Origin of the sequence: Thiomonas intermedia, from assembly GCF_002028405.1 — a bacterium.
GTDB classification, from domain to species: domain Bacteria; phylum Pseudomonadota; class Gammaproteobacteria; order Burkholderiales; family Burkholderiaceae_C; genus Thiomonas; species Thiomonas intermedia.
The window spans coordinates 228,737-282,748 of the sequence record NZ_CP020046.1 but is presented as its reverse complement, the minus strand read 5'-3'; the positions used below and the strand labels follow the sequence as shown (position 1 = coordinate 282,748).

At 64.9% G+C, this 54,012-nt stretch carries 58 protein-coding genes and 1 tRNA gene (1 of these 59 running past the window's edge); 22 read left to right on the top strand and 37 right to left on the bottom strand.

Features of this window, described 5'->3' with window-relative positions:
- Positions 1–270: 270 nt before the first annotated feature.
- Together BVH73_RS01355 and BVH73_RS01350 are read right to left on the bottom strand one after the other, a co-directional pair.
- Positions 271–1,602 carry a sensor histidine kinase gene (locus tag BVH73_RS01355; protein ID WP_079415434.1) on the bottom strand — a complete coding sequence of 444 codons (1,332 nt, stop codon included), beginning with the start codon at positions 1,600–1,602 and terminating at the stop codon, positions 271–273.
- Positions 1,599–2,288 carry a response regulator transcription factor gene (locus BVH73_RS01350; protein ID WP_079415432.1) on the bottom strand — a complete coding sequence of 230 codons (690 nt, stop codon included), beginning with the start codon at positions 2,286–2,288 and terminating at the stop codon, positions 1,599–1,601. Before BVH73_RS01350 ends, BVH73_RS01355 begins: the two co-directional genes overlap by 4 nt.
- Before the next feature lie 93 nt (positions 2,289–2,381).
- On the opposite strand from BVH73_RS01350, the gene BVH73_RS01345 reads away from it, so the two are divergent.
- Positions 2,382–3,365: a patatin-like phospholipase family protein gene (locus BVH73_RS01345; protein WP_079415430.1), complete on the top strand. Its 984-nt coding sequence runs from the start codon at positions 2,382–2,384 to the stop codon at positions 3,363–3,365.
- Between the two features lie 27 nt (positions 3,366–3,392).
- Here BVH73_RS01345 and ppc read toward each other — a convergent pair whose 3' ends face one another.
- Entirely contained in the window at positions 3,393–6,212 is a 2,820-nt protein-coding gene (gene ppc / locus BVH73_RS01340; protein WP_079415428.1) for a phosphoenolpyruvate carboxylase, read from the bottom strand.
- A 366-nt stretch (positions 6,213–6,578) separates the two neighbouring features.
- On the opposite strand from ppc, the gene hemC reads away from it, so the two are divergent.
- From hemC to cysM, 5 genes are read left to right on the top strand one after another with little or no spacing between them, the layout of a single operon-like run.
- Positions 6,579–7,535, top strand: coding sequence for a hydroxymethylbilane synthase (hemC, locus tag BVH73_RS01335; protein WP_079415426.1), 957 nt, complete (start codon positions 6,579–6,581; stop codon positions 7,533–7,535).
- A 23-nt stretch (positions 7,536–7,558) separates the two neighbouring features.
- The gene (locus tag BVH73_RS01330; RefSeq protein WP_079415424.1) at positions 7,559–8,401 is read left to right on the top strand and encodes a uroporphyrinogen-III synthase; all 843 of its coding nucleotides are present in this window, start codon (positions 7,559–7,561) and stop codon (positions 8,399–8,401) included.
- A gap of 9 nt (positions 8,402–8,410) precedes the next feature.
- The gene (locus BVH73_RS01325) at positions 8,411–9,559 is read left to right on the top strand and encodes a uroporphyrinogen-III C-methyltransferase (RefSeq protein WP_079415422.1); all 1,149 of its coding nucleotides are present in this window, start codon (positions 8,411–8,413) and stop codon (positions 9,557–9,559) included.
- Complete coding sequence (locus tag BVH73_RS01320; protein WP_079415420.1) at positions 9,559–10,782, top strand: heme biosynthesis protein HemY; 1,224 nt, start codon at positions 9,559–9,561, stop codon at positions 10,780–10,782. The genes BVH73_RS01325 and BVH73_RS01320 overlap by 1 nt, the downstream gene beginning before the upstream one ends.
- Positions 10,783–10,824: 42 nt before the next feature.
- The gene (gene cysM / locus BVH73_RS01315; RefSeq protein ID WP_079415418.1) at positions 10,825–11,727 is read left to right on the top strand and encodes a cysteine synthase CysM; all 903 of its coding nucleotides are present in this window, start codon (positions 10,825–10,827) and stop codon (positions 11,725–11,727) included.
- A 7-nt stretch (positions 11,728–11,734) separates the two neighbouring features.
- Here cysM and BVH73_RS15635 read toward each other — a convergent pair whose 3' ends face one another.
- The gene (locus BVH73_RS15635) at positions 11,735–11,908 is read right to left on the bottom strand and encodes a hypothetical protein (protein ID WP_154048386.1); all 174 of its coding nucleotides are present in this window, start codon (positions 11,906–11,908) and stop codon (positions 11,735–11,737) included.
- A gap of 251 nt (positions 11,909–12,159) precedes the next feature.
- Here BVH73_RS15635 and BVH73_RS01310 point away from each other — a divergent pair, with 251 nt between their 5' ends.
- Together BVH73_RS01310 and BVH73_RS01305 are read left to right on the top strand one after the other, a co-directional pair.
- Positions 12,160–13,485, top strand: a complete 1,326-nt coding sequence (locus BVH73_RS01310) for a GGDEF domain-containing protein (RefSeq protein ID WP_079415416.1) — start codon at positions 12,160–12,162, stop codon at positions 13,483–13,485.
- Positions 13,486–13,628: 143 nt separating this feature from the next.
- On the top strand, positions 13,629–14,318 hold the full coding sequence (locus tag BVH73_RS01305; RefSeq protein ID WP_079420216.1) for a P-loop NTPase family protein: 690 nt from the start codon (positions 13,629–13,631) through the stop codon (positions 14,316–14,318).
- Positions 14,319–14,337: 19 nt separating this feature from the next.
- Here the strand turns inward: BVH73_RS01305 and BVH73_RS01300 are convergent, their stop codons facing one another.
- Together BVH73_RS01300 and BVH73_RS01295 are read right to left on the bottom strand one after the other, a co-directional pair.
- The gene (locus BVH73_RS01300) at positions 14,338–15,282 is read right to left on the bottom strand and encodes an MBL fold metallo-hydrolase (protein WP_079415414.1); all 945 of its coding nucleotides are present in this window, start codon (positions 15,280–15,282) and stop codon (positions 14,338–14,340) included.
- 20 nt (positions 15,283–15,302) lie between these two features.
- The gene (locus tag BVH73_RS01295; protein ID WP_154048385.1) at positions 15,303–15,845 is read right to left on the bottom strand and encodes a hypothetical protein; all 543 of its coding nucleotides are present in this window, start codon (positions 15,843–15,845) and stop codon (positions 15,303–15,305) included.
- A 90-nt stretch (positions 15,846–15,935) separates the two neighbouring features.
- Between BVH73_RS01295 and BVH73_RS01290 the strand changes: the two genes are divergently transcribed.
- A complete protein-coding gene (locus tag BVH73_RS01290) occupies positions 15,936–16,556 on the top strand; it encodes a Crp/Fnr family transcriptional regulator (protein WP_169836730.1) in 621 nt (206 codons plus the stop codon).
- Between the two features lie 9 nt (positions 16,557–16,565).
- Here the strand turns inward: BVH73_RS01290 and arsC are convergent, their stop codons facing one another.
- The 11 genes from arsC to BVH73_RS01235 form a co-directional block, all read right to left on the bottom strand.
- Positions 16,566–16,991, bottom strand: coding sequence for an arsenate reductase (glutaredoxin) (gene arsC, locus BVH73_RS01285; protein ID WP_079415410.1), 426 nt, complete (start codon positions 16,989–16,991; stop codon positions 16,566–16,568).
- 8 nt (positions 16,992–16,999) lie between these two features.
- Entirely contained in the window at positions 17,000–17,455 is a 456-nt protein-coding gene (locus BVH73_RS01280; protein ID WP_079415408.1) for a VOC family protein, read from the bottom strand.
- 54 nt (positions 17,456–17,509) lie between these two features.
- Positions 17,510–18,013 (bottom strand): GlcG/HbpS family heme-binding protein, encoded by a 504-nt coding sequence (locus tag BVH73_RS01275; RefSeq protein WP_079415406.1) that lies wholly within the window; start codon positions 18,011–18,013, stop codon positions 17,510–17,512.
- A 33-nt stretch (positions 18,014–18,046) separates the two neighbouring features.
- Positions 18,047–18,283, bottom strand: a complete 237-nt coding sequence (locus BVH73_RS01270; RefSeq protein ID WP_079415404.1) for a thioredoxin family protein — start codon at positions 18,281–18,283, stop codon at positions 18,047–18,049.
- A gap of 38 nt (positions 18,284–18,321) precedes the next feature.
- The gene (locus BVH73_RS01265) at positions 18,322–18,573 is read right to left on the bottom strand and encodes a YgaP family membrane protein (protein ID WP_079415402.1); all 252 of its coding nucleotides are present in this window, start codon (positions 18,571–18,573) and stop codon (positions 18,322–18,324) included.
- Positions 18,574–18,618: 45 nt separating this feature from the next.
- On the bottom strand, positions 18,619–19,689 hold the full coding sequence (locus BVH73_RS01260; protein ID WP_079415400.1) for a permease: 1,071 nt from the start codon (positions 19,687–19,689) through the stop codon (positions 18,619–18,621).
- A gap of 125 nt (positions 19,690–19,814) precedes the next feature.
- Positions 19,815–20,159, bottom strand: coding sequence for an ArsR/SmtB family transcription factor (locus tag BVH73_RS01255; RefSeq protein ID WP_245800377.1), 345 nt, complete (start codon positions 20,157–20,159; stop codon positions 19,815–19,817).
- Positions 20,156–20,857, bottom strand: a complete 702-nt coding sequence (locus BVH73_RS01250) for a nitroreductase family protein (RefSeq protein ID WP_079420212.1) — start codon at positions 20,855–20,857, stop codon at positions 20,156–20,158. The genes BVH73_RS01255 and BVH73_RS01250 overlap by 4 nt, the downstream gene beginning before the upstream one ends.
- Positions 20,836–21,147: a c-type cytochrome gene (locus BVH73_RS01245; protein ID WP_079415398.1), complete on the bottom strand. Its 312-nt coding sequence runs from the start codon at positions 21,145–21,147 to the stop codon at positions 20,836–20,838. Before BVH73_RS01245 ends, BVH73_RS01250 begins: the two co-directional genes overlap by 22 nt.
- 192 nt (positions 21,148–21,339) lie before the next feature.
- Entirely contained in the window at positions 21,340–23,862 is a 2,523-nt protein-coding gene (locus tag BVH73_RS01240; protein WP_079415396.1) for an arsenate reductase (azurin) large subunit, read from the bottom strand.
- Positions 23,863–23,883: 21 nt separating this feature from the next.
- Positions 23,884–24,423, bottom strand: coding sequence for an arsenate reductase (azurin) small subunit (locus BVH73_RS01235; protein ID WP_079415394.1), 540 nt, complete (start codon positions 24,421–24,423; stop codon positions 23,884–23,886).
- Between the two features lie 212 nt (positions 24,424–24,635).
- Here BVH73_RS01235 and BVH73_RS01230 point away from each other — a divergent pair, with 212 nt between their 5' ends.
- From BVH73_RS01230 to BVH73_RS01220, 3 genes are read left to right on the top strand one after another with little or no spacing between them, the layout of a single operon-like run.
- Positions 24,636–25,526: a substrate-binding domain-containing protein gene (locus BVH73_RS01230; RefSeq protein ID WP_079415392.1), complete on the top strand. Its 891-nt coding sequence runs from the start codon at positions 24,636–24,638 to the stop codon at positions 25,524–25,526.
- On the top strand, positions 25,523–27,019 hold the full coding sequence (locus BVH73_RS01225) for a sensor histidine kinase (protein WP_079415390.1): 1,497 nt from the start codon (positions 25,523–25,525) through the stop codon (positions 27,017–27,019). Before BVH73_RS01230 ends, BVH73_RS01225 begins: the two co-directional genes overlap by 4 nt.
- Positions 27,012–28,358: a sigma-54-dependent transcriptional regulator gene (locus BVH73_RS01220; protein ID WP_079415388.1), complete on the top strand. Its 1,347-nt coding sequence runs from the start codon at positions 27,012–27,014 to the stop codon at positions 28,356–28,358. The genes BVH73_RS01225 and BVH73_RS01220 overlap by 8 nt, the downstream gene beginning before the upstream one ends.
- Positions 28,359–28,485: 127 nt before the next feature.
- Here the strand turns inward: BVH73_RS01220 and BVH73_RS01215 are convergent, their stop codons facing one another.
- The 7 genes from BVH73_RS01215 to BVH73_RS01185 form a co-directional block, all read right to left on the bottom strand.
- Entirely contained in the window at positions 28,486–29,100 is a 615-nt protein-coding gene (locus tag BVH73_RS01215; RefSeq protein WP_218919040.1) for a sigma-70 family RNA polymerase sigma factor, read from the bottom strand.
- A gap of 29 nt (positions 29,101–29,129) precedes the next feature.
- Entirely contained in the window at positions 29,130–30,437 is a 1,308-nt protein-coding gene (locus BVH73_RS01210) for an arsenic transporter (RefSeq protein ID WP_079415383.1), read from the bottom strand.
- Between the two features lie 71 nt (positions 30,438–30,508).
- Positions 30,509–31,060 (bottom strand): arsenate reductase ArsC, encoded by a 552-nt coding sequence (locus tag BVH73_RS01205; protein WP_079415381.1) that lies wholly within the window; start codon positions 31,058–31,060, stop codon positions 30,509–30,511.
- Positions 31,061–31,081: 21 nt separating this feature from the next.
- Positions 31,082–31,573, bottom strand: coding sequence for an ArsI/CadI family heavy metal resistance metalloenzyme (locus BVH73_RS01200; protein ID WP_079415379.1), 492 nt, complete (start codon positions 31,571–31,573; stop codon positions 31,082–31,084).
- Positions 31,570–31,923, bottom strand: coding sequence for an ArsR/SmtB family transcription factor (locus BVH73_RS01195; protein ID WP_079415377.1), 354 nt, complete (start codon positions 31,921–31,923; stop codon positions 31,570–31,572). The genes BVH73_RS01200 and BVH73_RS01195 overlap by 4 nt, the downstream gene beginning before the upstream one ends.
- A 123-nt stretch (positions 31,924–32,046) precedes the next feature.
- On the bottom strand, positions 32,047–32,682 hold the full coding sequence (locus BVH73_RS01190) for a LysE family translocator (protein WP_169836729.1): 636 nt from the start codon (positions 32,680–32,682) through the stop codon (positions 32,047–32,049).
- Positions 32,683–32,967: 285 nt separating this feature from the next.
- Positions 32,968–33,624, bottom strand: a complete 657-nt coding sequence (locus BVH73_RS01185; RefSeq protein ID WP_079415373.1) for a LysE/ArgO family amino acid transporter — start codon at positions 33,622–33,624, stop codon at positions 32,968–32,970.
- Positions 33,625–33,689: 65 nt separating this feature from the next.
- Between BVH73_RS01185 and BVH73_RS01180 the strand changes: the two genes are divergently transcribed.
- Positions 33,690–34,586, top strand: a complete 897-nt coding sequence (locus BVH73_RS01180) for a LysR family transcriptional regulator ArgP (protein WP_079415371.1) — start codon at positions 33,690–33,692, stop codon at positions 34,584–34,586.
- A gap of 22 nt (positions 34,587–34,608) precedes the next feature.
- Here BVH73_RS01180 and mbfA read toward each other — a convergent pair whose 3' ends face one another.
- Positions 34,609–35,616, bottom strand: coding sequence for an iron exporter MbfA (gene mbfA / locus BVH73_RS01175; protein WP_079415369.1), 1,008 nt, complete (start codon positions 35,614–35,616; stop codon positions 34,609–34,611).
- Positions 35,617–35,775: 159 nt separating this feature from the next.
- On the opposite strand from mbfA, the gene BVH73_RS01170 reads away from it, so the two are divergent.
- Positions 35,776–36,012: a sulfurtransferase TusA family protein gene (locus BVH73_RS01170; protein WP_425444127.1), complete on the top strand. Its 237-nt coding sequence runs from the start codon at positions 35,776–35,778 to the stop codon at positions 36,010–36,012.
- Between the two features lie 77 nt (positions 36,013–36,089).
- Here BVH73_RS01170 and galU read toward each other — a convergent pair whose 3' ends face one another.
- The 3 genes from galU to BVH73_RS01155 form a co-directional block, all read right to left on the bottom strand.
- Positions 36,090–36,968 (bottom strand): UTP--glucose-1-phosphate uridylyltransferase GalU, encoded by an 879-nt coding sequence (gene galU, locus BVH73_RS01165; protein WP_079415367.1) that lies wholly within the window; start codon positions 36,966–36,968, stop codon positions 36,090–36,092.
- A gap of 116 nt (positions 36,969–37,084) precedes the next feature.
- The gene (locus BVH73_RS01160) at positions 37,085–37,288 is read right to left on the bottom strand and encodes a DUF1289 domain-containing protein (RefSeq protein ID WP_079415365.1); all 204 of its coding nucleotides are present in this window, start codon (positions 37,286–37,288) and stop codon (positions 37,085–37,087) included.
- The gene (locus BVH73_RS01155) at positions 37,285–38,184 is read right to left on the bottom strand and encodes a polysaccharide deacetylase family protein (RefSeq protein WP_079415363.1); all 900 of its coding nucleotides are present in this window, start codon (positions 38,182–38,184) and stop codon (positions 37,285–37,287) included. Before BVH73_RS01155 ends, BVH73_RS01160 begins: the two co-directional genes overlap by 4 nt.
- A 128-nt stretch (positions 38,185–38,312) precedes the next feature.
- On the opposite strand from BVH73_RS01155, the gene rraA reads away from it, so the two are divergent.
- Positions 38,313–38,822 (top strand): ribonuclease E activity regulator RraA, encoded by a 510-nt coding sequence (rraA, locus tag BVH73_RS01150; RefSeq protein WP_079415361.1) that lies wholly within the window; start codon positions 38,313–38,315, stop codon positions 38,820–38,822.
- A gap of 18 nt (positions 38,823–38,840) precedes the next feature.
- Here the strand turns inward: rraA and BVH73_RS01145 are convergent, their stop codons facing one another.
- Together BVH73_RS01145 and tsaE are read right to left on the bottom strand one after the other, a co-directional pair.
- Positions 38,841–40,265, bottom strand: a complete 1,425-nt coding sequence (locus tag BVH73_RS01145) for an N-acetylmuramoyl-L-alanine amidase (protein WP_079415359.1) — start codon at positions 40,263–40,265, stop codon at positions 38,841–38,843.
- A gap of 48 nt (positions 40,266–40,313) precedes the next feature.
- Positions 40,314–40,838 carry a tRNA (adenosine(37)-N6)-threonylcarbamoyltransferase complex ATPase subunit type 1 TsaE gene (gene tsaE / locus BVH73_RS01140; RefSeq protein WP_079415357.1) on the bottom strand — a complete coding sequence of 175 codons (525 nt, stop codon included), beginning with the start codon at positions 40,836–40,838 and terminating at the stop codon, positions 40,314–40,316.
- Positions 40,839–40,861: 23 nt separating this feature from the next.
- Between tsaE and queG the strand changes: the two genes are divergently transcribed.
- The 7 genes from queG to BVH73_RS01105 all read left to right on the top strand — a co-directional run bounded on the left by queG (position 40,862) and on the right by BVH73_RS01105 (position 46,613).
- Entirely contained in the window at positions 40,862–41,989 is a 1,128-nt protein-coding gene (queG, locus tag BVH73_RS01135; RefSeq protein WP_079415355.1) for a tRNA epoxyqueuosine(34) reductase QueG, read from the top strand.
- Between the two features lie 15 nt (positions 41,990–42,004).
- A tRNA-Pro gene (locus tag BVH73_RS01130) sits at positions 42,005–42,081 on the top strand.
- 359 nt (positions 42,082–42,440) lie between these two features.
- Positions 42,441–43,181, top strand: coding sequence for a TIGR04255 family protein (locus BVH73_RS01125; protein ID WP_079415353.1), 741 nt, complete (start codon positions 42,441–42,443; stop codon positions 43,179–43,181).
- Complete coding sequence (locus BVH73_RS01120) at positions 43,178–43,636, top strand: hypothetical protein (RefSeq protein ID WP_079415351.1); 459 nt, start codon at positions 43,178–43,180, stop codon at positions 43,634–43,636. The genes BVH73_RS01125 and BVH73_RS01120 overlap by 4 nt, the downstream gene beginning before the upstream one ends.
- Before the next feature lie 6 nt (positions 43,637–43,642).
- On the top strand, positions 43,643–44,110 hold the full coding sequence (locus tag BVH73_RS15630; protein WP_154048383.1) for a hypothetical protein: 468 nt from the start codon (positions 43,643–43,645) through the stop codon (positions 44,108–44,110).
- A gap of 603 nt (positions 44,111–44,713) precedes the next feature.
- Positions 44,714–45,994 (top strand): MFS transporter, encoded by a 1,281-nt coding sequence (locus BVH73_RS01110; protein ID WP_079415347.1) that lies wholly within the window; start codon positions 44,714–44,716, stop codon positions 45,992–45,994.
- Positions 45,995–46,031: 37 nt separating this feature from the next.
- On the top strand, positions 46,032–46,613 hold the full coding sequence (locus tag BVH73_RS01105; protein ID WP_079415345.1) for a nucleotidyltransferase family protein: 582 nt from the start codon (positions 46,032–46,034) through the stop codon (positions 46,611–46,613).
- Between the two features lie 6 nt (positions 46,614–46,619).
- On the opposite strand, the gene BVH73_RS01100 is transcribed toward BVH73_RS01105, so the two are convergent.
- The 7 genes from BVH73_RS01100 to BVH73_RS01070 all read right to left on the bottom strand — a co-directional run.
- Complete coding sequence (locus BVH73_RS01100; protein WP_079415343.1) at positions 46,620–47,681, bottom strand: XdhC family protein; 1,062 nt, start codon at positions 47,679–47,681, stop codon at positions 46,620–46,622.
- A 25-nt stretch (positions 47,682–47,706) separates the two neighbouring features.
- Positions 47,707–48,291, bottom strand: coding sequence for an SRPBCC family protein (locus tag BVH73_RS01095; protein ID WP_079415341.1), 585 nt, complete (start codon positions 48,289–48,291; stop codon positions 47,707–47,709).
- A 24-nt stretch (positions 48,292–48,315) separates the two neighbouring features.
- The gene (locus tag BVH73_RS01090; RefSeq protein ID WP_079415339.1) at positions 48,316–49,497 is read right to left on the bottom strand and encodes a vWA domain-containing protein; all 1,182 of its coding nucleotides are present in this window, start codon (positions 49,495–49,497) and stop codon (positions 48,316–48,318) included.
- 11 nt (positions 49,498–49,508) lie between these two features.
- On the bottom strand, positions 49,509–50,426 hold the full coding sequence (locus BVH73_RS01085; RefSeq protein ID WP_079415337.1) for an AAA family ATPase: 918 nt from the start codon (positions 50,424–50,426) through the stop codon (positions 49,509–49,511).
- Positions 50,427–50,482: 56 nt separating this feature from the next.
- Positions 50,483–51,277 (bottom strand): FAD binding domain-containing protein, encoded by a 795-nt coding sequence (locus BVH73_RS01080; protein ID WP_079415335.1) that lies wholly within the window; start codon positions 51,275–51,277, stop codon positions 50,483–50,485.
- Between the two features lie 11 nt (positions 51,278–51,288).
- The gene (locus BVH73_RS01075) at positions 51,289–53,664 is read right to left on the bottom strand and encodes a xanthine dehydrogenase family protein molybdopterin-binding subunit (RefSeq protein ID WP_079415333.1); all 2,376 of its coding nucleotides are present in this window, start codon (positions 53,662–53,664) and stop codon (positions 51,289–51,291) included.
- 85 nt (positions 53,665–53,749) lie between these two features.
- Positions 53,750–54,012, bottom strand: the 3' portion of a protein-coding gene (locus BVH73_RS01070; RefSeq protein ID WP_079420209.1) for a (2Fe-2S)-binding protein. It continues 211 nt past the right edge of the window; 263 of the gene's 474 nt are visible here — the last part of the coding sequence; its start codon lies off the right edge, out of view; it ends in the stop codon at positions 53,750–53,752.

Here is a 54,012-nt window from a genome sequence, read left to right as displayed (position 1 = left end):
GGGTGGGCATCTCCTCCTACCAACCTGCCTCACGGTGTGGGGCAGGCGTGTTTACTCCCTCTCCACTTGTGGGGAGGGTCGGGGTGGGCATCTCCTCCTACCAACCTGCCTCACGGTGTGGGGCAGGCGTGTTTACTCCCTCTCCACTTGTGGGGAGGGTCGGGGTGGGGCGTGGGTTCGAGCGCAAAGGGCCTCGATTCCCAAGTGCCCGCACGGCCTACGCCTCTTTTCTGCGCTTCGATCCCGGCAAGGTCCGCATGGCCTTTGACTTCAGACTGATCCGGCCGAAGTGAGGCTTTGTCTGTAGCGCAGAATTAGGCCACCTTCGGGCGCATTTTCGAGCGACACGCTGCCGCCGATCCGCTGTGCGATCTGGCGGATGATGGACAGGCCCAGGCCGCTGCCCTCGCCCTCGGTGCCGGGCAGGCGCACGAACGGGTCGAATACTCGCTGCAGCTGATCGGCCGGAATGCCCGGGCCGCTGTCCTGCACCTCGATCACGACCTGGTCGCCGCGGTGCAGAATCCGCAAGTCCACGCGCCCACCCGCCGGGGTGTAGCGCAGGGCGTTGTCCACGGCATTGCGCAGCAGGGTGTAGAGCTGATCGGGGTCGCCGTGCAGCGGGGCCGGATCGGCCCGGTCGAGGCCCAGATCGGTCTGGCGGCTTTCGGCCAGGGGCAGCAGGTCTGCGATCACCTCGCGCACGACGCGTTCGGGGTCGAAGGACTGCACCTGCATGGCCTGCCCACCCTGGGAGCGCGCCAGACTGAGCAACTGCTCCACCACGTTGCGGGCCCGCCGCAGACCTTGCTGCAGGGCGCCGATGCGTTCGCGTGACTGGGCTTCGAGTTGCAGCGGCTTGAGGTTGTCCACCTGCATGCTGAGCACGGCAATGGGCGTGCGCAACTCGTGGGCGGCGTCGGCGACAAAGCGGCGCTGCTGTTCCATCGAGGTGTCCAGCCGCTGCAACAGGCGGTTGATGGAGCGCACGAAGGGGCGGATTTCGTGCGGCACGTCGGTTTCGGGCAGCGGCTGCAGATCGGTTTCGCTGCGGGCATCGACGCCCTGCGAAAGTCGGCGCAGCGGCCGCAGCGCGCGTCTGACCACCACGGCCGAGAGCAGGGCCAGCAGCGGAATGAGCGCCAGCAGCGGATACAGGGTGCGCTGCGCGCTGTCGATGGCCGCGTCGGTGCGCACATCGAATCGCTGCGCCACGGCGATGCGGCCCTGGGGGCCGTCGCGCACGAAGACGCGCCAGTGGTGGCCGGAGCTGTGGACATCGTGCATGCCGTCGGACAACGTGGCCGGAAGGTTCAGCCCGCCCACGGCGCCCAGTCGCTGCACCACGATGCGTTCATCTTTATGCGTGGCGGCACGGGCCGGGCTGAGCGCGCTGTCGGGCAAAGCGCCCCAGTGGTGAACCAGGCTGGCGATCTGGCGCAACTGGGCGTCCTGCAGTTCATTGGCCTCCTGGTAACCGAACAGGTAGGAGAGCGCGGTCGTGGCCAGGCCGACGACGATCACGCTGACGGTCATCCAGAGCCACAGCCTGCGCAGCAGCGATCGTGCGGCCCAGCGGCGCAACGCCATCAGAGGTTTCACGGCGCCGGTTCCCCGTCGGGGGCGTCGTTTGCGCGGGGCGCCAGCCAGCCCACGCCGCGCACGTTCTTGATGACCTCGGGGGCGAGTTTTTTGCGCAGGCTGTGGATGAGAAATTCCACGGCGTTGCTCTCCACCTCCTCGTTCCAGCCGTAGATGCGGTCTTCCAGCTCGCTGCGCGACAGAATGGCGCCGGGCCGCAGCAGCAGCGCGTGGAGCAGGGCGTATTCGCGCGCGGTCAGGCGCTGCGTCTGGCCCTGGAAGCGCACCTCGCGTGTCACGGGATCGAGGTCGACCACGCCATTGCTCAGCACGGGCTGCGCCTGGCCCCCTTGCCGCCGTGCCACGGCGCGCATGCGGGCGAGCAGTTCGGCGCTCTCGAAGGGTTTGACCAGGTAGTCGTCGGCCCCCAGATCGAGCCCGCGCACCCGGTCTTCGAGGCCGTCGCGCGCGGTGAGGATGAGCACCGGCAGGGTGTGACCGCCCTGGCGCAGGGTCTGCAGGACCGACAGACCGTCGCGCTTGGGCAGACCGAGATCGAGCAGCATCAGCTCGTAGGTGCCGTCCTGTGCCGCGGACAGGGCCGAGGCGCCGTCGCGTACCCAGTCGACCGCATGCGTGGCATCGCGCAGGGCCTCGCGCGTGGCCGCGCCCAGCATGGGATCGTCTTCGACAAGGAGAATGCGCATGGGTCCGTTCGCCAGGAAATTTCGGTCGGGTGGTGCGGATTGTCGTCTGCCCGACTGAGCGGAAACTGAGAGACTTGCTCGTATTCTTGCGCGATGGACAAGAAGACGATTTCCGCGCCGGCCGCTGCCAGCCCCAGGCGCCCGCGACTGGGTCTGGCGCTGGGCGGCGGTGCCGCGCGCGGCATGGCGCACCTGGGGGTGCTGCGGGCTTTGGCCGAGGCCGGCATCGAGGTGGACATCATCGCGGGCTGCAGCATCGGGGCCCTGGTGGGCGCGGTTGCCGCTTCGGGCAGCACTGACGGGCTGGAGGCCACGTTCAAGACTTTCGATTGGCGAAAGACGCTCTCGTTCTTCGATGTGGTGTTCCCCCGCGCGGGTCTGATCGATGGCGCCAAGGTGACGGCGCTGGTGCGCGAGCATCTGCCCGACACGCGCATCGAGGCTCTGCCGGTCCGGTTCGCCGCCATCGCCACCGATCTGCGCAGTGGCGCCGAGGTTGTGTTGCGTTCGGGCGATGTGATCGACGCGGTGCGTGCGAGCATCGCCGTTCCCGGAATTTTTACGCCCGTGCGCGCGGGAGGGCGGGTTCTGGTGGACGGGGGCCTGAGCAATCCGGTTCCGGTGAGCGTGGTTCGCGCGATGGGCGCAGACCGGGTGATCGCGGTCGATCTCAATCACGGCGTGGTGGATGGCCGGCTCAAGCGGCGGGCCAGATCGAGGAAGGCCGTCGCCGAATCTCCGCCCCAGGAGGCCGGCGGTCGCTGGGTTGCCGAGTACCGTCATGTGATGGGCGATCTCAGAAGCCGCCTGGCCGCGCAGAGCGCGCCCATCAAGGATCAGTTCTCGCGCTGGGCGGCAAGGGGCGAGGCGCTGCCCAATGTGTTCGAGGTGTTGCTGGCCTCGGTGAATGTGATGGAGATGCACATCACCGAGAGCCGTCTGCGGATCGAGCCGCCGGATCTGCTGATCCGTCCTCCGTTGGCGGATATCCGCTTTCTGGAGTTCGGCCGCGCCGAAGAGTCGATTCAGATCGGCTTCGACGCGACCGTCGAGGCTTTGCGCGGCTGGACGGCGTAAGGCCCGGGCGCAAGGCTCAGGCCGGTCTCAGCCCGTGTTGCGCAGCCCCGCGGCGATGCCGTTGATGCTCAGGTGGATGCCCCGCTTGGTGCGCTCGTCGGTCTGGCCTTCGCGGAAGCGGTAGATCAGTTCGATCTGCAGGTGGTTGAGCGGATCGATGTAGGGAAAGCGGGCGTGGATCGAGCGCCTGAGCGTGGGGTTGTCGCTCAGGCGTTCGGCATTGCCGGTGATGGCGGTGAGCATCTCGGTGGTGAGCTGCCATTCACGCTGCAGCGCCTTGAGCACCTTCTGCCGGGTTTTGGCGTCGGGCACCAGTTCGGCATAGCGCTGCGCCACGCGCATGTCGGCCTTGGCCAGCACCATGTCGATATTGGAGAGCAGCGTGGCGAAGAAGGGCCATTGCTTGGCCATGCGCTGCAGCAGCTTGTGGCCGTCGGGCTGGGCGTCGAGAAAGGCCTGCACGCCGCTGCCGAAGCCATACCAGCCGGGCAGGGCGACGCGGCACTGGCCCCAGGAAAATCCCCAGGGAATGGCGCGCAGATCGGCGATGGCACGGGTGGCCTTGCGTGAAGAGGGACGGCTGCCGATGTTGAGCTCGGCGATCTCGGAGATGGGCGTGGCCGCGTAGAAATAGTCGGTGAACTCCTCGGTGTCGTACACCAGCTTGCGATAGGCCGCCATCGACGCCTGCGACAGCGCCCGCGCGGCGTCGAGAAACTTCTGCGGGGGCGCGCTCACGGCCTTGGTCTGCGGCAGCAGCGTGGCCTGCAGCGTGGCGGCCACCAGGGTTTCGAGGTTGCGCAGACCGATGTCCGGGTTGCCGTACTTGCTGGTGATGACCTCGCCCTGCTCGGTCAGCCGGATCTGGCCGTTGACCGTGCCCGGGGGTTGCGCCAGGATGGCATCGAAACTCGGGCCGCCGCCGCGTCCCACCGTGCCGCCGCGTCCGTGGAACAGCCGCAGGGTGATGCAATGCTCGGTCTTGAGCTGCTCGAACTGTTCGGCCAGCGCGACCTCGGCGCAGTAAAGCTCCCAGTTGGAGGTGAAGAAGCCGCCGTCCTTGTTGCTGTCGGAGTAGCCCAGCATGATCTCCTGCTCGCCGCCCGAGCGCCGCACCAGGGCGGCAATACCCGGCAGGGCGTAGAAGTCGCGCATGATGGCCGGGGCGTTGCGCAGGTCTTCGATGGTTTCAAACAGCGGCACCACCAGCAGTTCGGCATGGCTTTCGGCGCTGTTCAAGGTGCCGTGGAACAGCCCGGCTTCTTTTTGCAGCACCAGCAGTTCGAGCAGGTCGCTGACGGTTTCCGAGTGCGAGATGATGTATTGGCGGATGGCGCGGGGGCCGAAGTCGCGCCGCGCGCTGTAGGCGCGATCGAACACGGCCAGTTCGCTGCGCGTCCATTCCGAATAGACCTGATGCGGCAGGCGCAGCGGCCGCGGGTCGTTGAGGCAGCGGATGAGCAGGGCCTGCTTGGCGGCTTCGTCCAGATGACTGTAGTCGGGGCACAGATCGGCGGCGGCGAGCAGCTCGCGCAGCACGGCTTCGTGTTGATCGGAGCTTTGCCGCAGATCGATGGTGGCCAGGCGGAAGCCGAACACCCCGGCGGCGCGGATGAGGGGGTCGAGCCGTGCGCGCGCCAGCGGCTCGGCGTGGTGCTGGCGCAGCGAATCGCGGATGGTGCGCAGGTCGCCGATGAACTCGTCGGCATTCGCATAGGGCTCGGCGCTGCCCACTTCGGGCAGCGTGGCCTGCACGCCGGCGAGCTTGCGCAGATTGCCCGCGAGACGGGCGTACATGCCGATCAGCGCGCGGCGATAGGGCTCGTCGCTGCGATGCTCGGACAGGTCGGGCGAATGCTCGGCCAGCGCGATCAGCTCCGGGCTGGCGCTGGCCAGCAGCGCCGAGATCGACAGCTCGCCGCCGATGGCGTGGACTTCGGCCATATAGAACTCGATGGCGGTGCGCGACTGCATGCGCAGGGCGTAGCTGAGGGTGTCGGCGGTGACGAAGGGGTTGCCGTCGCGGTCGCCGCCGATCCAGTGGCCCATGCGGAAGAAGGCCGGCAGATCGGTTCTGGCGGCGTCCACGGTGTCCTTCTTGCCCGAGGGGAAAAGCGCATCGATGTCGCGCTGCAGGTCGCGGTACAGGCGGGGGAACTGGCGGAAGAAGGTCGTGCTGTAGAACGACAGCGCGTTCTTGATCTCGTCGGACACGCGCAGCTTGACGTAGCGCAGCAGCCGCGTCTGCCAGAGCTGCACGACCCGCGCGCGCATGGCGTCTTCGATGTCGGCGCGCTTTTGCGGCAGCCGGGTGGCGTCGTGCGCGACCAGCAGCTCGGCCAGCGCGCGCTCGGCATCGAGCACGCTCTTGCGCTGCACTTCCGTGGGGTGGGCGGTGAGCACAGGCGAAATCAGCGCCTGATCGAAGAACTGCATGAGCTGCTGACGCTCGACGCCGGAGTCCTTGAGGGTTTCGAGCGCGGCGCGCACGCTGTCACGCTGGGGCGGCGCGTGGCGCTCGGCCTCCTGTTCGGCGCGCCGCAGCACATGGTGGTCTTCGGCGATATTGGCCAGGATGGAAAAGTAGCTGAACGCGCGAATGACGCTCACGGCCTGATCGCGCGTGAGGCTGCTGAGCAGCTTGTCGAGGGCGCGGCGATCCTTGGCATCGCCGTCGCGATGAAATTTCACCGACAGCTGCCGCACGGTCTCGACGATGTCGAACATCGCCTGTCCCTCCTGCTCGCGGATCAGGTCGCCGAGCAGGCGGCCGAGCAGGCGGATGTCGTCGAACAGGGCGGCGTCGGGATCGGAAGCGTTGCGTGCGGCGGAGGTGCGTGTCGGCATGGCGTGGAGCGTGAATGAGCACGAAAACAGGGCGGGCTGATGCTATCAGTGCAACGCCAGAGCGAAGCAAGATGCGCGCCCGCATCGCCCCGGGATTTGCGCTGTCGCAGGGTCGATGAAATGATTTTTCGCGATGCGCAACGGGCCGCATCCTGGGCATCGCACGGCCTGAGGGCGATGGCATGCGCTCAGAGGGCAACGCTGAACAAGTCCTTCGCGCGTCGCGCATCCTGTGCGCGGGCGGTCTGCGGCGTTGCAAATCCTCGCCCTAGCTTGGGCTAGGGCTGTGGTTTGCGCCTTGCATCCCCTCCCGCGCACAGGCGCGCCATCACGAGAACTTGATCAGCGTCGCCCTAGAATCGGCGCATGACTTCCACGACCTTCACCCCTCCCCAATCGCTTGTCATTGCCTCGCGCGAAAGCCGCCTGGCGCTCTGGCAGGCCGAGCATGTGCGCGACCGGCTGCGCGGCCTGTATCCCCAATGTGATGTGCGGATTTTGGGCATGACCACGCAAGGCGACCAGATTCTCGACAAGTCCCTGGCCAAGATCGGCGGTAAGGGGTTGTTCGTCAAGGAGCTCGAAGTCGCCATGGAGCAGGGACACGCCGACCTCGCGGTGCATTCGCTCAAGGACGTGCCCATGGTGCTGCCGCCGGGCTTCGCGCTCGCGGCGGTGATGGAGCGCGAAGATCCGCGCGACGCCTGGGTGAGCCCGCGCCATGCGAGCCTGGCTGAGCTGCCGGCAGGCGCCGTGGTCGGCACCTCCAGTCTGCGGCGCGAATCGCAGCTGCGGGCGCGCTATCCCCACCTTCAGGTCCAGGCGCTGCGCGGCAATCTCGATACACGGCTGCGCAAGCTCGATGAAGGGCAGTATGCCGGCATCCTTCTGGCCGCGGCCGGACTGAAGCGGCTGGGCCTGGGCGAGCGGGTGCGTGCCGTCATCGAGACGCAGGACATGCTCCCCGCCGTCGGTCAGGCCGCGCTGGGCATCGAAATTCGCGCCGACCGGCCCGACCTGGTGCAGGCGCTGGCCCCGCTCAACCACCCGCCCACCGCGCTATGCGTGCATGCCGAGCGCGCGGTGTCGCGCGGCCTGGGCGGCAGTTGCACCACGCCCATCGGGGCCTATGCCACGCTGGAAGGTGATGACATGGTGCTGCGCGCCGTGCTCGGGCTGCCCGACGGCAGCAGGGCTTTGCGAGCGACGTCGCGTGCCCGTGTCTGCGAGGCGTCGCAGGCCGAAGCGCTCGGCCAGCAGGTGGCCCAGCAATTGCACGACCAGGGTGCGGACGCCTTGCTGGCGCAGCTCGGCGCCCATTGACGGCAAAAGCTGGCGTGGCGCCCATGCTCAACACCACGCTGATCTTCACGCGCGTGCCGTCGCACGCGGGCACGGCGACGCTGGGTTTCGCCGCCGCAGGGGTGGAGCTGCTGGATTTTCCTCTGCAGCACATCGGTCCGCCCGCGGATCTGGCGCGATTTCATGCCGCGCTGGCGGCGCTTCCGCAGACCGATCTGGCCATCCCGGTCAGCCCCACCGCGGTGGCGGCGGTCTTTGCGGCGCTGCAGGGCGTCTGGCCTGCGCGCTGCGCGATCGGCGTCGTGGGGGAGGGCAGTCTGGCCGCCGTGCGCCGGGCCCTGACGGCGCAACCGGAAGATGCGCCCTGGCCCCGGCTGATCGCTCCGCAGGCGGGTGAGGCATCTGGCGCAGAGGGCGATTCGGAGGCTTTGTGGGACGCGCTTCAACTGGCTTTCCCTCCCGGACCCCTAAGCACCTTTCCTTGGGCAGGACGCCATGTCCTCATCTTCCGCGGCGGTGCGGGGCGCGATCTGCTGCAGCACCAACTCGAATCGGCGGGCGCCAAGGTCAGGGTCGTCGAGGCCTATAGCCGCCTGGCACCGGAGTATGACGCCCACACCGCCGGTCAGCTGCGCAAGGCGCTCGGCTGTGGCGGCTGGTGGCTGTTCTCATCGTCCGAGGCCGTACGCAATCTGCAGCGTTTGCTGGAGCAGGCGGGGCTGGGTTCCGCCGTGCTGCAGCAGCAGCGGGCGCTGGCGATTCACGGCCGCATCGCCCAGGCGCTGCAGAGCGCAGGCTTCGGTCGCGTGGAATTGACCCGCGCGCCGCCCGAAGCTGTCCTTTCCGCACTGCAGCGTCTGGAGGCCTCCAGCCCGCCACACTCCTAGAATGCCTGCATGACTGAGTCCAGCACCCCTTCCGCGGCAGAGCCTTCCTCGGCGGTCGGCACGGCGCCCGCCGAGCGCGTGACGCCTGCGCCGGCCAGCCTCGCCGATACGCCCTCAACCTCGGGCGCTCACCCGGCGATCGCAGGCCTGCCCGGCGCGCGCTGGGTGTGGCCGGTGCTCGTCGCCCTTATCATCGGGCTGGTGGTCATGGCGGCGTGGTTGAACAGCCGCTTGTATGCCACCCAGTCTGAAATCGCCCAGCGGCTGCAGGCAGCTACGACCAATGCCATCGAGGCCAAGACGCTCACCAGGCAGGCCAGCGATTCCGTGCGCGATCTGACCGCACGGATCGCCGTGCTGGAATCGCGCCAGCAGGATTTCGCCGCGCAGCGCCAGGCTCTGGAGGCGCTGTACGAAGACTTCGCCAAGAGCCGCGATCAGGCGCGACTGTCCGAGACCGGCCAGCTCATCGCGCTGGCGCAGCAGCAGGCGCAGTTGGTCGGCAATGTGCAGCCCTTGATCGCCACGCTGCAAAGCGCCGACGCACGGCTGGCGCGATCGCCCAATCCCAAAGCCCAGATTCTTCGGCGCGCGGTGCAGACCGATCTCGCCCGACTGCGCAGCGCCGTCACCCCGGACATCGCGGCGGCGGCCCACAAGCTCAACGATCTGGCCGCTCTGGTCGATGATCTGCGATTGATTTCCTCGGCCGCTCCCCTGCACGAGGCGCACGCGCCCGACGCGGCGCCTGTCGGTGCGGCCTCGGCGTCGGCGGCGGGTCCGCGCTGGGCGCCCTGGATGGGGGCATGGTTCGAGCGGTTCCGCACGTCGCTGGTGCAGTTGTTCGGCGTCACCCGCGTCGATTCGCGCGACGCCCTTCTGGCGTCGCCGGAGCAGGGTGAATTTCTGCGCGAAAACCTCAAGCTGCGCATTCTCAACGCCAGGCTCGATCTGCTTTCGCGCAACGCCGTGGCCTATCGCAGCGATATGCGAGGGATCGACGAGGCGCTGAAAACCTACTTCGACAGGCGTCAGCCGCGCATGGTGCAGGCCCTGTCCCTGGCCCGGCAGGCCTCGCAGCTTGATCTTTCGGCCAATCCTGCGGCCAATCTCGAATCCTTGGCGGTGCTTTCCACCCTGGACAGCGGGGCGCCCTGATGCGTTGGCTCTTCTGGGTCTTGATCCTGGCGGCGGCCGCGGTCCTGGTGGCGCTGGGCACCACGCTCAACACCGGCAACATTGCCGTGCTGCTGCCGCCCTGGCGGCTGGACATCTCGCTGAACTTTGCGGTCGTGCTGGTGCTGCTTGGTTTCGTCGTGTTCCATCTGATGCTGCGCGGGCTGGCTCTTTTGTTCGGTATGCCCCGGGCAGCGGCCGAGTTCCGTGCGCGGCGGCGCCTGCGGCTGGCCGCCCAGGCGCTGCACAACGGCATGTACGACTACTTCGGCGGTCGATTCCGCCGTGCCGAGCGTGCCGCGCAGCGCGCAGCCGAGTTTGAAGATTTCGCGGCGGCGGCCTTGATGACCGCCGCCCAGTCCGCCCAGCAGCTCCAGGCCTATGACCGGCGCGACGCCTATCTGGCCCAGCTGCCGCCGCAGGCGCAGGATGCGGCGGCTTTGCTGCAGGCGCAGTGGCAACTCGACGCGAAACAGCCGCGCGAGGCGCTGGCGCAGTTGCGCGCGCTGCCCGCCGGTGTGCAGCGGCGCACGCACGCCCTGCGCATCGAGCTTCAGGCCGCGCGCAAGCTGTCCGATCACAAGGCCGTGCTGCGGTTGGCGCGGACCCTGCTCAAGCATGGCGCGCTGCATTCGGCGGCGGCCCAGGCCATGTTGCACACCGCGGCAACCGGCCTTCTGCGGCAGGCGGGCGACGATCCGCAGATCTTGCGCGGCACCTGGAGTCAGCTCACCGCACAGGAGCGCGGCGATCCGGCCCTGGTGGTTGCCGCCGCTCGCGGCTTCGCGGCAGCCCAGGCACTCGACGAGGCGCGAGCCTTGCTCATCGCGGCCCTGAACCGCGCGCAGGCAGAGCCGGGCTTGTTCATGCCCTCCCTGCGCGGCATGCTGTCGGGCATCGATGCCGGATTCGTGGCCCAGACCGAACAATGGCTCGGACGCTGGCCGCAGGAGGCCCAGGCCCATTTCCTCGCGGGGGCCGCATGCGCCGAACTGCAGCTCTGGGGCAAGGCGCAGCAGCATCTGCAAAAGGCCATTCAGGCCTGCAGCGACGACGAAGGCCGCCTTCGGGGCCAGATTCACGCCGCGCTGGCGCATCTGCTCGAAGGCATCGAGCGCGAGGACCAGGCGCAGCGCCATTGGCGTGCGGCCGCACTCGATCTCTCGGCCCTCGACATGCCCGGCCGGGGGGCCGGGCAGGGCTGAGGCCCGTCGCGCAGCACCAGCCATTCCAATCAGGAGATCTTGATGCACTACCTCACCATCGACGAGGTGATCGGCAACACACCCTTGGTGCAGTTGCAGCGTGTTCCCGGTGCCGACAACGCGCGGCGCGGCAATGTGATCCTTGGCAAGCTCGAAGGCAACAATCCCGCGGGCTCGGTGAAGGATCGCGCGGCGATCTCCATGATTCGCCGCGCCCAGGAGCGCGGGACCATCAAGCCCGGCGATACCCTGATCGAGGCGACCTCGGGCAACACCGGCATTGCGCTGGCCATGGCCGCCGCGATTCTCGGCTACCGCATGGTGCTCATCATGCCCGAGAATCTCAGCATCGAGCGCGCCCAGACCATGAAGGCCTTCGGTGCCGAGCTGCTGCTCACGCCCAAGAGCGGCGGCATGGAGTATGCCCGCGACCTGGCCGAGCAGATGCAGCGCGAGGGCAAGGGACTGATGCTCGATCAGTTCGCCAATGCCGACAACCCGCGCGCGCACTTCGAGACCACCGGGCCCGAGATCTGGCGCGATACCTTCGGCCGGATCACCCACTTCGTCAGCGCCATGGGCACCACCGGGACGATCACCGGCGTATCCCACTATCTCAAGTCGCAGAACCCCGCGGTGCAGATCATCGGCGCCCAGCCGGAGGAGGGGTCTAGCATTCCGGGCATCCGCAAATGGCCGCAGGAATACCTGCCCAAAATCTACGAGCCGCAGCGGGTCGACCGGCTGGAATATGTCAGCCAGGCCGCAGCCGAGAATATGGCGCGCAAGCTGGCGCGCGAGGAGGGCCTGTTCTGCGGCATCAGCGCGGCGGGCGCCTGCGAAGTGGCGCTGCGCATAGCCCGCGAGGTGGAGAACGCCACCATCGTCTTCGTGGTCTGCGACCGCGGTGACCGCTATCTCAGCACGGGCGTCTTTCCGGCTTGACCCTGCTTCAGCCCGAGTGCGCCGGCGTGCTCGCCGCGCTTGGCGGAACCTGCGCCACGCTCTGATCCGGCACGTGATGGGCGCCGGCCGCGAAGACATGGCTGTAGCCCATGTCGAAACCGATGGCCAGACAGACGACGAGCAGCACCGCAAGGCCCGCGATATAGAGTTTTGTGCCCATGATGAATCCCGTTGGTGAATCCGTGCATTCGCACGGACTGATGCATTCAACTTAGGCTTTCGCGCCGACGGCGCAAGGTCTGCTCACCAACCGTCACAAGCGATACCTCTGGAGAGGAAGTCCAGCGGCAGGCGGCGCCGATTACACTGGGTTACTTGTGCTCCGCCAAGGCGAGGCTGCAAGCTGATCGTCAGGCTATCCCGGGCCGACGTGCCGCGTTCATGCCGGGATGTCCTGTTCAAGCGATCATCATGAGGTGTGCGTTGCAAGAGGGTCTGCCTTCACTGGGGGTGCTGTTCGGGAACATGGCCGATGCGGTCTACCTGCTCGACCCGATCACCTCGAACATTCTGTGGTGCAACCCCAGTGCCCATGCCAGCCTCGGTCTGGAGTCGGGCGAAGTGTTGAATCACTCGGTGCTCAGCCTGCAGATGGACGTGACGGGTCTGCCGCAGTGGGCCGATATTGCCGGGGTCATCCGAGGGGCATCGTGCTACACCTTCCTGGGGCGGCACCGCCACAAAGACGGCGGCGAAGTGCCGGTGGAAGTCAACACCACCGCATTCACCCTGGGCGGGCGCGAGTATTTTCTTTCGGTGGCGCGCGACATCAGCCGACGCATGAGCCTGGAGGGGCCGGCCGGTACGCAGGACGAGCGTCTGCGCTTCGCGCTCAACCTGGCGATGGATGGTCTGTGGGACTGGAATATGCGCACCGACGAGGTCTATTTCAGCCCGCAGCTCAAGCGCATGCTTGGCTACGGTCCCGATGAGATGGCCCCGCATGTCGATACCTGGAAGCGCAACATCCATCCGGATGATCGGGATCAGGTGATGTCGCTGATCGAACAGCATCTGCGCGGGCGCCTGATGCGATTCGAGGCCGAGTACCGGCTGCGCAACCGCAACGGACACGACATCTGGGTGCACGATCGCGGGCAGGTCTGCGAGCGCGATGCCCAGGGCAGACCCACGCGGGTGGTCGGCATGGTGCAGAACGTCACCGATCGCAAGCTGCTGGAGTTGCGCCTGGAGAAACTGGCCAGCATCGACGATCTGACCCAGCTCCCCAATCGCCGCGCCGGCATGGCCTTCCTCAGCCACCAGATGGCACTTTCCGAGCGCACGGGTGAACAGCTCAGTCTGGGCGTGCTCGACATCGACGCCTTCAAATCGGTCAATGACCGATTCGGTCATGCGCAGGGCGACGAGGTGCTGCACCAGGTGGCCATGCTGCTGCGCGAAACCGTGCGCACCTGCGACTACCTCTACCGTTCGGGCGGCGAGGAGTTCATTCTGGTTTTCCCCGGCGCCGACCGCGAGAAGGCCGACGCCATCGCGGCCGACATTCATGCCGCGCTCGAAGCCAAAGACTGGGAGGGCGAGCTCGGCATGCCCGCGGTGACCGTGAGCATCGGGCTGGCGAGCTATCCCCAGGATCTCTCGCTGATGCACAAACTGCTCGATCAGGCCGATCTGGCCCTCTACCGTGCCAAGGAGTTGGGCCGCAATCGCACCTGCCATGCCCGGGATCTGCTCGTGGCGGCATCGGCGCCGCCGCATGTCGCCAGGCGATGAGGCAGGTCAGGCGGGGCACGCATTTTGCGTGTGCGCAGCAGGCGATGTCGCAGCGCGATCAACAGTGGGTGGCTTGACGCCGTGCCGCTGCGCCATCGGTGTTAATCAACGGCCGCTGTGCGGCAGATATTCGGGAGATGAAGATGCGCTGGATCCACCTGATTGGCGGTGAAAAGGGCGGCGTCGGCAAGTCGCTGATGGCGCGTTTGCTGGCTCAGTACTGCATTGATCATGGCCTGCCTTTTGTCGGCTTCGACTCGGACAGATCTCACGGAGCGCTGCTGCGCTTTTATGCCGACTACACCTCGCCTGTGGTGGTCGATCGTTACGAGAGTCTGGATGGCCTCGTCGAAGCCGCCCTAGCCGAGCCGGAACGGCGCGTGCTCGTCGATCTGGCCGCGCAAACGCAGGCGGCGCTGGAGCGATGGATGGAGGATTCCGGCCTGCTCGACCTCGCCCCCGAACTTGGCCTGCAAATCCGCTACTGGCACGTGATGGATTCGGGCCGCGATTCCGTCGATTTGTTGCGCACACTGCTCGACCGCTTCGGCGCACGCCTGGACATCGTGCTGGTGCTCAACCAGTTGCGCGGTGACGACTTCGGCATCCTGGAGCAGTCGGGCCAGAAGCAGCGAGCCCTGGATCTGGGCGCCCGCATCATGCCGCTCAGGCGGCTGCACGAAGCCGCCATGATCAAGATCGACGCCGCCAGCAGCAGCTTCTGGGCCGCTACGCACAGCGCCGTTGTGCACGACATGGGTCTTCTGGAGCGCCAGCGGGTGAAAACCTGGCTGCGCAACGCCTACCAGGAGCTGGACGCTCTGGGCATCTGATGCCACCCGTGCCGTTGGCTTACTGCATCTGGAATTCCAGGTAGGTGCGGTTGATGTTCTTCTTGTTGATGCCCTCGGCGTTATTGAGCTTGAGAAACGCCTCGGGCGTTGCTGCCGCGACGCGGTTCACGGTCTTTTCCAGATCGTCCATGCTCTCTGCGGCGGGTTTGACCTCGCGCACCAGCCAGTCGAGATAGTCGCCGGTTTCAGCCTGCGCCTTGGCCAGGCTGCAAGGCTTGCCGTGGCCGGGAACGATGATCTCGGGCTTGAGGGTGGAGGCGAACGTCTTGAAAGTCTGTGCCCATTGATCAACGCGACTGCCGTTGTCCAGCACACCGAGCATGCGGTCTACGAAGACGAGATCGCCACTGAAGGCAATGCGCTGGCTGGGCATCCACACCACGGCATCGCCGGGGAAGTGTCCGGTGCCAAAGTGGCGCAGCTCCAGTGAGACGCCGCCGAGGGTGAGCTTGGCTTCATTGCCGGGTAGCGGATCTGGGCTGGTCAGGGGTTTGAAGTCTTCAGCGTTGACGCCGAATTGCATTTTGAGCGACTGCATTTCCTTCTCAGCGTTGGCCTGCTCGACATCGACGGTTGTCGCCAGCGCGATGATTTTTGCGCCCTGTGCGGCAAACCAGGCGTTGCCTAGCCAGCGATGGTCCTGGCTTCCCGTGTTGATCACCCACCGCACCGGCTTGTCGGTGACGGTATGCAGCGCTTTGGCAATGAGTTGGGCGCCAGCGTTGCCAGCGCCGCTGTCGATGAGAATCACGCCGTCGGGGGTGACGATGGCGCCGAACGTGGCGTTGTCGCCGGCATTGGCCGCGTCGCGCTGGCCGAGAGGGCCGACGAGGGCGTAGATGTTGTCGGCGACTTTCACGGGCTGCAGCACGCTGGCCTGCGCGGTGATGGCCGCGGCCGCCAGGGCGAGGGTTGCGAATGTTTTGGCTAGGGTCTGGAACATGGTGGGCTTCCTGGACGGGTCTACTTCAGCTTGTAGGCTGCGTGGCAGGCCACGCAGTTCTGGTTGACTTTGGCCAAGGCGGCAATCGCGGGACGCAGATCGCCGCTGACGCTGGCGTCCTGTGCGATCACCGCGAACTGACTGGCGCTCTGGTGCATGGCATAACCCAATTCGCGCATGCCGGCGGGCATGTAGCGGGCTGAGTCGTACATGTCGCCATGCATGGAACTCAGCCCGAGCTTGTTTTCGGCCAGCCGTGCGGCGAGTTCGTATTCATTCCTGGACAGGGCCATTTGAATGTCGCCCAGTGCCTGCAGGTGCGCGCGCATCTCGGCAAGCGTCGCGCGTTTTGCGGCGGCGGGAAAGTGCACGGCCTTGCGATCGTCGGCCTTGGGTGCGGCTTGTTGGGTCACCGCGGCAGGTGGCATGGCATGTTGAGGCATGCCGTGCTGCGCCATGTCGTGCGGCATGGGCGCTGCGGTTTGTGCCTGGGCGAGGGGCATGCCGAGGCCGGCGGCGAGGCAGGCGAGGGTCAGGCGTTGGAAAAGGACACTTGGGGTCATGACAAACGGGGAGAGAGATAAAGATGGATAGGGTTGACGGCAACACCGCATGGTGAGGCCCGGGGCTAGCATCTGTCCATGATTTCAATCATGTCAGCCGTATGGAGCGGGGAAGCCGCCGATGCCCCCGCAGACTGGCCACCTGCCTTGCGCGCCCTGGCCCGTCCCCATCGTCTGCAGGCCGGGCAAACCGTGTTCGCGCGAGGTGAGGCTCCCGAGCGCGTGTTCTGGATCGAGCGGGGCGAGGTGCGCCTGCAGCGTGCTTCGGCCGATGGTCGGCTGATCGTGCTGCAGCGCGTGCGCCAGGGCTTTCTGGCCGAGGCCAGTCTGCAGGCTCCGGCGTATCACTGCGACGCCTGGGTGGCGCAGGATGGACTGGCCTGGAGCTTCGCCCGGGCGCCCCTGCTGGCGACCATGGCCGAATCGAACGCCCTGGCGCTGTGGTGGGCGGGGCGGATGGCGCAGCAGTTGCGCGACGCTCGCCTGCGCTGCGAGCGCCTGTCCTTGCACACGGCACGCGAGCGGGTGCTGCATGCGCTGGAGACCGAAGGCCGGGACGGCGTGCTCGCGCTGCCCGCCCTGCGCAAGGACTGGGCCGACGAACTCGGCCTCACGCCCGAGGCGCTTTACCGCACCTTGGCCGTGTTGCAACGCGAAGGGGTGGTGGTGCTGCGCGACGGGCAGTTGCATCGCGGCCAGGCGTCGGGGTGAACGCGCGGATCAGCCGACGCGTCGGCCGTCTTCGCCGATCACCACCTCGCCGTCCTCCTTGCTGAAGGGCGGCAGCGGCCCGGCGGGCAACAGCTCGAGCACGGTTTCTGACGGACGACACAGCCGGACGCCCTTGGGCGAGACGACGATGGGGCGCTCCATCAGGATGGGATGGGCCATCATGGCTTCGACCAGAGCATCGTCCGTCAGTGTGGTGTCGTCGAGGCCGAGCGCCTCGAAGGGCGTGCCTTTGCGCCGCAGCAGTTGCCGGGGCGACATCTGCAGGGCCGACATCAGGGCAAGCAGGGTGGCGCGGTCGGGCGGCGTCTTGAGATAGTCCACGATGTCGGGCTCGATGCCGGCGTGGCGTATCAGCGCCAGCACATTGCGCGACGTGCCGCATTGCGGGTTGTGATAGATGCGGATAGCGGTCATGGTGGGTCTCAGTTGTTGGGCAGCAGGAAAACGGGCTCCTGGTCGGCGGGCATCTGGGCGAGTTCGTCCGGGCTCAGTCGGGCATAGATTTCGATCAGATAGCCGCTGGGGTCTCGCAGCCACAGTTCGTGCAACGGCGTGCCGCGCCAGGTGGTGCGCGGCGGCTTGACGATTTCGGCACCTGCAGCCACGGCGGTGTGGTGTGCCGCGATGACCTCCGCCTTGCCCGCCACGCCCAGTCCGAGGTGGTAGAGGCTGTAGGTGTCCAGCGCCTGGCCACGGTCGTTGACCAGCAGCACCAGATTAAGGTGCAGATGTGGCACGACAAAAGTGCTGTAGCGGGCCGTGCCGTCTTTGGGCGGCAGGCCGAAGAAGGCGGTGTAGAACGTCGTGCTGCGCGCAAGATCGGCCACACGCAGACTCATGTGGAATTCGTGGGCGACAGGGAAGGGCGTGAAGGGCATGGGGGTGTTCTCAAAAGTCTCAAGGAGCCCACGTGCGAGGCGTGGGCTGCACCGTCAGAATGCCAGATCTTCGGCCACGGCATCCAGCCCAGCCTTGGCACAAATGTCGTGGTTCGCTCCGCCCGGCGCTCCCGATACGCCGATGGTGCCCACCATCTGCCCCGCGGCATCGATCGGCAGGCCGCCTCCCACCATCACCACACCGGGCAGCGACTTGATCGCCTGCTCGGGCGAGTCGGGCCTGTTCAGGCCGACCGCCACCGCGCTGGTCGCCTGCCGCCAGCTGGCGGCGGTGCGTGCCTTGCCATCGGCCGCCTCGACCGTGTGCCAGCCGGCATAGCGGTCGCGCAGCATGACCAGCGGCAAACCAGAGGGATCGGTCACCGTCACGGCGACTTGCCAGCCCCGCTTGGCGCATTCGGCCTTGGCGGCCTGGGCCGCCTTGAGGGCGACTTCGGGGGTGATGATTTTTTGTGTCCACGTGGACGAGTCGGCATGGGCGGCTGCAGCCACCACGCTGCCCGCGACCAGGGCCAGGGCGAAGAGGGTCTTGTTCATGAGGTTTCTGGGTTGGTTAAGAGAGAAGCGCCATCAGCCGACGAGCCAGCCTTCCACTTGCGAACGGCTGGGAATGCCGCCGCTGTGCACCACTTTGCCGTCGATGACCACGCCGGGCGTGCGCATGATGCCGTATTGCATGATGGAGGGAATGTCCTCGACCTTGTCGACCTGTGCCTGCAGACCTTTGGCCGCGAGCACGTCCTCGACCAGCTTCTGGGTGTTTTTACAGTTGGCACAGCCCGTGCCGAGGATTTTGATGTTCAGCATGAGATCTCCTTTGGATCGAGGGGTGAGCAAGGCGCGGCTCAGCAGCAGCCCTTGCCCGGCGAGGTGGTGCCGCAGGCACTGGTCGCCTCCTTCAGGCCCAGCGCCTTGAAAATCCGGGCTGCGGGGCAAAAACCGGTGAAACCCATCTGGAACAGATTCAGGCCGACGAAGACCGTCAGCCAAAGCCAGGTGGGGCGGAACAGGTCGATCTGTTGCGTGATTTGCGCCAGGACCAGGCTGAGCAGCACCATGAACCCTGCCATGATGCTCACCATGCGATTGACGGTCATACGAGTCTCCTAGAGTTGAGAGAGGAAATGCCGATGTGAGAAGCGTCACATCACCGCGTTGAACACATAGCCGACGATGACAATGCCCACCGACACCACGCCGGCGAACAGCGCGATGAGTCTGGGCTTCATCACCTTCTTCAGAATCATGAACTCGGGCAGCGACAGCGCAGTCACTGCCATCATGAAAGCCAGGGTGGTGCCCAGTGCCGCCCCCTTGCCCAGCAGGGCCTGCACCACCGGGATGATGCCCGCCGCGTTCGAATACATCGGCACGCCCATGAGCACGGCCAGAGGCACCGACCACCAGGCGCTCTTGCCCATGAGATGAGCCATGAAGTCCTGCGGCACATAGCCGTGGATCCACGCGCCCACGCCCACGCCTGCCAGGATGTAGGGAGCGACCTTGAGCACGATGTCGCGCACATGGGCCCAGCCCTGGGCGAAGCGGGCCTGCCAGACGAGCCGCCCCTCCTCACCCTGCACCGCGGGCATGTCGAACACCCACGGCTCAACCAGGTTCACCGGGTTCATGCGCCCGATCACCAGTCCGGCCGCAATCGCCACCGCCAGACCCAGGCTCAGATAGATGGCCGCGATCTTCCAGCCGAACATGCCCAGCAGCAGCGCCAGCGCCACCTCGTTGACCATGGGCGCGGACACCAGGAACGAGAACGTCACGCCCAGCGGTACACCGGCGGTGAGAAAGCCAATGAACAGCGGCACGGCCGAGCAGGAACAGAACGGAGTGACGATGCCTAGCGCCGCAGCCATGACGTTGCCCACGCCCTGACGGCGTCCGGCCAGGATGGAGCGGGTCTTCTCGGGGGTGAAAAAAGTCTGGATCACGCCAACGACAAACACGATGAGCGCCAGCAGCATCAGCACCTTGGGCACCTCAAAGACAAAGAAGGCCACGGCGCTGTAAAGGTGTCCTGCCGGTGACAAGCCGGTCACGGCCGAGAGCCCGTGCATGAAGGCGTCGGTACCCGGTTCGAGTTGGCTGTACGCCGCCGCCCAGCCAAGTACGAACAGCACAGGCACGATCCAGGCGCGCCAGGCGGCGGGTTGAACCGCGGGGGCAGGACTCGGGGCGGCCTGGACGGGGCTTTGCATGGAAACCTCACAAGAATGATGTCTACTTGTGATGACGCAAGGCCTGCGAAAAAGATGCAGCCTCCCAGCCGAAGTTATCGCTCGTTTAGTTCGGCATGTGCAACCCTGCGCGTTCTACGATGACTTCACGTCGTCATGCAGACGGTGTTGCACAACTCTGCAACGAGGCGCCGTTGCATGGCGTAGACAACTTGATGCCCGGCCCGATGACTTCTCACGATGCCTGCTAGGCGCAGGTGGCGCAGGTGGGCAGATACATTGGGCTGTGAACTGTGCACCAGTGTGACCAGATTTTGCACGGTTTGCGCCTGCCGGTTGAGTTGACAGACGATTTTTAGCCGGATCGGGCTCGATAAGGATGCGAACAGCTCAGCAGCTTCCTGGAAGATGGCCTCGACGACTTCCGTGGTGGCTGCATCGGCACTGGAAGAGGGTGGTGTGATGTCGACAAAGGGGTGCGCCTGCCTCATGGCGCAGGCACCTGCACCAGCGTTGCGCTTGTCGGGCTCACGTGGAGTTTACTGACGAAGGATTCCGGGGTTGGCCGCTTGCGCTGCGTCTTGCTGGATAGTGGTGTTCCAACCAATACGAAGCAGACGGCTTGTTCCGCATCATCCAGCATGAACAGGCGACGCAGCGGCTCGGAGTTCAGCGCCAGACCGCTGACCAAGCCCGCGCCGAACCCCTGGGCCTGCGCCTGCAGCAGCACATTCTGCAATGCACAGCCCAACGAGACCAGACGTTCGGCAGGAGGAATCTCGGGATGCTCATCATGCAGGCGGGCAATGGCCAGGGCGAGAAAGGGGCCGCGAAAGGCCTTGTCCCTGGCGTCCTGCAGTTGCATTTCCGTGGCATTCGGATCGCGGTCGAACAAGGCCTGAGCAAATGCGTCACCCAGAAGACCGCGAGCAGAAGTCGGGACGACCACGAAACGCCACGGCAAGATCAGGCCGTGGTCTGGTGCTTGCGCCGCAGCATCGAACAAGGCCCTGGTCTGCTCTGCGTCTGGCCCTGGCTCACGCAGACGCTTGGGTGAAACCTGCTGACGTCTGCGCAGCAGCGCAGCCACGATTCCCGCTTCGCTGACCTGTGTTGCAGTTGCCACCGCCGCCACAGTTGCCTGCGCCTGTGTTGGCGAGTGCGCACTCACTTCAGGCTCAGGATCCATGCGACCAGTTCCTTGGCTTGAGCGGGGGTGACATTGGTATTGGCTGGCATCGGCATTTGCCCCCAAGTGCCAACATGGCCATGCAATACGGCGTTGACCAGCATCTGCTCGGCCCCGGGTTTGCCGGCGTATTTTTGCGCCACGGCTTTATAGGCCGGCCCGACGATCTTGGTATCGACTGCATGGCAAGCCAGGCAGTTCTTTGACTTGGCCAGGGCCATCATGTCTGGTGCTGCCCAGGCTTGGACGGTGCAGGCGCTCAGCAGCGCAGTGATCAGGATTTTTTTCATGGCAGTTCCTTTTATGTAATTTCAGGCAGTGGTGGATCGGCAGTGTCGCCGAAGGAGAATTTCTGATCAGGGGCGGAAAAAACGGGCTGCAGCCGCAGCCCGTCCGATACGCCGCTGAGGAGGAGAGCGGCCCCCAAGTGCATCAGGCGCAGCAAGGGAGATCGAAAACGATTGGCTTGACGGCCCGGTGAGTCAGGCTTCGTACAGGCGGCTCTTGGTTGTGACGGTGCGCTGCCATTCGGGCATCGACCCAACGCGCCGGATATTGGCCCAGGATCCCTTGTAATAAGGGAGGAAATGGACATCCGTTGCGGTGCTGGTCACCGAGCCTTGAACGCCTTTGGGCGCGCCGAACACCATGAACGTGCTGCCCAGTTTGAGGGAAGCCTCAGGGTAGGCCATCGCCGTCGTTGCGCCGTTGTCGTTGAAGACCTCGACGATGTCCGTCGAATGGATGCCCAATCCTTGCATGTCGGCAGGGTTCATCTGGATGATGGCAATCGGGTAGCGCTCCGTGATGAACTTGTCGTACTGATCGTTGTACCAGGACTGCCAGACCTCATTGAGCCGACCGTTGTTGACCCAAAATTTGAATTTGGCCTTTTGATCGGCTGCGGGTTTGAGCATGCCTTGCCAGGCAGCCGGGAAAATTCTTGCCTTGCCGCTTTTTGTGTCGAATTTTCCCTCGGTGTAGAGCATCTCCGTGCCGATCAGCTTGTCGCCCTCGACTTGTTTCACAGGGAGTTGCACGCCGTTGTTGCCTGCCTTGCGCAGCAGGGCGTAGGTGGCCAGATGTCCGGTCGGTCCGCCCTGGCTATCGATTTCACCTACACCGGGCTGACCGGCGCGACGGAAGCCGTCGTTGAAGGCATCTTCCTCTGTGGCCCAATCGAAGCCTTCGAAATGCTTGGACATCTTGGCATTGCCCTCTTTTTCGTACATCACCTTGATGGTGTTGGCGATGCGCGCGGCAATCAGACAGTCGGGCAGAGCCTCGCCCGGTGGGTCGATGAATTTTTCCGTCAGTCTCATGCGGCGCTCGCCGTTCATCGAAGTGAGGTTCATCTCGCCGGATTGCGCGGCGGGGAACATAATCTGGGCCGCCTCCGCGAGCATGGTGGGATAGATATTCATCATGCCAACGAACAGGCCGCCTTTCTGTGTGGCGGCGTAGATCACATCCACCATCTCGGAGGGCGTGGCACCGCGTGCCTTGGCCATCGCGCTTCGCACGATCTGGCTGCGCCGGATGACGGCTTCGCGCAACGCCTGGGCATTGTTGGTGGTCTGGAAGCTGTTGCACGCCCAGTAGGTCATCATCTTGCCCTTGCCGTTGATGAGGTAGTCATCGACCTCGATCAATTTGTCGTGCATGGGAATAGGGAAATTGGCCGCCGGGTAACGATGCGCCGGCTCCGGGTAGCCGGGGCGGCAATAGCCTTCCTGGTGACCGCCCATGCGGACCCACCCGGTGCCGCGGCGCCCGACGTTGTGCGTGGCGACGACCACCGCACCCATGGCCTGCTCGGTGACGTAGTTGTTATTGCCCCAGATGATGCCTTTCTCGAAGGCGTGCATGGTGCGTGGCAGCTTGCCTGGTGCCTTGGGTTTGTAGCTCCACTCGGCAGCCTGCTTGATCTGCGCCACCGGCAGGCCGGTGATGCGGCTGCATTCATCGAGCGACATCCGGTTGGTCTTCACTGCTTGGTCAAAACCCTCGGTGTGCTGGGCGATGAAATCCTTGTCGATCCAGCCCTGATCGACGATGTAGGTGAGCATGCCGTTCCACAGCGCGCCATCCGCGCCTGGATTGATGGCCAAGTGCAAGACTTGGTCTTTGGCGACGCTCTCGCTGATCGAGATCGACGGTGTGCGCCGTGGATCGACAAAGATGAACTTGCCCGCGGCCACCGGCTCATCGGGGAACATCTTTTTCTTCTTGTCGAGCGTGGCGCCTTGAAGATTGGGCAGCCAGTGCACCAGGAAGTAGTTGGTCTGGTTTTCGTAAGGATTATTGCCGTTGGACCAGATCACGTCAGCGATTTCAGCGTCTTCGTAGCTGTTGTTGAGCTCGAAAATGCCCATATCGCGATTACCGAAGCATTCGGAGTTGTAGGCGGGGCGGTTGTGGATGCGGCAGGTTGGCGTCTGGATGGCTGAGAACACGAGTTTGCCCGTGCCCCAGGTGTTTTCGAAGCCGCCGCCCGAGCCGCCATGGTCGAACATCGCCACCGCAATCGCGTCGGGGCCTTCCTTGTCGAGAATTTTCTTGACCATGCCGCCGTAAATCTGCAGGGCGTAATCCCAAGATGTGTCGAGCCACTCGCCGCCTTGGTAAATCCGCGGATGCAAAAGGCGTTCGCGGGTGATGCCGCTGTCGCCATGGAAATAAGACGCCATGCGGCCGCCGCGCGTCGAACTCTGCCCCTGATTGACCACGCATTCCTTGTCGGGGACGATCATGATGTTGTAGCGTTTGCCGTTCCGGTCGGTGACCACATTGGTCATGGCCGGGGTCATGATGGTGGAAAACGGCGGGAGCTGCTTGCGGAAATCCAGGCCCAGTGCATTCTGGCTGGGCGCCCGCCCGCCCTCCTTCTCGGCGTCCCACTTAAACGCGTGGTAGCCGCATCCAACGATGCAGAACTGGCAGGTGAGGTTGGTTTTCTGGGCATTGGCTGGGGGCAACGCAACGCGGTCTTTGAATTGCGACATGGTGTTCGTCTCCTTGATGGGTTACAGCACGTTGGCCTGGCGGCCGTAGATCAGGCCGGTCACGGCGATGGCATGCACCGAGTCGCTTGCGGCGTCGTAGCTGAGTTGAATCTGCGGCAGGTCTTCGGTGGCCTGGCCGCAGATCATCCGCCCGGATTTTTCGGGGTCGAACATGCTGTAGTGGCAGGGACACTTGAAGCTGCGGGTCTTGGGGTCATACATCAGCGGGCAGCCCATGTGGGTACACAGGCTGCTGTAAGCCACGATGTCGCCATCCGGGCCGACGCCGCCGGCCACGCGCTGGCCCATCTTGATCGCCACGCAGGGCGAATCGGCGTCTGGATAGCTGAACGACACGGGGGTGTTGGCCTGCATAGCCCTGGCCTTGCCGACTGTGGATTTGGGGTAGGGCAGCACGGCCATGCCAGCGGCTGCCTGAATGGCCGCTTGATCCGCTCCCGCCGCCATTGCGGGCCCTACCGGACTGACGGCAGCGCCTACGCCTGCTACGCTGGTTCCAGCGACTTTCAGAAAAATTCGGCGCGATACTTTCTCGGTCATGATGTCTCCTCGTGGGTGGTTGATGTCATCGCAGGTACAGCATTGCAATGGCCATGCCATCTCGTCATTACGTAAATCATCCAAGTAATATCAATGTCTTACGTGGGTTGCCGTGCGCTTGGTCAAGTCATTCGAAGCCTTGGCGTTTCAATTTTGTAACGCCCTGACGCGCCGCTGGTTACCAAAACGAAACGCACCCTCTGGAGAGCGCCATGCACCGCCGCACCGCACTTGCTGCACTGGCTTGTCTGGCCAATACAGCCGTTCAGGCTCAAGCTCGTGCGCATGGCGTGGGCAAGCCCTTTCGTTTTGGCGTCACGGATGTTTTTCTGCACGATGGCGCCATCCATCTTTGGCAGGCATTCCTGCAGGCGCAGCTCGGCCTGCCGGTGCAGATCATTCAAAAGTCGAGTTACCAGGAGGCGCTCGAAGCGCTGCGCTCGGATGAAATGGAAGCGGCCTGGATCTGTGGCTATCCCTATGTGGTGGCGCGCAGCTTCGTGCGGCTGTGTGCACAGCCCGGCTGGCATGGACAGCCGTGGTATCAGAGTTATCTGATCACCTCCGCATCGCGCACCCAGGCGCATTCGCTGGTTGATTTGAAGGGGGACGTGTTCGCTTTCGACGACCCCTTGTCGAACTCCGGCTATGTAGTGCCCGTGGTGGCGCTGCGCAGTTTGAACGAGACGCCGCAGCGATTCTTTCGCGGCACCTTCTACACCTATTCCCTGCACAAAGTAGTAGAGGCCGTCGGGAGCGGTCTGGCCGACTCAGGTACGGTCGACGGCTACATCTGGGAGGTGTTGCAGCTGCGGCGGTCGGCTGCGGCGCTCAAGACGCGCATCGTGGCCAAGTCACGGCGTTACGGCTTTCCGCCCGTCGTCACACGCAAGAACCTCGACTTCGGTTTGCATTTCCAGTTGCAGAAGGCCCTGCTCGACGCGCGCAAAAGTGCCGAAGGCCGCATGCTGCTCTCCAGCCTCGACCTTGAAAACTTCCTGCTGCCGCAGGAAAGCTGGTTTGAGGGCATCGGGGAACTGGCGGAGATTCTTGACGGCACGCATCCGCCCATCCCACTGCGCGAGATCTACGAAACTGCATGAATCTGCGCAATTCCCTGCTGTTGCGTCTGCCATTCGTTGCAGTCACGCTGGTCTTGCTGACAGCCCTGTTGATGGCCACGGGACTGGGTTTACTGACGCAACGCTATCTGATCGAAGATGTCGACGCAGGTGCGTTTCAGGCCATGGCGTCGTGGAACAAAAGCTTGCCCAGCCTGATTCAGCAAGACAACGTCTGGAGCGTGTATGAGGCCCTGACCTCGGTGACCGGGGCCGACGTTTTGCACACCACGTCGCTTGTGGTGGCGCTTGGGGCCAATGGCCGGGTCTTCGCGAGTTCAGACCCGCGTGTGTTTCCAACAGCCCGTCCGCCTGACTGGTCTTCGCTCTGGGCACCAGGAACGCTTGAACTTTCGTCGTATCAGCATCTAGAAGACCGAAGCGCGCATCCAGGCCAGTCTCCGCCGATCAAGAGCGGTCATTGGCGTATCTACGTCAGCGCCCTGCGCAGCGGGGCGGACTCAAACGTGGGCACATTGGTCTATGCGGTGAGCGATGAGCTCTATCGCGAGCGGCTGATTTCGATGCTGTGGTGGATTGCCATCATCACCGTGATCGCGGTGGCGCTTTTCGTTCCGGTTGTTTGGTTGCTGAGCCGGCGCATGCTCGCGCCACTGGCTGAGCTTCGGCGCTCCATGCTGCTCGATAGCGGACAGGCGCGGCAGGTGGGCTCTGTTCTAGCGGTACGGCCAGACGAAGTGGGCACACTGGCTGCAGCATTCACGCGCTTGCTCGATCAGGTGGAACAGGCGAGGCAGGCCGAAAAACTCGTAGCCGTGGGGGCGCTGGCCGGGGCCACGGCCCATGAAATCAACAATCCACTGGGCGGCATGCTCAATGCCCTGCATACCGCGCAGAGTTTCGGCAGCTTCGATCAGACGACGCGCCAGACCCTCGACCTGCTCGATCGCGGACTGGAACAGTTGCGCACCACGGCCCAGGCACTGTTGGCCCAGACGCGGCCGACCGAGCGCGACCTCATGCGGCAAGATTTTCTGGACCTTGCTGAACTCATTCGACCTTGCCAGGGGGAGCGCCAAGTACGCCTGCAGACAGAACTGGCTTTACCCGAACGTGTGGCGGTTGCAGTCGGGCCTGTACGGCAGGCCACGCTCAACATTCTGCTCAACGCCTGCCATGCCGCCCGGCCAGGCAGTGTGCTGGAATTGCAGGCGAAAACCCTTGAGCCGGGCCTTCTGCGCGTGACTGTGAGCAATCAGGGCTCGCGCCCCCCTGTGACCACACTCAGTAGCATCGCGGCTGCCGACATTCCGCCAACAGGCTCGGGGTTCGGGCTATGGGAGAGCCGACGCCTGCTCTCCGACATTGGTGGCAGTCTGCACCTCGATCATGTATCGGGCGTCACCATGGCCATCATCGAAATTCCGATGCGCGGCACCAGCGTTGCGGCTACAGTTGCCTCAGGTGCGCAGCATAGCCACCCCAGCGAAAATCGAGGAGACAGCCATGTTTGATCAAGCGATCCTGTTGGTGGAAGACGACCCCATCATGGGAGAGTCTTTGCAACAGCGTCTTACCCTCGAACATTTTTCTGTGAACTGGGTGCGTAACCTGGGTCGGGCCAAGGCGGAGCTGCAATTGCGGCTTTATCCCCTGGTGCTCAGCGACATCCGATTGCCGGACGGCAATGGCGAGGCGCTGCTTGGCGCCATGTTGCAGCGTTACGGCGGCTGTTGCCCCCCACTGGTGTTCATGACCGGCTTCGGCTCGGTAAATCAGGCTGTGCGACTGGTGCGCAATGGTGCGTGGGACTACATCCAGAAGCCATTCGATCTCGATTTGCTGATGCGCCGCATCCACGATTGGCTACCGGAGGGGGGAGATGCGCATGATGCATGGCTCGGTGTTTCTCCCGCCTCGCGAGCGCTTGAACAACTCGTTGAGCGGATCGCCCGGCTCGACCTACCGGTGCTCATCCAGGGCGAGTCAGGCACAGGCAAGGAGGTCGTGGCCGAGAAAATCCACGCCACGATGGCGGCGCAGCGCCCGGGCAAGGCACCCCCCTTTGTGGCCATCAACTGTGCGGCCATCAGCGACGGATTGCTTGAATCCGAACTTTTCGGCCACGAGCCCGGGGCCTTTACCGGGGCCGCCCGGCGCCATGTCGGTGTTTTCGAACAGGCGCATGGCGGCACCTTGTTTCTCGATGAAATCGGTGACATGCCGAGCCATGCGCAGGTCAAATTGTTGCGGGTTTTGCAGGACGGCAAGATTCGCCGGGTAGGCAGCGAAAAATCGATCCAGGTCGATGTGCGCTTGATTTGCGCCACGCACAAGCCTCTGGAAAAGCTCGTGGAGAGCGGCGAATTCCGGCAGGATCTTCTATTTCGCATCAGTGGAGTTCCGCTGCATTTGCCGCCGCTGCGGGATCGTCCCGATGATGCCGCCTGGCTGTCGCACAGACATGTGCATGCGCTCAATGCCAAGAGCGGACAACACAAGCGTATCGACCCCCAGTTCATCGCCTGGGCCCGGTCGCAGCCTTGGGAGGGCAATGTGCGGGAATTGTTCTCGGTCATCGAGCGTGCCTACCACTTTTCACCCGATTGCTGGGTACGTTGGACGCGCTCGGCAATCCCGTGCATGCAGCAGGACTTACCTGGCGGCGCGGCTACCGGCTCGACTGTGCCGGAACGCCTGGACAGCTATATCTCTCGTGTTGAACTCGACTACCTCCAGCAGCGACTGACCGAAAACAAGGGGCAGATCGCGAAGACCGCGGACAGTCTGGGCATCAGCCGTAAGACGCTCTGGGAGAAACTCAGGCGCTACCACCAAGAGGCAGGTGTCTGAGGAGACGGTCTTTGGCCGGGCACCAAAGTGTGTTCCACACTCCATGCAGACAACGGATAGTCCCCATGCCTTCGGCATTCATGGAATTCTGGGTCTTCCGAACAGGTGCGGCCAGCGCTAGCTGGTCTTAAGCTGAAGACCCGCAGCAAGTCCGCTCGCCGCGGGTGGTTTTCTCCGGCGTGAAGCAGCACACCGCGCCGGTCTGCGCGTCGAAGCGAATGCCGCAGCGATCGACCAATTCGGCGCGAAGGCGGGTGCGGGCGCGCTGCACGCGTGATTTGGCGGTGGGGAGTTTCAGGTTGCGCAGCACGGCGTAGTCGGCCTGGTTCAGCCCGCGTAGGTCGCATTGTTCGATGGCATCGCGGTCTTCGGGGCGGAGGGCAGCGAGCGCCAGGGGGAGACAGTCGGCCAGGGTGTCCACCGGCGCGGCATCCGGCTCGGGCACAGGCAGATCCTCGGGCACGGGATCATGCGGGCGGGTGCTGCGCAGTTGATCGATGAGGGCATTGCGTGCCACGCGGAACAGCCAGGCGCGGGCGTTGTCCACGGCGCAGAAGTTGCCCCTCTGCAGCATGGCTTTGATGAACACATCGTGCAGCAAATCAGCCGCGAGATCGCCGTCATGCACGTGATGGCGCAGGAAGCCGCGCAACTCGGCTTCGGCGCTGGCCCAGGCGCGAAGCATGCAGGGGGCGGGTGTATCGGGTGTATCGAATGTATCGGAAGGCACGGCAGTGGGCATGGCTTGTGCAAATCTGATGCAGCAGACTTTTATCCCAGACTTAGTCGCGCTGCCAGCGCCAGCAGCGTCACCAGCAGCACGGGCGTGGTGAGGATGAGGCCGACGCGCAGGTAATAGCCCCAGCCGATGTGCACACCCTTGCGGTCGAGCACATGCAGCCAGAGCAGCGTGGCGAGGCTGCCGATGGGGGTGAACTTGGGGCCGAGGTCGCAGCCGATGACGTGGGCGTAGATCATGGCTTCACGCACCGCAGGATCGAGCCCTTGCGCATGGTGGATGCCGAGGGCGCCGACCAGGGTCATCGGCAGGTTGTTCATCGCGGACGACAGCAGGGCGCTGAGAAAGCCGGTTCCCACCGTGGCGACAACGAAGCCATGGCGCGCGAGCGCTTCCAGCGCCAGGGCCAGATACGCCGTGAGGCCGGCGTTGCGCAGGCCGTAGACGACCAGATACATGCCCAGCGAGAACAGCACGATCTGCCAGGGCGCGCCTTTGAGGACATGGCGCAGGTCGATGATGGCGCCTCGCCCGCCACGCCACCATCGCCCGGCCAGCGTCAGCAGCAGCAGCGCCGCGGCGCCGGTGACCAGCGAGACCGGCACGCTCCACGCGGCGGTGACGAAGTAGGCGATCAGCAGTACCGTCATGACCGGCCAGGTCCAGCGAAACACCAGCGCGTCCTTGATGACGCTGGCGGGTTCGTCGATGAGCGCAAGGTCGTAGCGCGCGGGAATGTCTCGGCGGAAAAAGACCAGCAGCACGACCAGCGTGGCGGCAAGCGCGGCCAGGTCCACCGGCACCATGACGGCGGCGTAGCGGTCGAAGGGAATGCCGAAGTAACCGGCCGTGACGATGTTCACCAGATTGGAGATGACCAGCGGCAGCGAGGTCGTGTCGGCGACGAAACCGCAGGCCATGACGAACGCCAGCGCCGCTGCCGGGCCAAAGCCCAGCGCCAGCAACATGGCCAGCACGATGGGGGTGAGGATAAGGGCGGCGCCGTCGTTGGCGAACAGGGCGGAGATCACCGCGCCGAGCACCACCATCAGCGGAAACAGCCGCCTTCCGTGGCCGCCGCCCCAGCGCGCAACGTGCAGGGCGGCCCAGTGAAACACGCCGGCGTCGTCGAGGATGAGCGAGATGATGATCAGGCCGACGAAGGTGAAGGTGGCGTCCCAGACGATGTGCCACACCACCGGAATATCGCCCCATTGAATGACGCCGAGCATCAGCGCGAGTGCCGCACCGCCCAGGGCGCTGTAGCCGATGCCCAGGCCCCGAGGCTGCCAGATGACAAAAACAAGGGTGACGACAAAGATGGCGAAGGCGAGCAGCATGCGGAGGGCGCGTGGGTCAGCAACAAAAATACGGCAGACCACGGCCTACCGTATTCGGGAGGAGGTGAACTTTAGCGGCCAGGCGAGGCCATGGGCTCGTGCTGGGGCGCTTCGAGGTCGGCCACCCCTGGCAGGGCTTGGCCGATTTTCACGATTTCCTGCTTGGTCGCGGCCGCGTCGAGCTTGTCCAGCGGCAGGCTGACGAAGGCGCGTACGCGTCCCATGATCTGGCGGAAGATGGTCTGGAAGGCCTGCCGCTTTTCGTCGTCACTGCCTTGCACCGCGGCGGGGTCTTCAAAACCCCAGTGTGCGGTGAGTGGGTGGCCGGGCCAGAAGGGGCAGGTTTCGCCGGCAGCCTTGTCGCACACGGTGAAGACGAAATCCATCGCCGGCGCTCCCGGGGCGGAGAACTCGTCCCAGCTTTTGCTGCGCAGGGTTTCCGTGGGGTAGCCAATGGTCTTGAGCTGCTCGATGGCAAAGGGGTTGACCACCCCGCCCGGATGGCTGCCCGCGCTGTACGCCTTGAAGCGGCCCTTGCCCAACACGTTGATCAGCCCTTCGCCCATGATGGAGCGGGCGGAATTGCCGGTGCACAGCACCAAGACGTTGTAGACCTTGTCCATAGAGATTCCTTGAAGAAAATATCAGCAGCAGGGAGATTTGGCGGCGCTGCTCGCCCCGCAGCACGACGCCGCGGCTTGCGGAGCGGTTGCCACGGCCGTCGCGACCCCGGGGACGCAGCAGGCGCCAGCGTCGCTCGATCCATTGAACATGGGGATCGTGTCGAGCGTGTGATACGTCTCCCAGGCGATGCCCACTGGGTCGTTGGCCCAGTACTTGTCGGAGCGCGCATAGCAGCACAGGGCCCCTGTCTCCTCGGTGTAAGCGCTGTCACTGGCGTCGAGCCTTTGCTGCATCTCCAGCAGTTCCGCATCGGTTTCCACCTGGATGCCCAGATGGTTCAGGCCAGGCTCGGCGCCGCGCTGGGAGATGGCGAAGTTCACTCGCGGATCATCGAGCATCCACTTGGCGTAGTCGCCCTTGCGCACCGTGGGCTCGGCGGCGAACAGCGCGGAGTAGAAGCGGATGGCGTCGTCGAGCGCGGGTACGCTGACGTGGACATGAAAGCGTTTCATGGGGTGATGTCCTCAGGTCGGGAAAGAGATTCGGGTGTGCAATGAACCGCCGCAGGGCCGCAGGGGTTGCCGCCACAGCAGTTGTCGGTGAGATAGCCGATCACGGCGTTCATGGTGGCAAAGCGGGCGCTGTAGATCACGAAGCGCCCCTCCGATCGGGACTCGATCAGTTCGGCGTGAACGAGCTCCTTCAGATGGAACGACAGCGACGAAGGGACGAGCGCGGCCAGCTCGGCAATCTTTCCCGCAGCCAGCCCTTCCGGGCCCGCCTGCACCAAGGTGCGAAAAACCCGAAGTCGGGCTTCTTGCGCCAGGGCGGCCAGAGCGAGGAGTGCAGCTTTTGTTTCCATATTTCGAAGTTTATGGAAATATAAAAATAATGCAAGCCCTGAAGTCAATCGTCTCCGGAGTTCGGCGGCAGGCGGAGGCCGTGGCGCCCGGCGTGGGACGGACGCGAGCAACGCGGCCGCGGCTTACCGACCCGCCGTGGCGCTCCAGATCAGGCGCAGACCGAATCCCCCGAGGATGAGCGCGGTCAGGCGCGACAGCGTGGGATGAAGGCGGCCATAGACTCCGCGCACGGTGGGGCGGGTGAAGGCCATTGCCACACCGCAATACCACGAGCTGGACAGCACGCCGATGCAGGCCACGGCCAGCATCCGGTTCGACGGGGAAGCCTGAGCGCCAAGCAGGCCCGCGAAGATGGTGGAGAAAAAGACCAGCGCCTTCGGATTGGTCAGATTGGTGAACAGGCCCTGTCGATAACTGACGAGCATCGACCTGACCTGGCGAGGCTGTGCGGCGGCGCCCTCCAGCGGAACTCGGGCCTGCAGCCAGATCGCCCGGGCCATGTAAAGCAGATAGCTGCCGCCAAGCAGGGCGACGGTGCGCTGGATCGGCTCGGCATGGCTCATCAGAAAGCCCACACCCAGGGCGGCAACGATGGCCTGCAGGGTACTGCCGCTGGACACGCCCAGCGCCGTCACGATGCCGTGCCGCCGCGATTGCTCCAGCGAGGCCTGGGTGACGGCCAGAAAGTTCTGCCCAGGTATGGCCAGGGCCGGAATGTAGAGCGCAATCAGCGGCGTAAGCAGAGCAGTGGGGTGCATGTGGATCGGGCGACGCAGGCCTCTTCGTGGGTGGTCAGAGCGCATTGTCGGGCGTTTGCGCATTGATCGCCCGACGAACCCAATCGGCCATCTGCTGGGCCTCGTCTGAGCCGGTGGCCTGGAGGGTCTGTTAACGCTCTGTCTGCGCCCGCGCCGGCGGTCTGGGCGGAGGCAATGCGAGGGCGCAGGACGCGCCGTGGTGTCCAAGCTATGGGCAAGAAAGCCAACTCCGCAGACCGCCCGAAGCCAGGATGCGATGCACGCAAGGGATTTTGAACACCCTCCTCAGAGGCCCTGAAAAGCGTGAGGCAGCAGCAAGGCGGCCAGCATCGCCATGATGATTCCCGTCAGACTATCGAGAATCTGCCAGGCGCGCGGCCGGGCAAACCAGGGCGCCAGCCATCGCGCTCCGTAGCCGAGCACGCCGAACCAGAGCGCGCTGCCCAGGCCCGCGCCAGCGACGAACCACCCGCGCAGTCCATCCGGCTGGCGCGCGCCCAAATTGCCCATCAGTAGCACCGTGTCGAGATAGACGTGCGGGTTGAGCAGGGTGAACGCCAGCGCCTGAGCCATTGCGGCGCCGAGACTCAGCCCGCGTCCCTCTGCCGTGGTTTCGAGCGTTTCGGTGCGGCGAGCGCGTTGCAGGGCGCGCCAGCCATACACCGCCAGAAAGACGGCCCCGCCCAGTGCCAGCGCTCGCGACAGCATGGGGCTCTCGCCCAGCGCCTGCGACATCCCGCCGACGCCTGCGGCGATCAGGCTCACATCGGCCAAGGCGCAGAACGCGACGATGGGGCCCACATGTTCGCGGCGCAGGCCTTGGCGAAGCACGAAGGCGTTCTGTGCGCCGATGGCCACGATGAGGCCGAGGCTGAGCGTCAGGCCTTGGGCCGCGGCCGACGCGACCGACAAGAGCGAATGAGTTGGGAGCATGCCCGCCATCTTGCAGCCGGTTCCGCATGAAGGCAAACTCCGAATACTTCACAGGATTAAGAAAGACTAAAGCGATGCTCGACTACGCCGCCCTGGCCGCGCTGGCCACCGTGATTCGCGAAGGCAGCTTCGACCGGGCGGCAAGCGCCCTCCATGTCACGCCGTCGGCCGTGTCGCAGCGCATTCGCCAACTGGAGGAGCGTGTGGGCTGCGCGCTGGTGATTCGCGATCAGCCCTGCCGCGCGACCGAGACTGGGCGCCGTCTGTGCCAGCACATCGACCGGGTCCGCCTGCTGGAACAGGAGTTGCACGATGCGCTGCCCGCGCTGGCGCCGGAGGAGGGCGCACGCGTTCCGCTGTCCATCGCGGTGAACGCCGACAGTCTGGCCACCTGGCTGGCCCCGGCGATCGCCGCGTATGCTGCCAAGGCGCCGGTTCTCATGGATGTGGCGGTGGATGACGAAGGCCACACCGCCCAGTGGCTGCGCAGTGGCGCGGTGCTGGCAGCCGTGACCTCGGAGACGCGACCCACCAGCGGCTGCAACAGCCGGTTGCTCGGCGCCATGCGCTACGTCGCTGCGGCCAACCCGGCTTTCGTGCAGCGGCATTTCGCGCATGGGGTCACGCCGGGAGCGTTGTCCAGGGCGCCATCGCTGATGTTCAGCATCAAGGATGATCTTCAGGCCAAGTGGGTGCGACGGCACTGTCATCGGGCCGTCGAACTGCCGCGTCATGTTCTGCCGTCGACCCAGGCCTTCGTCACCGCCTCGGCGGAAGGCATGGGCTGGGCCATGCACCCGCTGAGCCTGGTGACCGAACATTTGCGGCAAGGTCGGCTGGTTGAGCTCGTGCCGGACAGTGCTCTGGACGTTCCCTTGTATTGGCACCATGCGCGGGCGGCTTCCGCGCTGGTCGACGGATTGAGTCGCGCCGTTCTGAGTGCGGCACGCGCGGCGCTGCTGCAAAAGTGAAGCCCGGGCGGCGGCGCGAGGCTCAGGCGCTGCCGATCAGAATGCCCGTGGCGAAGACCAGCAGGCCGCCCACGACGACCTGCAGCACGGCCAGGCCGAACGGGGTGTCCATGAAGCGCTTGCGCACCCAGGCAATCACCACCAGTTCCAGAGCCACCACGGCGAAAGCCAGCAGGGTGGCGAGATGGAAGTTGGGCAGAAGATAGGGCAGGGTGTGGCCCAGGCCACCCAGCGCGGTCATCAGGCCGGTGACGCCGCCTCGCAGCCAGGGGCTGCCGCGCCCGGTGAGTGAGCCGTCGTCCGACATGGCCTCGGCGAAGGCCATGCTGATGCCCGCGCCCAGCGCCGCCGCGAGGCCGACCAGGAAGGTGGCCCAGGTGTCGTGCGTGGCGAAGGCTGCGGCGAACAGCGGCGCCAGGGTGGAGACCGAACCGTCCATCAGGCCGGCCAGCCCGGGTTGCACGAAGCGAAGCACAAAGGCGCGGCGCTGCGTTTCGCGCTCGGAGTGGATGGTTTGCGGCGTGATGAAGCGGTTGCCGAGCGCTTCGGCCTGCTGCTCATGCGTGGCCTCGGCGGCGGCAAGATCGCCGAGCAACTGGCGGATGCCGGTGTCGGTGGCGTGTCGTGCAGCCTTGGCATAGAACATGCGCGACTCGGCCTCCATCACTTCGGCCTGGGCGCGAAACTTCTCGAGATCGATCGGCTGCACCAGCCACAAGGGCTTGCGCTCGATGAAGCCGCGCACGTCCTGACGGCGTATGAGCGGAATCCGGTCGCCAAAGCGCTTGCGGTAGAGCTCGAGCAGGCGGTGGCGGTGGGTGTTCTCCTCAGCCGCCATGCCGCGAAAGAGCGCCGCCGTATCGGGGTAGTCGGCGCTCACGGCCTGTGCGTATTGGCTGTAGATCCGAGCATCGTCTTCTTCAAGCGAAATGGCCAGCGCGAGCAGTTGCTGCTCGTTGAGGCCGGAGAATTCCAGAGACGCGCCATTGCGCGTCAGGTTGGGCATCGAGAACAACGAGATCAGGTTCATGGCGGAGGTCTACGGACGGGAGTCACCTATTGTCGTCAGGGACACCCTCGTCTTCAGTGCGCCACCACAGGTCATCCCCCCACCCTTTTTCGCTCCACGCGACTCAAGCCCGCCAGGCTCCTAGAATGCAAGGCATCGCGCCTAACAATGGAGAACCGAGTGGATCAACCCGTGATTGATGTCGATCTGGATACGCGCGGACTGAACTGCCCGCTGCCCATCCTCAAGGCCAAGAAAGCGCTCGCGCAGATGCAGAGCGGTCAAGTGCTGCGCGTGGTGTCCACCGACGGCGGTTCGGTCCGGGATTTTCAGGCTTTTGCTCGCCAGACCGGCAACGCCCTGGTCGAGCAGAAGACCGAGGGCGGCGAGTACCACCATCTGCTTCGTCGGCGCTGAGGCGCGGAACGATCTGTCGAACCCGGCGCTCGCTGCAGAATCGGGCGCCGCTGGCCTTGCCGACAAGGCGATGCTGTTCAGCCCTCGGCGCGCAGGCTGTTGATGTAGGCGCTGAATTCCGGCCCGGTCTCAGGGTGACTCATGCCCAACTGCACGGTGGCTTCGAGATAACCCATTTTGCTTCCGCAGTCGAAGCGGCGACCGCTGTAGCGGTAGGCGTAAACCGCTTCTTCACGCAGCAGCGCGGAGATGCCGTCGGTCAACTGGATTTCGCCACCGGCACCGGGCTTGCCGTGACGCAGATGATGAAACACGCGGGGGCTGAGGATGTAGCGGCCCACCACGGCCTGGGTGCTCGGCGCGACGTCGGGCGCCGGTTTTTCCACGATGCCCGAAAGCGAGGTCAGCCCCGGGGTGATCTCCTGGCCGCTGACGATGCCGTAGCGTTTGGTGTGCTCGCGTGGCACCTCTTCGGTCGCAATGACGCTGCGGCCATGGCGGCTGTGGATGTCGACCATCTGCGCCATGACGGGCGGCTCACCCACCAGCAAGTCGTCGGCGAGGATGACGGCGAACGGCTCGCTGCCGACCAGACGCTCGGCGCACAACACGGCGGCGCCCAGCCCGTTGGCGACCGGCTGGCGCACGAACACGCATTGGACGTTGTCGGGCTTGACGCTGCGAACCACCTCCAGCAAGGCCTGTTTTCCCGCAGCTTCGAGTTCATGTTCGAGTTCGTAGGCGGTGTCGAAGTGGTCTTCGATGGCGCGTTTGTGGCGGCCCGTGACGAAGATCATTTCGGTCACGCCCGCGGCATAGGCTTCTTCGACCGCGTACTGGATCAGCGGCTTGTCGACCACCGGCATCATTTCTTTCGGGGTGGCCTTGGTCGCGGGCAGGAAGCGCGTGCCGAGACCGGCGACGGGAAAGACGGCTTTGGTGATGGTCGGAAGCATGTTGTTCGTCGGCGCGTGGGTTGAAAGTGCCATCGATACTAACAAGGGATTCGGCCTTGGTGCGATGCAGCAATCCTAGGATTGGATGCGAAGCCCAAGAGTTGATGAGATGCAAGTCATTCCTGGCGCCGTGGAACGTAGCCCGCCGCCAGGATGCGGCGCCAGACAGTGCGCTTTTCCTCGGGACTCATCTCGACCCAGCGGCCCACTTCGACGGCCGTGCGCAGACAGCCGCGGCAAACGTCGTCAAAACCCGTGGAACACACACCGACGCAGGGGGTGTCGGGCTCGCCGGCGTCGCTGGCCGGGGGCTCGCTCATGCGGCGGCGCCCTGCAAGGCGAGAGTGCCGCTGCGCCCGGGAATGGTGCCGAGCCCGACGGTGTGACGCGGCAGCGCGGTCAGATTCAGGGTGTCGGCATAGCCGCGCAGGGTCGTGCAATGCAGACCGGCGGCCTTCCAGCCTTGCAACAGGCGGTCGAACACGGGGGCGAGTTGTCCGCCTTCGAGTTCCGCATGCAGGGTGTAGACGTGATCGCGTCCGTCCGTGCTCAGTCGCAGGAGGTGATCGGCCACGTTGTCGGCATGGAGCCCGTCCACGCCGATCAACTCGTCGAGTGTCGGCAAGGTGGTCGGCAGCTGCGGCACCTTCAGGGCCTGGCCTTGGACGACGGGAAAAAAGGGATGCGCGCCGCGTCCGTCCGACGCCAGGGTGAAGCCCAGCTCCTGCTCCAGTCGGTAGGCGGCTTCGTTCATCTGCCAGCCGGCCGCACCGTGAACCTGCGGGGCGTGACCAAAAAGATCGCCATAGCGGTCGACGGCGAGTTGAAGCTGGTGACGGGTCCAGTCGGCACTCTTGCGCACCACGGCGTCCTGCCAAAGGATGTGATCCCAGGTATGGACCCCCGTTTCGTGGCCGTTGCGAGCGGCATCGCGCATGGGCCCGGCGGCACGTCGGCCGATGTCGGGGCCGGGCAGCAAGGTGCCGTACAGCAGGGTCTTCAGGCCGTAGTGGCTGGTCACCGAGGTGCGCCGGACTTTGGCGAGAAAGCCCGGGCGAAACACGCGCTTGAGAGCGCGCCCGGTGTGGTCCGGCCCAAGGCTGAACAGAAAGGTTGCGCGGAGTTGATGTCTGTCGAGCAGGCGAAGCAGCGCGGGTACGCCTTCAAGCGTGCCCCGAAGGGTGTCGACATCGACTTTGAGCGCGAGGGTGGGCATGGATGCGGTCAGCAATGAGAGGACAAGGCAAGGGCGACATCGTAGAGGACTTGACCTGACACAGCGCAGGCGCCGGAGGTGTCTGCTCCAATGGACAAGTCTTGAAAATGCGTTGGGGAGAAAAGGTCATGCACGCTTTGTTTTCAACCTGCGATCTGTGCGACGCGCATCGCGAGGCCCTGCACAGCAACGACTTGCGCGTGCTGCCGCCGGTTTTCCGTTCCTTCGGCAAGATCAGCCGGTTCCGCGGTCAGATTGCGACCATCCAATGCCGCGACGACAACGCCTTGCTGCGGGCGTCGCTGGAAACGGCGGGCATGGCTCGCGTACTGGTGGTGGACGGGGCGGCCTCGATGAAGCGCGCGCTTCTGGGGGGCAATCTGGCCGCGCTGGCCGCCAAGAATGGCTGGGCCGGCGTGGTGATCAATGGCTGCGTTCGTGATGTCCACGAAATCCAGCAGGTTCCGGTGGGTGTCCTGGCGCTGGCCACGATGCCAGCCCCGCCCGACAAACACGGGCAGGGAATGGTGGACGCCGTGGTGAACATCCAGGACGTGATCGTGCGACCCGGCGAGTGGCTGTACGCGGACGAAGACGGCGTGGTCGTCAGCCGAGAGCAGCTCGGTCTGGCGCTTTGAGGCCTGGCTCAGCGCCGCTCAGGTCAGGATGCGGCGACGAGCCAGCGGCGGGTTGGTGTCGAGGTAGGCGCGCAGGCCTTCGAAAATGGCGCGGGCGATCTGCTTGCGGTAGGCCGGGGTCTGAAGGCGCGCTTCTTCTTCCGGGTTGCTGATGAAGGCGGTTTCGACCAGCATGGAAGGAATGCTGGGCGACTTCAGCACGGCGAATCCGGCCTGCTGCACCTGCTTGGAATGCAGGTGCACCAGTTCGCCCATTTTGCCGAGGGTGGGGCGGGCCATTTTCAGGCTGGCATTGATCTTCGCCGTGGTGGACATGTCGAGCAGTACCTTCGCCACCTGATAGCTGCGCGAATTGATGTCGATGCCGCCGATCGCGTCCGCCGCATTTTCGCGCTGCGCCATCAGTCGGGCCTCCACGCTGGTGGCGCCGCCTTCGGACAGGCAGTACACCGAGGCGCCGCGGGCATCCGGCGTGAACCAGCCGTCGGCATGGATGGAGGTGAACAGGTCGGCGTTGGCCGATTGCGCCTTCTCCACCCGCGTCCAGAGCGGCACGAAAAAATCGCTGTCCCGCGTCATCATGACCCGCATGTGAGGCGTGTTCTGCGCCAGATCGCGCAAATGGCGGGCGATGAGCAGCACCACATCTTTTTCATGGACGCCGCTGGGCCCCGTGGCCCCCGGATCTTCGCCGCCATGGCCGGGGTCGATGGCCAGCAGGACGGTACGGAAGTTACGGCGGTCACGACGCACGGGGTCGGGGCGCGAAGGAGGGCTGTCGGCCAGATCGTCGGATGGGGTGGCCACCTGCTGGCGAGGCGGGGTGCTGCGGGGCTCGGTCTGGGCAAACTGCTGGGGCTGGTTATCGAGTTCACTTCGGTGTTGGCGAATCCAGTCGCCCAGTGAATCGTGCTGCCCGGTCTGAGCCAGCGTTTGCGGCGGGGCGCCGCTGGCGCCGAGCTGGCGCTCGCGGTCGAGTGTTTCCTGCTGTTGCATGAAGGCCATCAGCCGATCGCCCGAGTGGGCGGGGTAGAGATCGAAAACCAGCCGGTTCTGATAGGCCGCCACCGGCAGAAGGCTGAAGACCTGCGGTTTGACGGCCTGCTTCAGGTCGATGACCAGACGCACCACATCGGGCTTGAACTGGCCAACGCGCACATCCTTGATGAAGGGATCGTCCGACTTGACCTTGCCCGCGAGATCGCGCAACTGGTTGTCGAGCTGCAGTCCCTGGATGTCGACCACGAGCCGAGGCGGATCACTCAAGACCTGATGCGTGGCGCTCAGGGCCCCGTCGGACTCCAGCGTCAACCGGGTGTATTCCGGCGCGGGCCAGACGCGGATGGACATCAGCGTCGCGCCACGCGCGATCATGGGCGCCGTCAACAGCAGCACGAGGCTGGATGATTGCACGAGAAAACGCCGGCGCGGTGGGGTCAACATATTCAAGCTCCTGCTCCAAAACCGGGGTTGCAGGAGCCACCCACGGCGTCAACCGGACTTCAAACCCTCCGGCAGGGTGCGAACCAATCGCTGTCCCTGTTCAGTCGTGGCGCGCAAGGTGCAGCGACGCTGCTCGCCTTCGGGCTCGAGGTGCACGCTCAAGTCGGCCAGGGGCAAGAGTCCCTGTGCGCGCTGCGGCCACTCGACCAGACTGATCCCCGGTCCGCCTACGACATCGCGCAATCCTGAATCGTCCCACTCATGCGGGTCTGAAAAGCGATAAAGATCAATGTGATAGGCGGAGGTCTGAAGAGTTCCCTTGAATTGTAGGTCGGGAATGTCGAGGTTGTACTCCTCCAGCAGGCTGAAACTGGGACTTTTGATGCGCCCCTGCACACCCAGCGCGCGGAGAAAGGCGCGTGCAAAGGTGGTTTTCCCTGCGCCGAGGTCGCCGTCGAGGGTGATCAGAAGGCGCCGCTCTGGGTGTTGCGTCCACGCCAAAGCCAGCGCGCTTGCAAGCGTTTCGGTGTCGTGTTCGTCGGCGAGCTGCAGCGTGATGGCGACAGGAGGCATGATGGATTTCTAGAATGAGGCGGATGGAGCAACTCGGCACATCGCCCAAGGATCTGCACGCGCTGGCGCAGGACATCAAACAGCAGGGACGTGCGCTGGGATTCTCGCAAATCGGCATCACCGGCGTAGATCTGCGCGAAGCCGAAGCGCCTTTGCTGGACTGGCTGGCGGCAGGCCATCATGGCGGCATGGACTACATGCGGCGGCACGGACTCATGCGCGCCCGTCCCGCCGAACTGGTGCCGGGCACGCTGCGGGTCATCACCGCGCGCATGGATTACCTGCCGCGCAACGCCCCCGGCAACTGGCGCGAGGTGGAATGGCAGCGGCTGGCGCAGCCCGAAGCGGCCACCGTGTCGCTCTACGCCCGGGGCAGGGACTATCACAAGGTGCTGCGGCGAAAACTCAAGCAGCTGGCCGATCACATCGCGGCCCAGATCGATCCGGGCGTGGTGCGCGTGTTCACCGACTCGGCGCCCGCGCTGGAAGTAGAACTTGCCACGCGCGCCGGACTGGGCTGGCGCGGCAAGCACACCCTGCTGCTGCAGCGCGACAGCGGCTCGATGTTCTTCCTGGGCGAGATCTTCGTCGGTCTGCCTCTGCCCGTCGATGCGCCCACGAGCGCGCACTGCGGCAGCTGTCGCAAATGCATCGACATTTGCCCCACCCGCGCCATCATCGGCCCGGCACAGCTCGACGCGCGGCGCTGCATCTCTTATCTGACGATCGAGCATGACGGTGCGATTCCTCTCGAGCTGCGTCCGCTGATCGGCAATCGCATCTACGGCTGCGACGACTGCCAGCTGATCTGCCCCTGGAACCGCCATGCCCAGCGCAGTCCGCTGCCCGACTTCGAGGTGCGGCATGGTCTCGATCAGGCCGTGCTGCTCGACCTTTGGGCATGGACCGAGGCCGAGTTCGCGACACGCACCGAAGGCAGCGCGATACACCGCATCGGCTACACCCGCTGGCGGCGCAATCTGGCGGTCGCCCTGGGCAACGGCCTGCGCGAACATCGTGATGTCGCTTGGCGCCAGGCCGCCGTACAGGCCCTGCAGAACGCGCGAGCCCATGCGGATCCCCTGTTGCGGGACCATCTCGACTGGGCCCTGGCCCAAGCCGGCACCCAGCCCCTCGGCACGAGTCGGTAGAATGTCCTGTTTCGTCGGGGCGTAGCGCAGTCTGGTAGCGCATCTGCTTTGGGAGCAGAGGGTCGGAGGTTCGAATCCTCTCGCCCCGACCAATAAAATCAACGACTTATATAGTCGTTCGGGTCGGTGCCTTAGAAAATCGGCAATTTTTGTTGCCGTTCTGTTGCCGAAATGCTGTAGCCCTGCAGGGGCAAAGCGATCGTGTCAAGTAGACGACTTTGTGATTGTCCGCACGGGGTGCGTCGACGAAGGATCCAAGCGGGCCACTCTGAATTTTCCGCGCATATCCAGCTTGTCTTGTCCCACACATTGCTGGGCTATGATCAAATTTCATTGAGGTTCCAGCAGAGGCGCGCGAGGGACTTGTTGGCCCGCTGGCTCGCGCCTCGCTCAAGTCGAGCAGCGATGAGTCGTTGAAGTTACGGACTGAACCACCAGATATCAGGGAAGCATGCACTACGCAAACGCTCCGATCGCTGAGGCTGTAATTGACCTCCGCGTTGCAGACCCCGGGAAGATTGAGGTGTCGTCGCTAGAGAGAATTCGATCCGCCGTCAGTGACCGGCTTCCTATTGTGTTGCCCACCTACAACGTCACCATGGGTGTGCAGATGGGAGGGGAGCGGGGGGGGATGTCAGCATCCTTTCAGAATTCCCAAGAGCCCTTTGGATACCGGTACTCGGCAGAGGACAAATCCAGAGTTCTGCAGGCACAGAAGATCGGGTTCTCCTACAGTCACCTTCCTCCGTATACGGAATGGCCACAATTCAGTGGTGAGGCAAGAGATTATTGGGAAAAATTTCTGTCTGCTACCTCCGCAAAGGATGTCGCCCGTGTTGCGGTGCGCGTGATTAATAAAATTAATATATCAGAATCTACATTTGACACTAGGAAGTATCTAAATATTTACCCAAATGTTCCTAAAGACTTTCCCCCATCTGGGCGATTTGATATGCGGCTCGAGATTGGCATGGATGACGTTGCGCCTGGAGCGCGGGCTTTAATAAATGTAAAAGGTGGAAAATCTCAAGCGAGCATTTCTGAATTGGTGCTTGACTTTGATATATCTGTTGAAAGTAAAATGGACGCCAATGATAATATGATTTGGGAAATTCTGGATGCTTTCAGCAGTGCAAAAAATAGATTGTTTGAAGCTTGCATCACGGATAACACTCGGGAGTTGATATCATGATGGGCGTTGATTCTTTGAAGCTGCAGCCGGATTCTAGGGTTCAATATTTAAATAGCTTCGATTCGATGGATGAATTTGATTTTTATAGTCAAAGTGCTCTGATAACCTCCGGTGCAAACAATCCAGAATTGTTTGAGTTGGGTCAACTCGTGGCTGAGCAGGGCTATGCACTTCCATCGGCCACAATAGAGCGGGCAGTTGAGTTGCTCGAAAACTTGGTATGCTTTTCTAACCAATACAAAGGTGAATGGCTACCCGCTCACATCACAGTGCCTAGCGATGGGGAACTCTCATTTGAATGGTGGCGGGGGCAGCGGAAGCTAACAATTTATGTTAGCTCGCATGCGGCAGAGTACATCAAAGTTTGGGGCCCGCACATCGATACGGAAATGGAGGACGGAATTTTGAACTCCGGCGGTGATCTTGTGAAAATTTGGCTTTGGCTGTTTTCCTGATCAAAGATGGCGCCGACGCGCGTTGATGACGAAGAGAATTTATATAGGTCCATTAGGCCGTCGTCAAAGGAATACTGCATAAAGGACGGAGAGCTGGTTTTTTCTCATATGGCATTTAACGATGCCGGTGAAAAGCCATCTGTTGATCGCTCTTCCATGAGAAATAATCCGAGCGAAAGTAAGAAGGGGCCCGACGACGGAGTTGTAGGAATTTTGACGGCGAATGTTCGGGCAGTTCAGTCGATCAAAATAAATCCAAATTCAACGCCGGATGATAATAAGCGGTACGCTGTTGATGCGATTCATCGGCCAATTGTTGGCGATCCCAGCCAGCCAGATAATTTGGCGCACTGTCAAATCGAAGTCGCGCCTGAGTTTCAAGTGAAGAGTCACTTTAGAAAACTTAAGGAAGCGTTGGCTCGATTGGCAACTAGCAGTGGATTCATGATCGAACCGATTGAAAAACAGGGTTAATTTTCGGGATCCACCTAATAGAGGGCATTTCTTGCGTGACCCGATGGCAATGCCATGAGCGCATTGCGGTCGGTTAATTGGCGGTATTCGTTTCAACGGGGTATGACATGAAGGTCTCTCCGTAAGCTCCCACGTCGGTCGTTCCGTACGCTTCCCACCGCTTTGCTCACCGGGTAGGCATCCAGATCCCCATCGCTGAGCGGCCGTAACAGCGCCTGCAGCTCGTCGGTCTTCGCCGCAGGAGCAGAGGGTCGGAGGTTCGAATCCTCTCGCCCCGACCATTCAATAGCTGACAAGAGCCAGCCCTGAGCTGGCCTTTTTAGTTCTGGCACGCTGTTTCATGTGCGCGTCATCGCGTTCCAATTCTGGATGCCCGAACGGAGTCGCAGCCGGGCGGGCTGAATGACGATGGCCATCGGAGTCGCCGGGTCGGCGCACGGTCTGTGCGAAATTCAGGCAGACTTCGGGCTTCGTCTCTGCACAGTCTGCTCCCCATGAATCGAACAACAAACCACACGAAAGCGCGGCTATCGCCTGGCGTCCGGGTTCCATGCCTTTGCGCCGCATCGGTGTCAACGGCTGAGCACAGAGGTTGACGCCATCATGCCGACGCGTTTACTCAGGAGTCGCCTTCCGTTTCACTATGCGTGGGTCGTGCTGGGGGTGACCTTCCTGGTCATGCTCATCACGGCCGGCACCCGCGCCGCGCCCAGTGTGATGCTGGTGCCGCTGGAGCATGCCTTCGGCTGGAATCTGGCCAGTATCTCTGGCGCCTTGTCCCTCAACCTTGCGCTTTTCGGGCTGATGGGGCCGTTCGCGGCGGCGACCATGCAGCATTTCGGTTTGCGCAAGACCGTGTTGGGCGCGCTGGTGGTGCTCGCGCTTGCCGTGGCGGCCTCCAGCCTGATGCGCCACAACTGGCAGATGTGGCTGATCTGGGGCCTGATCGTCGGCACGACGACGGGCGCGACGGCCATGACGCTGGGTGCTGTCATCGTTAACCGCTGGTTCGTCGCGCGGCGTGGCTTGGCGATGGGCCTGCTCACGGCCAGTTCCGCGACCGGGCAACTGGTGTTTCTTCCTGTGTTGGCCTACATCGTCGAACACGCGGGCTGGCGCCCCGTCATCTGGACCGTGGCCTGTGGGGCTGCGGTGGTGATTCCGCTGGTGTATTTCTTCCTGCCCGAGCAGCCGGCTTCCGTGGGGCTGCGACGCTTCGGCGAACCTGCGGACGCGGCGGACGCGGGCTCGGCCCCAAAGACCAATCCCGTGGCCATGGCCTTTGGCGCTCTGGGCCGGGCGGTGAAGGTGCGGGACTTTTGGTTGTTGTTCTTCAGTTTTTTCATCTGCGGAGCGACCACCAACGGTTTCATCGGGACGTTTTTCATCGCCATGTGCGGTGACCATGGCCTGAGTGCGGTGCAGGGCGCCAGCATTCTTGCGACCATGGGTGCGCTCGATCTGGTGGGCACGACGATGTCGGGCTGGCTCTCGGATCGCTACAACAGCCGCGTTCTGTTGTTCAGCTATTACGCCCTGCGCGGTCTGGCCCTGATTTATCTGCCCTATTCGTTCGGCTTGGGCCCCCTCGGCCTGTCGGTGTTCGCCCTGTTCTACGGTTTGGACTGGGTGGCGACCGTGCCTCCGACGGTGCGCCTGACGAACGATGTCTTCGGCAGCCGCGAAGCGCCCATCGTGTTTGGCTGGATCGTGGCCGGCCATCAGATCGGCGCCGCCTTTGCTGCCTTGACCGGGGGGCTGCTGCGCAGCAGTTTCGGGAGCTATACCGTGTCGACGATCGCGTTTGGCGCGCTGGGGCTGGTGGCGGCCGTGCTGGTGCTGCGCATTCGCGGGAGCGCCAGGCATCTGGCCGTGGCCGGCTGAGGCTTGCGACGAGCGAGAGGCTCTTACGGAGATTGACGTGCATTCGGGCATTCAGGCCATCCTCCTCGCCGCCGGACGCTCGCAGCGGTTTGGCGGCGACAAGCGCTTTGCGCCCATCGCGGGGCGGCCCATGGCGCTGCATACGGCACTGCGCTGGAAAGCGGTGATGGGGAAGGCCTTGCTCGTGGTGCTGCGGGCCGACGATGTCGAGCTTGCCGCCTTGCTGGCCGCGCAGGACATGGCCTACACGCATTGCCCGGACGCATCGCAGGGCATGGGGCACAGCCTGGCCCATGGGGTGCGTTGCCGTGCACGGGCCTCGGGTTGGGTGGTGGGCCTGGCGGACATGCCGCAATTGCGGCCGTCCACGGTGCTCTGCGTGGCCACGGCCCTGGGCCCCGGCCGCATCGTGGTGCCGACCTGCGACGGCGTGCGCGGTCACCCCGTGGGTTTCGATGCGGTCTTCGGCCCGGCCTTGATGGCCTTGAAGGGCGACCAGGGCGCGCGTGCCTTGCTGCTCGCGCATCCGCAGGCCTTGCACCCGATCGAGCTGGCTGATCCCGGCATGCTGCTCGATGTGGACCGCCCGGATCAGCTCCCGAATTCTGGGAGCGCCTGAGCCGGTTCAGGGCGCGACGAAGCAGACCGGGCCACCCGGGTCGTTGGCGCTGATGGCCAGTCTGTCCTTGGCGCGCCCCACATCCAGGTCGCGCGGCAGGGGGGCACCGTTCTTCACCGCGAGAATCTCGGCCATCACGCTCACCGCGATTTCCGGCGGCGTTTTGCTGCCGATGTAGATGCCGATCGGCCCACGAAGGCCGGCCAGGCTTTGCTCGGTTTCGCCGAAGTGGGTGACGAGCCGCTGATGCCGCTGCGCGTTGTTGCGGCGCGAGCCGATGGCGCCGACATAGAACGCTTCGGTGTGCAGCGCTTCGAGCAAAGCCAGGTCGTCGAGCTTGGGATCGTGCGTGAGCGCCACCACGCAGCTGCGCCGGTCGGGGCGGAAGGCGGTGACCACGTCGTCGGGCATGTCGGTGCTGAGCGTCACGCCCGGCAGGGCCCAGCCGGCGCGGTATTCCTCGCGCGGATCGCACACGGTCACGGCGAAGCCGCAGAACTGCGCCATGGTGGCGAGGTACTCGGTGAGTTGCCCGGCGCCGATGAGCAGCATGCGGTACTGCGGTCCGAAGGTGTTGACCAGATGGGCGTCGTCGAAGATCAGGTCGGAGGGGCCGCCCGCCACCTCCAGCGAGACCATGCCGTCGGCCAGACGCAGGTTGCGATGCATCAGCCGCCCCGCCTCCAGCGACCCGACCAGATCGCCCAGGGCACCGGGATCGGGGTCGAATTCGAGCACCAGTTCGAGGGTGCCGCCGCAGGGCAGGCCGAAACGATGGGCTTCGTCGGCCGTGATGCCGTACTTGACCCGTTCGGGCGCGCCCGCCGGGAAGGCGGGGCCGGGCCGATCCGGCCGGTTGATGGCGGTGTAGCGGTCGATCAGATCGTCTTCGATGCAGCCGCCCGAGACCGAGCCCACCACCGCGCCGTCGTCGCGCAGCGCCATGATGGAGCCCAGCGGACGGGGCGAGGAGCCCCAGGTTCGCGTGACCGTGGCGAGCAGGGCGTGGCGTCCGTCGCGGCGCCAGTCGCGAAGCTGGCGCAGCACCAGCAGATCGATGTCGTCCATAGAAGACTCCTTCGCGCGGGCCGGCTCAGGCGCCGTGGCTGCGCATCATCCACAACAGGATCAGTACCGCGACGACGGCCGCGGCGATCCATGGCCACGGCAACGGCCTGGCCTTGGCAGGCACGGCCGCAACAGGCGGGGGAGTCTCCGACGGGGGGTGGAGGGTCTGCATTTCCTCATCAAACCGTTTGAAGAAGCCTTCGGCCAGCGAGCGCGCGGCACCGTCGATCAGTCTCTGGCCGACCTGGGCCACCTTGCCCCCTACGCTGGCCTGAACCGTGTAGTGCAGGGTGCAACCGGAGGCGCCGTCGGCGCGGTCGCTCAGACGGACCTGCGACTCGCCTTTGCCAAAGCCTGCCACGCCGCCCTGACCATCGAAGGTGATGGTGGCGCTGTCGGGTGGCACGATGTCGCGCAGCTCCATCTTGCCCTTGAACTTGGCCGCCACGGGGCCGATGCGCAGTGCCAGCACGGCGTCGAAATGGGTGGAGTCGGCCGCCACCATCGATTCGCAGCCGGGAATGCAGCGTTGCAGAACGGCGGGGTCGATCAGCGCGTCCCAGGCTTGCTGGCGGGTGACATGCAGATCGCGGGTGCCTTGGAGTTCCATGCGGGTCCTTTGGGAAAGATCGGATCAGGGTTGGCGTATCAGCCTGGCGATACTGGCGGCGAGTTGTTCCAGGCTGGCCAGGTCGTGCACCGCCAGCATGGCGTGGGCCTGGCGATGCAGGACGGCGGCGCCGCGCGCCGTGGGGGCGTAGCCGTCGAAGCGCAGCAGCGGGTTGAGCCAGAGCAGCCGGCGGCAGTGGCGGCGCAGCCAGCCCAGTTCGGTCTCCAGCGTGGCGGGCTCGCCGGTGTCCAGTCCGTCGCTGATCAGCAGCACCAGCGTGCGTCGGCCGATCAGCTTGCGCGCGTGGGCTGTGCGCAGGCTCGACAGCGATTCGCCCAGCCGCGTGCCCCCGGCGAAATCGGGAATGCGGGCGTTCACCGCGTCGAGCATGGCGTCGGTGTCGCCCTGGGCAAAGGCGGGTGTGAGATCGGTGAGCTGGGTGCCAAAGGCAAACACCTCGCGCCGCCGCAGCGCGCGCGTGGCCGCATGCAGAAACGCCAGCAGCAAGCGGGTGTAGCGTTCCATCGAACCCGAGATGTCCACCAGCACCAGCAGAGGCAAGGCTTCGCGGCGGCGTTGCAGGCGCGGCAGCTCCAGGCACTCGCCGCCGGTGTGCGCGGCGCGGCGCATCACGCCTGGCCAATAAGCCCGGGCACCGCGACAGTCGGGCGCGGTGCGTCGGGTGGCGAGGGTGGGCAGGGGCAGGGGAATATCGCGCGCCAGCCGTTCCACCAGACGGTACTCGGCGATGCCCAGCGCATTGAAGTCGGCGTGTCGCAGGCGCTGCGCGCTGCTGGCAGTCATCACGGCGTCGATGTCGACCTGATCTTCCGCAGGGCGCCGCTGCGCCTGCGGCGGCGTTTGGGGGGCAAGGGCTTCGCGCACCCGCGGGCGGCGCTTGCTCGGCTCGGCGCGCCCTTCGGCGCTGGGCAGCAATTGGGCGAGCAGCTTGCTCGCGACCTTCGGGTCGCGGAAGAAGGCATCGAACAGTTCGCGGAAGATGGCGCGGTCCTGCTCGCGGCTGACCAGCACCGCCTCGAGGGCCGCACCCAGATCGTCGCGGCGCGCCAGGCCCACCCAGGTGGCTGCCTCGCCGGCCAGGGCGATGCGCGCGCTGTCCATCGGCACCCCGGCGCGGCGCAGTGCCCGGCTGAAGCCGACGAGGTTGTCGGCCAGTTTGCCGTGGCGCGCATCTCCGAGCTGCATGGCGGCCTGCCTCAGCCCGGCGTCGAGTCGGCCTCGACCGGGGCGAGCAACTCGGCGGCGAAGTCGCGGGTGAGTGCGGCCACGTCTTCGCGCTGCTTGAACAGGATGCCCGCGGTGTCGCTCACCACTTCCGGGTCGAGCGTGAGAGTGTCGAGCGCGACCAGGGCCTTTGCCCATTCCACGCTTTCGGCGATGCCCGGCGCGCGGTTGAACGCGCCGGCGAAGGGGGCGCTGCGCAGCCGGGCGACGAAGTCGGCGACCTGCTGCGACAGCTCGGCGCGAGCCTGGGGAACCTGCGCCTGCACGATGGCGAGCTCGCGTTCGCGCCCGGGGTAGTCGAGCCAGTGGTAGAGGCAGCGGCGCTTGACCGCGTCGTTCAGCTCCCGGGTGCGGTTGCTGGTCAGCAGGGTGACCGGCGGGGCGCTGGCGCGTATCGTGCCCAGCTCGGGAATGCTGACCTGATATTCGCCGAGGTATTCCAGCAGAAAGGCTTCAAAGGGTTCGTCGGCACGATCGACCTCGTCGATCAGCAGCACCGCTCCGGGCGCGGGGGTCTGCAAGGCCTGCAGCAGCGGGCGGTGGATGAGATAGCGCTCCTGATACACCTCGCGCTCGATCTGCGCCGAATCAGCACTACCTTCCTTTGCCCGCATGTGCAGCAGTTGTGCGGCGTAGTTCCACTCGTAGAGCGCTTCGCGCAGCTCCAGGCCGTCGTAGCACTGCAGCCGGATGAGGGGTCGGGCCAGCGCAGCGGCCAGGGCTTTGGCCAGTTCGGTCTTGCCCACGCCGGGCTCGCCTTCGAGCAGCAGAGGGCGCTGCAGCTTGAGCGACAGGAAGACGGCGGTGGCCAGCCGCCGGTCGGCGAAGTAGCCGGTCTGCTGCAAGGCGGCGGCCAGGCTATCGATGCTGTCGGTTTGCGCGGGCGTCATGGTGGGAGAGGAGGGTGGGTGCGGGGGACGGGCCGCGGCGTCGCCCCGCCACGGGTTCAGCCCGCGAGGGCCTTGGCCACGGCGCGCTGGGTCATCACGCTGATGAGCTGGGCGCGGTATTCGGCGGAGCCATGCAGATCGCCGCTGAGCTCGGAGGCGTCGATCGCCACGCGCGCCGCAGCCTCGGGCGTGAAGTTGACGCTCAGTGCCTGCTCCAGCCCGGCGTGGCGGAACACGCCGTTGCCTCCGCCCGTGACGGCAACGCGCACGCCGCTGCCGGTCTGCACGACGAAGACGCCGATCAGCGCGAAGCGCGAAGCCGGCTGCTTGAACTTCATGTAGGCCGCGCGCTGAGGAATGGGGAAGCTCACCGAGGTGATGATCTCGCCCGGTTCGAGCGCGGTGGTGAACAGGCCGAGGAAGAAATCGTCCGCCGCGATCTGCCGGCGATCGGTCTGCACCGTGGCGCCCAGCCCGAGCACGGCGGCGGGGTAACAGGCGCTGGGATCGTCGTTGGCAAGGGAGCCGCCCAGCGTGCCCATGGCGCGCACCTGGCGGTCGCCGATATGGCTGGCCAGATCGGCCAGGGCGGGCAGGGCGCTGCGGACTTCGGCGCTGTCGGCCACGTCGGCATGACGGGTCATGGCGCCGATGCGCAGGGCGTTGCCCTCGCGGCGGATGCCCGCCAGATCGGCGATGCCGGCCAGATCGACCAGGGTGCCGGGCTGCGAGAGGCGCAGCTTCATCGACGCGAGCAGGCTTTGTCCACCGGCGAGCGGCTGGGCCCCGGCGGTTGCGGCGCGGGCGGCATCGGCCGCGGAGGTGGCGCGTTGGAGTTCGAAGGCGTACATGACGTGTCTCCTCAGGCTTTGGCGGTGTGGATGGCGTTCCACACCCGGTAGGGCGTGGCCGGCATGTCGAACTCGTTCACGCCCAGGGGCTTGAGCGCGTCGAGCAGGGCGTTGATCACCGCCGGCGGCGAGCCGATGGCACCGGCCTCGCCGCAGCCCTTGGTGCCCAGCGGGTTGTGCAGGCAGGGCGTGCAGATGGTGTCGAGCTTGAGCTCGGGCATGTCGTCGGCCCGGGGCATGGCGTAGTCGGTGAAGGAGCCGGTGAGAAGCTGCGCGGTCTCGGGGTCGTACACGCATTGCTCCAGCAGGGCCTGGCCGATGCCCTGCGCGATGCCGCCGTGCACCTGTCCCTCGACGATCATGGGGTTGATGATGGTGCCGAAATCGTCCACCGCGGTGAAGCGGTCCACCCGCGTCACACCGGTCTGCGGATCGACTTCGACCTCACAGATATAGGTGCCAGCAGGGTAGGTGAAGTTGGTCGGGTCGTAGAAAGCGGTTTCGTTGAGGCCGGGCTCCAGCTTGTCGAGCGGATAGTTGTGCGGCACGTAGGCCGTCAGCGCCACCTGGGCGAAGGGCACGGATTTGTCGGTGCCCTTCACGGTGAAGTTGCCATTGGCGAACTCGATGTCGGCGTCGCTGGCTTCGAGCAGGTGGGCGGCGATCTTCTTGGCCTTGGTCTCGATCTTGTCGAGCGCACGCATCAGCGCGGCGCCGCCGACGCTGATGGAGCGCGAGCCGTAGGTGCCCATGCCGAAGGGCACGCGCCCGGTGTCGCCGTGGACGATGTCCACGCTCTCCACCGGCACCCCAAGGCGCGCGGCCACCACTTGCGCGAAGGTGGTTTCGTGGCCTTGACCGTGGCTGTGCGAGCCGGTGAACACGGTGACCGAGCCGGTGGGATGCACCCGCACTTCGCCGCATTCGAACAGCCCTGCGCGGGCGCCCAGCGCGCCGGCGATGTTGGAGGGCGCCAGCCCGCAGGCCTCGATGTAGCTGGAGTAGCCCATGCCGCGCCGCAGGCCCTTGGCTTCGCTCGCCTTGCGGCGCGCGTCGAAGCCCGCCACGTCGGCCAGTTCTTGCGCGCGGGTCAGGCAGCCGAGGTAGTCGCCGGTGTCGTACTGCAGGGCCACGGGCGTCTGATGGGGCCACTTGTCGATGAAGTTGCGCTTGCGGATGTCGTCCTGGCCCAGGCCGAGGTCCCAGCCGCAGCGGGTCACCAGGCGTTCGAGCAGGTAGGTGGCCTCGGGGCGGCCGGCGCCGCGGTAGGCATCCACCGGCGCGGTGTTGGTGAACCAGGCGTCCACTTCCACGTAGATCTGCGGCGTCTTGTACTGCCCGGCGAGCAGGGTGCCGTAGAGGATGGTGGGAATGGCGGTGGAGAAGGTGGACAGATAGGCGCCCATGGAGGCGTGGGTGTGCACGCGCAGAGCGAGGAAGTGGCCGTCCTTGTCCATGGCCATTTCGGCATGGGTGACGTGGTCGCGGCCGTGGGCGTCGGACAGGAAGGCCTCGCTGCGGTCGGCGGTCCACTTGATGGGGCGGTTGAGTTTCTTGGACGCCCAGGTGAGGCAGACGTCTTCGGCGTAGAGGTAGATCTTGGAGCCGAAGCCGCCGCCCACGTCGGGCGCGATCACCCGCACCTTGTGTTCGGGCAGGCCCATGACGAAGGCGGTCATCAGCAGCCGTTCGACGTGCGGGTTCTGGTTGGCCACATAAAGCACATAGTCGTCGGAGGCGCGGTTGTAATGGCCGATGGCCGCGCGCGGCTCCAGCGCATTGGGCACGAGGCGGTTGTTGACCACGTCGATCCGAGTGATGTGCGCGGCCTGGGCGAAGGCGGCGTCCACCGCGGACTTGTCGCCCAGCGCCCATTTGTAGCAATGGTTGTCGGGGGCCTCGTCGTGAATCGCCGTGGCCTTGGCCGCATCGGTCACGCGAGACACCGCGGGCAGCGCCTCGTAGTCCACCTCCACCAGCTCGGCGGCATTCTTGGCCTGCTCCAGCGTTTCGGCCACCACCATGGCCACATGGTCACCCACGTAGCGCACCTTCCCTTGCGCGAGGATGGGGTGGGGCGGTTCCTTCATCGGTGTGCCGTCGGTGCTGGTGATCAGCCAGCCGCAGGGCAGACCGTTGATTTTGTCTGCGGCCACATCGGCGCCGGTGTAGACGGCCAGCACACCGGGCGCGGCGAGCGCGGCTCGGGCGTCGATGCTCTTGATGCGGGCGTGGCCGTGCGGTGAGCGCACGAAGACGGCGTGGGTCTGCCGCTCGAGCTGAATGTCATCGGTGTACTGACCGCCACCGGTGAGGAAACGATAGTCCTCTTTGCGGCGGACAGCCTCGCCAATATGGGGTAGTTTGGCGAAATCGGAAGCGCCCATGGTGTGCTCTCCTAGTCAGGAATGTCGGGTGATCGAGGGGTCGGCACAGACGCCGCGCAGCAGAGTCAGCGCTGCCGCGCCGCTTTCAACGGCCTGCGGCCATGGCCTCGCGGCCTTGTTCCACGGCCTTGACGATGTTCTGGTAGCCCGTGCAGCGGCAGATATTGCCCTCGAGCAGCTCGCGGATCTCGCCTGTGGTGGCCTTGGGATGACGGGCGCAAAGATCCACCGCGCTCATCACCATGCCGGGCGTGCAGAAGCCGCATTGCAGCCCGTGGCATTCCTTGAACGCGGCCTGCATGGGGTGCAGCGTGCCGTCGGCCGTGGCGAGTCCTTCGATGGTGGTGA

What these genes read in the sequence shown, in the direction of transcription:
- BVH73_RS01350 (WP_079415432.1), bottom strand. Translation starts at nt 2,288, where the DNA reads ATGCGCATTCTCCTTGTCGAAGACGATCCCATGCTGGGCGCGGCCACG.
- BVH73_RS01345 (WP_079415430.1), top strand. Translation starts at nt 2,382, where the DNA reads ATGGACAAGAAGACGATTTCCGCGCCGGCCGCTGCCAGCCCCAGGCGC.
- ppc (WP_079415428.1), bottom strand. Translation starts at nt 6,212, where the DNA reads ATGCCGACACGCACCTCCGCCGCACGCAACGCTTCCGATCCCGACGCC.
- hemC (WP_079415426.1), top strand. Translation starts at nt 6,579, where the DNA reads ATGACTTCCACGACCTTCACCCCTCCCCAATCGCTTGTCATTGCCTCG.
- BVH73_RS01330 (WP_079415424.1), top strand. Translation starts at nt 7,559, where the DNA reads ATGCTCAACACCACGCTGATCTTCACGCGCGTGCCGTCGCACGCGGGC.
- BVH73_RS01325 (WP_079415422.1), top strand. Translation starts at nt 8,411, where the DNA reads ATGACTGAGTCCAGCACCCCTTCCGCGGCAGAGCCTTCCTCGGCGGTC.
- BVH73_RS01320 (WP_079415420.1), top strand. Translation starts at nt 9,559, where the DNA reads ATGCGTTGGCTCTTCTGGGTCTTGATCCTGGCGGCGGCCGCGGTCCTG.
- cysM (WP_079415418.1), top strand. Translation starts at nt 10,825, where the DNA reads ATGCACTACCTCACCATCGACGAGGTGATCGGCAACACACCCTTGGTG.
- BVH73_RS15635 (WP_154048386.1), bottom strand. Translation starts at nt 11,908, where the DNA reads ATGGGCACAAAACTCTATATCGCGGGCCTTGCGGTGCTGCTCGTCGTC.
- BVH73_RS01310 (WP_079415416.1), top strand. Translation starts at nt 12,160, where the DNA reads ATGAGGTGTGCGTTGCAAGAGGGTCTGCCTTCACTGGGGGTGCTGTTC.
- BVH73_RS01305 (WP_079420216.1), top strand. Translation starts at nt 13,629, where the DNA reads ATGCGCTGGATCCACCTGATTGGCGGTGAAAAGGGCGGCGTCGGCAAG.
- BVH73_RS01300 (WP_079415414.1), bottom strand. Translation starts at nt 15,282, where the DNA reads ATGTTCCAGACCCTAGCCAAAACATTCGCAACCCTCGCCCTGGCGGCC.
- BVH73_RS01295 (WP_154048385.1), bottom strand. Translation starts at nt 15,845, where the DNA reads ATGACCCCAAGTGTCCTTTTCCAACGCCTGACCCTCGCCTGCCTCGCC.
- BVH73_RS01290 (WP_169836730.1), top strand. Translation starts at nt 15,936, where the DNA reads ATGTCAGCCGTATGGAGCGGGGAAGCCGCCGATGCCCCCGCAGACTGG.
- arsC (WP_079415410.1), bottom strand. Translation starts at nt 16,991, where the DNA reads ATGACCGCTATCCGCATCTATCACAACCCGCAATGCGGCACGTCGCGC.
- BVH73_RS01280 (WP_079415408.1), bottom strand. Translation starts at nt 17,455, where the DNA reads ATGCCCTTCACGCCCTTCCCTGTCGCCCACGAATTCCACATGAGTCTG.
- BVH73_RS01275 (WP_079415406.1), bottom strand. Translation starts at nt 18,013, where the DNA reads ATGAACAAGACCCTCTTCGCCCTGGCCCTGGTCGCGGGCAGCGTGGTG.
- BVH73_RS01270 (WP_079415404.1), bottom strand. Translation starts at nt 18,283, where the DNA reads ATGCTGAACATCAAAATCCTCGGCACGGGCTGTGCCAACTGTAAAAAC.
- BVH73_RS01265 (WP_079415402.1), bottom strand. Translation starts at nt 18,573, where the DNA reads ATGACCGTCAATCGCATGGTGAGCATCATGGCAGGGTTCATGGTGCTG.
- BVH73_RS01260 (WP_079415400.1), bottom strand. Translation starts at nt 19,689, where the DNA reads ATGCAAAGCCCCGTCCAGGCCGCCCCGAGTCCTGCCCCCGCGGTTCAA.
- BVH73_RS01255 (WP_245800377.1), bottom strand. Translation starts at nt 20,159, where the DNA reads ATGAGGCAGGCGCACCCCTTTGTCGACATCACACCACCCTCTTCCAGT.
- BVH73_RS01250 (WP_079420212.1), bottom strand. Translation starts at nt 20,857, where the DNA reads ATGGATCCTGAGCCTGAAGTGAGTGCGCACTCGCCAACACAGGCGCAG.
- BVH73_RS01245 (WP_079415398.1), bottom strand. Translation starts at nt 21,147, where the DNA reads ATGAAAAAAATCCTGATCACTGCGCTGCTGAGCGCCTGCACCGTCCAA.
- BVH73_RS01240 (WP_079415396.1), bottom strand. Translation starts at nt 23,862, where the DNA reads ATGTCGCAATTCAAAGACCGCGTTGCGTTGCCCCCAGCCAATGCCCAG.
- BVH73_RS01235 (WP_079415394.1), bottom strand. Translation starts at nt 24,423, where the DNA reads ATGACCGAGAAAGTATCGCGCCGAATTTTTCTGAAAGTCGCTGGAACC.
- BVH73_RS01230 (WP_079415392.1), top strand. Translation starts at nt 24,636, where the DNA reads ATGCACCGCCGCACCGCACTTGCTGCACTGGCTTGTCTGGCCAATACA.
- BVH73_RS01225 (WP_079415390.1), top strand. Translation starts at nt 25,523, where the DNA reads ATGAATCTGCGCAATTCCCTGCTGTTGCGTCTGCCATTCGTTGCAGTC.
- BVH73_RS01220 (WP_079415388.1), top strand. Translation starts at nt 27,012, where the DNA reads ATGTTTGATCAAGCGATCCTGTTGGTGGAAGACGACCCCATCATGGGA.
- BVH73_RS01215 (WP_218919040.1), bottom strand. Translation starts at nt 29,100, where the DNA reads ATGCCCACTGCCGTGCCTTCCGATACATTCGATACACCCGATACACCC.
- BVH73_RS01210 (WP_079415383.1), bottom strand. Translation starts at nt 30,437, where the DNA reads ATGCTGCTCGCCTTCGCCATCTTTGTCGTCACCCTTGTTTTTGTCATC.
- BVH73_RS01205 (WP_079415381.1), bottom strand. Translation starts at nt 31,060, where the DNA reads ATGGACAAGGTCTACAACGTCTTGGTGCTGTGCACCGGCAATTCCGCC.
- BVH73_RS01200 (WP_079415379.1), bottom strand. Translation starts at nt 31,573, where the DNA reads ATGAAACGCTTTCATGTCCACGTCAGCGTACCCGCGCTCGACGACGCC.
- BVH73_RS01195 (WP_079415377.1), bottom strand. Translation starts at nt 31,923, where the DNA reads ATGGAAACAAAAGCTGCACTCCTCGCTCTGGCCGCCCTGGCGCAAGAA.
- BVH73_RS01190 (WP_169836729.1), bottom strand. Translation starts at nt 32,682, where the DNA reads ATGCACCCCACTGCTCTGCTTACGCCGCTGATTGCGCTCTACATTCCG.
- BVH73_RS01185 (WP_079415373.1), bottom strand. Translation starts at nt 33,624, where the DNA reads ATGGCGGGCATGCTCCCAACTCATTCGCTCTTGTCGGTCGCGTCGGCC.
- BVH73_RS01180 (WP_079415371.1), top strand. Translation starts at nt 33,690, where the DNA reads ATGCTCGACTACGCCGCCCTGGCCGCGCTGGCCACCGTGATTCGCGAA.
- mbfA (WP_079415369.1), bottom strand. Translation starts at nt 35,616, where the DNA reads ATGAACCTGATCTCGTTGTTCTCGATGCCCAACCTGACGCGCAATGGC.
- galU (WP_079415367.1), bottom strand. Translation starts at nt 36,968, where the DNA reads ATGCTTCCGACCATCACCAAAGCCGTCTTTCCCGTCGCCGGTCTCGGC.
- BVH73_RS01160 (WP_079415365.1), bottom strand. Translation starts at nt 37,288, where the DNA reads ATGAGCGAGCCCCCGGCCAGCGACGCCGGCGAGCCCGACACCCCCTGC.
- BVH73_RS01155 (WP_079415363.1), bottom strand. Translation starts at nt 38,184, where the DNA reads ATGCCCACCCTCGCGCTCAAAGTCGATGTCGACACCCTTCGGGGCACG.
- rraA (WP_079415361.1), top strand. Translation starts at nt 38,313, where the DNA reads ATGCACGCTTTGTTTTCAACCTGCGATCTGTGCGACGCGCATCGCGAG.
- BVH73_RS01145 (WP_079415359.1), bottom strand. Translation starts at nt 40,265, where the DNA reads ATGTTGACCCCACCGCGCCGGCGTTTTCTCGTGCAATCATCCAGCCTC.
- tsaE (WP_079415357.1), bottom strand. Translation starts at nt 40,838, where the DNA reads ATGCCTCCTGTCGCCATCACGCTGCAGCTCGCCGACGAACACGACACC.
- queG (WP_079415355.1), top strand. Translation starts at nt 40,862, where the DNA reads ATGGAGCAACTCGGCACATCGCCCAAGGATCTGCACGCGCTGGCGCAG.
- BVH73_RS01125 (WP_079415353.1), top strand. Translation starts at nt 42,441, where the DNA reads ATGCACTACGCAAACGCTCCGATCGCTGAGGCTGTAATTGACCTCCGC.
- BVH73_RS01120 (WP_079415351.1), top strand. Translation starts at nt 43,178, where the DNA reads ATGATGGGCGTTGATTCTTTGAAGCTGCAGCCGGATTCTAGGGTTCAA.
- BVH73_RS15630 (WP_154048383.1), top strand. Translation starts at nt 43,643, where the DNA reads ATGGCGCCGACGCGCGTTGATGACGAAGAGAATTTATATAGGTCCATT.
- BVH73_RS01110 (WP_079415347.1), top strand. Translation starts at nt 44,714, where the DNA reads ATGCCGACGCGTTTACTCAGGAGTCGCCTTCCGTTTCACTATGCGTGG.
- BVH73_RS01100 (WP_079415343.1), bottom strand. Translation starts at nt 47,681, where the DNA reads ATGGACGACATCGATCTGCTGGTGCTGCGCCAGCTTCGCGACTGGCGC.
- BVH73_RS01095 (WP_079415341.1), bottom strand. Translation starts at nt 48,291, where the DNA reads ATGGAACTCCAAGGCACCCGCGATCTGCATGTCACCCGCCAGCAAGCC.
- BVH73_RS01090 (WP_079415339.1), bottom strand. Translation starts at nt 49,497, where the DNA reads ATGCAGCTCGGAGATGCGCGCCACGGCAAACTGGCCGACAACCTCGTC.
- BVH73_RS01085 (WP_079415337.1), bottom strand. Translation starts at nt 50,426, where the DNA reads ATGACGCCCGCGCAAACCGACAGCATCGATAGCCTGGCCGCCGCCTTG.
- BVH73_RS01080 (WP_079415335.1), bottom strand. Translation starts at nt 51,277, where the DNA reads ATGTACGCCTTCGAACTCCAACGCGCCACCTCCGCGGCCGATGCCGCC.
- BVH73_RS01075 (WP_079415333.1), bottom strand. Translation starts at nt 53,664, where the DNA reads ATGGGCGCTTCCGATTTCGCCAAACTACCCCATATTGGCGAGGCTGTC.